The sequence below is a fragment of the Bacillota bacterium genome (genome assembly GCA_013178045.1).
In the GTDB taxonomy this organism is placed as follows: domain Bacteria; phylum Bacillota; class Ch66; order Ch66; family Ch66; genus Ch66.
Window position 1 is genome coordinate 57,274 of record JABLXP010000001.1, and the last position, 57,671, is coordinate 114,944.

The 57,671-nt window shown below is 49.2% G+C and carries 62 protein-coding genes and 2 pseudogenes (2 of these 64 only partly in view); 62 read left to right on the plus strand and 2 right to left on the minus strand.

The genetic code is table 11. The annotated features are described in order from the left end of the window. On the minus strand, positions 1-237 hold the 5' end (the start) of the coding sequence (locus tag HPY81_00320; GenBank protein NPV25904.1) for a YedE-related selenium metabolism membrane protein. It extends 834 nt beyond the left edge of the window; only the first 237 of its 1,071 coding nucleotides appear in the window; the start codon lies at positions 235-237; its stop codon lies beyond the left edge, outside the window. A 410-nt stretch (positions 238-647) separates the two neighbouring features. Then, positions 648-986 carry a hypothetical protein gene (locus tag HPY81_00325; GenBank protein ID NPV25905.1) on the minus strand — a complete coding sequence of 113 codons (339 nt, stop codon included), beginning with the start codon at positions 984-986 and terminating at the stop codon, positions 648-650. Positions 987-1,008: 22 nt separating this feature from the next. Here HPY81_00325 and HPY81_00330 point away from each other — a divergent pair, with 22 nt between their 5' ends. The 62 genes and pseudogenes from HPY81_00330 to HPY81_00635 all read left to right on the plus strand — a co-directional run. Next, positions 1,009-1,293: a hypothetical protein gene (locus HPY81_00330; protein NPV25906.1), complete on the plus strand. Its 285-nt coding sequence runs from the start codon at positions 1,009-1,011 to the stop codon at positions 1,291-1,293. A 53-nt stretch (positions 1,294-1,346) separates the two neighbouring features. Next, a pseudogene (locus tag HPY81_00335) lies at positions 1,347-1,566 on the plus strand (IS481 family transposase). Further along, positions 1,559-2,335 (plus strand): annotated as a pseudogene (locus HPY81_00340) (AAA family ATPase). Before HPY81_00335 ends, HPY81_00340 begins: the two co-directional pseudogenes overlap by 8 nt. Positions 2,336-2,649: 314 nt before the next feature. Then, complete coding sequence (locus HPY81_00345) at positions 2,650-4,197, plus strand: YifB family Mg chelatase-like AAA ATPase (protein NPV25907.1); 1,548 nt, start codon at positions 2,650-2,652, stop codon at positions 4,195-4,197. A gap of 83 nt (positions 4,198-4,280) precedes the next feature. Beyond that, complete coding sequence (gene paaI / locus HPY81_00350; protein ID NPV25908.1) at positions 4,281-4,676, plus strand: hydroxyphenylacetyl-CoA thioesterase PaaI; 396 nt, start codon at positions 4,281-4,283, stop codon at positions 4,674-4,676. A 201-nt stretch (positions 4,677-4,877) separates the two neighbouring features. Further along, positions 4,878-5,984: a DNA-protecting protein DprA gene (gene dprA, locus HPY81_00355; protein NPV25909.1), complete on the plus strand. Its 1,107-nt coding sequence runs from the start codon at positions 4,878-4,880 to the stop codon at positions 5,982-5,984. Between the two features lie 107 nt (positions 5,985-6,091). After that, a complete protein-coding gene (gene topA / locus HPY81_00360) occupies positions 6,092-8,212 on the plus strand; it encodes a type I DNA topoisomerase (GenBank protein ID NPV25910.1) in 2,121 nt (706 codons plus the stop codon). A gap of 17 nt (positions 8,213-8,229) precedes the next feature. Further along, positions 8,230-9,543, plus strand: coding sequence for an FADH(2)-oxidizing methylenetetrahydrofolate--tRNA-(uracil(54)-C(5))-methyltransferase TrmFO (trmFO, locus tag HPY81_00365; GenBank protein NPV25911.1), 1,314 nt, complete (start codon positions 8,230-8,232; stop codon positions 9,541-9,543). 110 nt (positions 9,544-9,653) lie between these two features. Beyond that, positions 9,654-10,568 (plus strand): tyrosine recombinase XerC, encoded by a 915-nt coding sequence (gene xerC, locus HPY81_00370; protein ID NPV25912.1) that lies wholly within the window; start codon positions 9,654-9,656, stop codon positions 10,566-10,568. 8 nt (positions 10,569-10,576) lie between these two features. Next, positions 10,577-11,107 (plus strand): ATP-dependent protease subunit HslV, encoded by a 531-nt coding sequence (hslV, locus tag HPY81_00375; GenBank protein ID NPV25913.1) that lies wholly within the window; start codon positions 10,577-10,579, stop codon positions 11,105-11,107. 39 nt (positions 11,108-11,146) lie between these two features. Next, positions 11,147-12,553, plus strand: coding sequence for an ATP-dependent protease ATPase subunit HslU (gene hslU, locus HPY81_00380; GenBank protein ID NPV25914.1), 1,407 nt, complete (start codon positions 11,147-11,149; stop codon positions 12,551-12,553). A 49-nt stretch (positions 12,554-12,602) separates the two neighbouring features. Further along, positions 12,603-13,415, plus strand: coding sequence for a GTP-sensing pleiotropic transcriptional regulator CodY (gene codY / locus HPY81_00385; protein ID NPV25915.1), 813 nt, complete (start codon positions 12,603-12,605; stop codon positions 13,413-13,415). 273 nt (positions 13,416-13,688) lie between these two features. After that, the gene (gene flgB, locus HPY81_00390) at positions 13,689-14,090 is read left to right on the plus strand and encodes a flagellar basal body rod protein FlgB (protein ID NPV25916.1); all 402 of its coding nucleotides are present in this window, start codon (positions 13,689-13,691) and stop codon (positions 14,088-14,090) included. A gap of 3 nt (positions 14,091-14,093) precedes the next feature. Further along, positions 14,094-14,546, plus strand: a complete 453-nt coding sequence (gene flgC, locus HPY81_00395) for a flagellar basal body rod protein FlgC (GenBank protein NPV25917.1) — start codon at positions 14,094-14,096, stop codon at positions 14,544-14,546. Positions 14,547-14,565: 19 nt separating this feature from the next. Beyond that, positions 14,566-14,874, plus strand: a complete 309-nt coding sequence (gene fliE / locus HPY81_00400; protein NPV25918.1) for a flagellar hook-basal body complex protein FliE — start codon at positions 14,566-14,568, stop codon at positions 14,872-14,874. A gap of 43 nt (positions 14,875-14,917) precedes the next feature. Then, positions 14,918-16,453, plus strand: a complete 1,536-nt coding sequence (fliF, locus tag HPY81_00405; GenBank protein NPV25919.1) for a flagellar M-ring protein FliF — start codon at positions 14,918-14,920, stop codon at positions 16,451-16,453. Between the two features lie 5 nt (positions 16,454-16,458). Then, a complete protein-coding gene (gene fliG / locus HPY81_00410) occupies positions 16,459-17,463 on the plus strand; it encodes a flagellar motor switch protein FliG (protein ID NPV25920.1) in 1,005 nt (334 codons plus the stop codon). After that, a complete protein-coding gene (locus HPY81_00415; protein ID NPV25921.1) occupies positions 17,456-18,241 on the plus strand; it encodes a hypothetical protein in 786 nt (261 codons plus the stop codon). Before fliG ends, HPY81_00415 begins: the two co-directional genes overlap by 8 nt. After that, on the plus strand, positions 18,231-19,544 hold the full coding sequence (gene fliI / locus HPY81_00420) for a flagellar protein export ATPase FliI (GenBank protein ID NPV25922.1): 1,314 nt from the start codon (positions 18,231-18,233) through the stop codon (positions 19,542-19,544). Before HPY81_00415 ends, fliI begins: the two co-directional genes overlap by 11 nt. A gap of 14 nt (positions 19,545-19,558) precedes the next feature. Next, positions 19,559-20,014, plus strand: coding sequence for a flagellar export protein FliJ (gene fliJ / locus HPY81_00425; protein ID NPV25923.1), 456 nt, complete (start codon positions 19,559-19,561; stop codon positions 20,012-20,014). A 10-nt stretch (positions 20,015-20,024) separates the two neighbouring features. After that, positions 20,025-20,663, plus strand: a complete 639-nt coding sequence (locus HPY81_00430; protein ID NPV25924.1) for a hypothetical protein — start codon at positions 20,025-20,027, stop codon at positions 20,661-20,663. Between the two features lie 77 nt (positions 20,664-20,740). After that, positions 20,741-22,186 (plus strand): hypothetical protein, encoded by a 1,446-nt coding sequence (locus HPY81_00435; protein ID NPV25925.1) that lies wholly within the window; start codon positions 20,741-20,743, stop codon positions 22,184-22,186. Between the two features lie 12 nt (positions 22,187-22,198). Further along, on the plus strand, positions 22,199-22,600 hold the full coding sequence (locus HPY81_00440) for a flagellar hook assembly protein FlgD (GenBank protein NPV25926.1): 402 nt from the start codon (positions 22,199-22,201) through the stop codon (positions 22,598-22,600). A 13-nt stretch (positions 22,601-22,613) separates the two neighbouring features. Next, positions 22,614-23,000 carry a flagellar protein gene (locus HPY81_00445; protein ID NPV25927.1) on the plus strand — a complete coding sequence of 129 codons (387 nt, stop codon included), beginning with the start codon at positions 22,614-22,616 and terminating at the stop codon, positions 22,998-23,000. 88 nt (positions 23,001-23,088) lie between these two features. Beyond that, complete coding sequence (locus tag HPY81_00450; protein NPV25928.1) at positions 23,089-24,366, plus strand: flagellar hook protein FlgE; 1,278 nt, start codon at positions 23,089-23,091, stop codon at positions 24,364-24,366. Between the two features lie 112 nt (positions 24,367-24,478). Next, the gene (locus HPY81_00455; GenBank protein ID NPV25929.1) at positions 24,479-24,688 is read left to right on the plus strand and encodes a flagellar FlbD family protein; all 210 of its coding nucleotides are present in this window, start codon (positions 24,479-24,481) and stop codon (positions 24,686-24,688) included. Positions 24,689-24,742: 54 nt separating this feature from the next. Continuing rightward, on the plus strand, positions 24,743-25,204 hold the full coding sequence (locus HPY81_00460; GenBank protein NPV25930.1) for a flagellar basal body-associated FliL family protein: 462 nt from the start codon (positions 24,743-24,745) through the stop codon (positions 25,202-25,204). Between the two features lie 38 nt (positions 25,205-25,242). Continuing rightward, positions 25,243-26,238 carry a flagellar motor switch protein FliM gene (gene fliM, locus HPY81_00465; protein NPV25931.1) on the plus strand — a complete coding sequence of 332 codons (996 nt, stop codon included), beginning with the start codon at positions 25,243-25,245 and terminating at the stop codon, positions 26,236-26,238. Beyond that, positions 26,231-27,397, plus strand: a complete 1,167-nt coding sequence (fliY, locus tag HPY81_00470; protein NPV25932.1) for a flagellar motor switch phosphatase FliY — start codon at positions 26,231-26,233, stop codon at positions 27,395-27,397. Before fliM ends, fliY begins: the two co-directional genes overlap by 8 nt. Positions 27,398-27,409: 12 nt before the next feature. Then, a complete protein-coding gene (locus HPY81_00475) occupies positions 27,410-27,772 on the plus strand; it encodes a response regulator (protein NPV25933.1) in 363 nt (120 codons plus the stop codon). A gap of 83 nt (positions 27,773-27,855) precedes the next feature. After that, the gene (locus HPY81_00480; GenBank protein ID NPV25934.1) at positions 27,856-28,470 is read left to right on the plus strand and encodes a flagellar biosynthetic protein FliO; all 615 of its coding nucleotides are present in this window, start codon (positions 27,856-27,858) and stop codon (positions 28,468-28,470) included. Then, positions 28,451-29,227, plus strand: a complete 777-nt coding sequence (fliP, locus tag HPY81_00485; GenBank protein NPV25935.1) for a flagellar type III secretion system pore protein FliP — start codon at positions 28,451-28,453, stop codon at positions 29,225-29,227. The genes HPY81_00480 and fliP overlap by 20 nt, the downstream gene beginning before the upstream one ends. A 12-nt stretch (positions 29,228-29,239) precedes the next feature. Then, positions 29,240-29,515: a flagellar biosynthesis protein FliQ gene (gene fliQ / locus HPY81_00490; protein NPV25936.1), complete on the plus strand. Its 276-nt coding sequence runs from the start codon at positions 29,240-29,242 to the stop codon at positions 29,513-29,515. A 10-nt stretch (positions 29,516-29,525) separates the two neighbouring features. After that, a complete protein-coding gene (gene fliR, locus HPY81_00495; protein ID NPV25937.1) occupies positions 29,526-30,311 on the plus strand; it encodes a flagellar type III secretion system protein FliR in 786 nt (261 codons plus the stop codon). A gap of 23 nt (positions 30,312-30,334) precedes the next feature. Next, the gene (flhB, locus tag HPY81_00500) at positions 30,335-31,414 is read left to right on the plus strand and encodes a flagellar biosynthesis protein FlhB (protein NPV25938.1); all 1,080 of its coding nucleotides are present in this window, start codon (positions 30,335-30,337) and stop codon (positions 31,412-31,414) included. A gap of 76 nt (positions 31,415-31,490) precedes the next feature. Further along, positions 31,491-33,551 carry a flagellar biosynthesis protein FlhA gene (flhA, locus tag HPY81_00505; GenBank protein NPV25939.1) on the plus strand — a complete coding sequence of 687 codons (2,061 nt, stop codon included), beginning with the start codon at positions 31,491-31,493 and terminating at the stop codon, positions 33,549-33,551. 1 nt (position 33,552) lies between these two features. Continuing rightward, on the plus strand, positions 33,553-34,755 hold the full coding sequence (gene flhF, locus HPY81_00510) for a flagellar biosynthesis protein FlhF (protein ID NPV25940.1): 1,203 nt from the start codon (positions 33,553-33,555) through the stop codon (positions 34,753-34,755). Next, positions 34,752-35,633: a MinD/ParA family protein gene (locus tag HPY81_00515; protein NPV25941.1), complete on the plus strand. Its 882-nt coding sequence runs from the start codon at positions 34,752-34,754 to the stop codon at positions 35,631-35,633. Before flhF ends, HPY81_00515 begins: the two co-directional genes overlap by 4 nt. A 124-nt stretch (positions 35,634-35,757) precedes the next feature. Next, complete coding sequence (locus HPY81_00520; GenBank protein ID NPV25942.1) at positions 35,758-36,819, plus strand: chemotaxis response regulator protein-glutamate methylesterase; 1,062 nt, start codon at positions 35,758-35,760, stop codon at positions 36,817-36,819. A gap of 16 nt (positions 36,820-36,835) precedes the next feature. Beyond that, the gene (locus HPY81_00525; GenBank protein NPV25943.1) at positions 36,836-38,830 is read left to right on the plus strand and encodes a chemotaxis protein CheA; all 1,995 of its coding nucleotides are present in this window, start codon (positions 36,836-36,838) and stop codon (positions 38,828-38,830) included. Between the two features lie 28 nt (positions 38,831-38,858). After that, on the plus strand, positions 38,859-39,320 hold the full coding sequence (locus tag HPY81_00530) for a chemotaxis protein CheW (protein NPV25944.1): 462 nt from the start codon (positions 38,859-38,861) through the stop codon (positions 39,318-39,320). 57 nt (positions 39,321-39,377) lie between these two features. Then, on the plus strand, positions 39,378-40,004 hold the full coding sequence (locus HPY81_00535) for a chemotaxis protein CheC (GenBank protein ID NPV25945.1): 627 nt from the start codon (positions 39,378-39,380) through the stop codon (positions 40,002-40,004). After that, positions 40,001-40,486, plus strand: coding sequence for a chemotaxis protein CheD (locus HPY81_00540; GenBank protein NPV25946.1), 486 nt, complete (start codon positions 40,001-40,003; stop codon positions 40,484-40,486). Before HPY81_00535 ends, HPY81_00540 begins: the two co-directional genes overlap by 4 nt. Next, the gene (gene whiG, locus HPY81_00545) at positions 40,467-41,270 is read left to right on the plus strand and encodes an RNA polymerase sigma factor WhiG (protein NPV25947.1); all 804 of its coding nucleotides are present in this window, start codon (positions 40,467-40,469) and stop codon (positions 41,268-41,270) included. Before HPY81_00540 ends, whiG begins: the two co-directional genes overlap by 20 nt. Before the next feature lie 101 nt (positions 41,271-41,371). Beyond that, a complete protein-coding gene (locus HPY81_00550; GenBank protein NPV25948.1) occupies positions 41,372-42,787 on the plus strand; it encodes a DUF342 domain-containing protein in 1,416 nt (471 codons plus the stop codon). A 19-nt stretch (positions 42,788-42,806) separates the two neighbouring features. Next, complete coding sequence (locus tag HPY81_00555) at positions 42,807-43,124, plus strand: hypothetical protein (GenBank protein ID NPV25949.1); 318 nt, start codon at positions 42,807-42,809, stop codon at positions 43,122-43,124. 25 nt (positions 43,125-43,149) lie between these two features. Then, the gene (locus HPY81_00560) at positions 43,150-43,740 is read left to right on the plus strand and encodes a hypothetical protein (GenBank protein NPV25950.1); all 591 of its coding nucleotides are present in this window, start codon (positions 43,150-43,152) and stop codon (positions 43,738-43,740) included. Positions 43,741-43,919: 179 nt separating this feature from the next. Continuing rightward, on the plus strand, positions 43,920-44,627 hold the full coding sequence (gene rpsB / locus HPY81_00565; GenBank protein NPV25951.1) for a 30S ribosomal protein S2: 708 nt from the start codon (positions 43,920-43,922) through the stop codon (positions 44,625-44,627). 83 nt (positions 44,628-44,710) lie between these two features. Beyond that, a complete protein-coding gene (gene tsf / locus HPY81_00570) occupies positions 44,711-45,364 on the plus strand; it encodes a translation elongation factor Ts (GenBank protein ID NPV25952.1) in 654 nt (217 codons plus the stop codon). Between the two features lie 81 nt (positions 45,365-45,445). After that, positions 45,446-46,162, plus strand: coding sequence for a UMP kinase (locus HPY81_00575; GenBank protein ID NPV25953.1), 717 nt, complete (start codon positions 45,446-45,448; stop codon positions 46,160-46,162). A gap of 5 nt (positions 46,163-46,167) precedes the next feature. Then, positions 46,168-46,725 (plus strand): ribosome recycling factor, encoded by a 558-nt coding sequence (gene frr / locus HPY81_00580; GenBank protein ID NPV25954.1) that lies wholly within the window; start codon positions 46,168-46,170, stop codon positions 46,723-46,725. Continuing rightward, on the plus strand, positions 46,725-46,961 hold the full coding sequence (locus HPY81_00585; GenBank protein ID NPV25955.1) for a hypothetical protein: 237 nt from the start codon (positions 46,725-46,727) through the stop codon (positions 46,959-46,961). The genes frr and HPY81_00585 overlap by 1 nt, the downstream gene beginning before the upstream one ends. A 109-nt stretch (positions 46,962-47,070) precedes the next feature. Further along, complete coding sequence (locus HPY81_00590) at positions 47,071-47,859, plus strand: isoprenyl transferase (GenBank protein NPV25956.1); 789 nt, start codon at positions 47,071-47,073, stop codon at positions 47,857-47,859. 18 nt (positions 47,860-47,877) lie between these two features. Then, the gene (locus tag HPY81_00595; protein ID NPV25957.1) at positions 47,878-48,690 is read left to right on the plus strand and encodes a phosphatidate cytidylyltransferase; all 813 of its coding nucleotides are present in this window, start codon (positions 47,878-47,880) and stop codon (positions 48,688-48,690) included. An 11-nt stretch (positions 48,691-48,701) separates the two neighbouring features. After that, positions 48,702-49,811 carry a sporulation integral membrane protein YtvI gene (gene ytvI, locus HPY81_00600; protein ID NPV25958.1) on the plus strand — a complete coding sequence of 370 codons (1,110 nt, stop codon included), beginning with the start codon at positions 48,702-48,704 and terminating at the stop codon, positions 49,809-49,811. 89 nt (positions 49,812-49,900) lie between these two features. Beyond that, the gene (locus HPY81_00605; protein NPV25959.1) at positions 49,901-51,049 is read left to right on the plus strand and encodes a 1-deoxy-D-xylulose-5-phosphate reductoisomerase; all 1,149 of its coding nucleotides are present in this window, start codon (positions 49,901-49,903) and stop codon (positions 51,047-51,049) included. 69 nt (positions 51,050-51,118) lie between these two features. Then, positions 51,119-52,162 carry an RIP metalloprotease RseP gene (gene rseP, locus HPY81_00610; GenBank protein ID NPV25960.1) on the plus strand — a complete coding sequence of 348 codons (1,044 nt, stop codon included), beginning with the start codon at positions 51,119-51,121 and terminating at the stop codon, positions 52,160-52,162. Positions 52,163-52,204: 42 nt separating this feature from the next. Beyond that, complete coding sequence (ispG, locus tag HPY81_00615; protein ID NPV25961.1) at positions 52,205-53,293, plus strand: flavodoxin-dependent (E)-4-hydroxy-3-methylbut-2-enyl-diphosphate synthase; 1,089 nt, start codon at positions 52,205-52,207, stop codon at positions 53,291-53,293. 6 nt (positions 53,294-53,299) lie between these two features. After that, the gene (locus HPY81_00620; GenBank protein ID NPV25962.1) at positions 53,300-55,036 is read left to right on the plus strand and encodes a proline--tRNA ligase; all 1,737 of its coding nucleotides are present in this window, start codon (positions 53,300-53,302) and stop codon (positions 55,034-55,036) included. A 20-nt stretch (positions 55,037-55,056) separates the two neighbouring features. Next, positions 55,057-55,707 (plus strand): glycosyltransferase family 2 protein, encoded by a 651-nt coding sequence (locus HPY81_00625; protein NPV25963.1) that lies wholly within the window; start codon positions 55,057-55,059, stop codon positions 55,705-55,707. 49 nt (positions 55,708-55,756) lie between these two features. Further along, positions 55,757-56,419, plus strand: coding sequence for an MgtC/SapB family protein (locus tag HPY81_00630; protein ID NPV25964.1), 663 nt, complete (start codon positions 55,757-55,759; stop codon positions 56,417-56,419). A gap of 69 nt (positions 56,420-56,488) precedes the next feature. Beyond that, a protein-coding gene (locus HPY81_00635) for a PolC-type DNA polymerase III (GenBank protein ID NPV25965.1) crosses the window boundary here: on the plus strand, positions 56,489-57,671 show its start. It continues 2,465 nt past the right edge of the window; 1,183 of the gene's 3,648 nt are visible here — the first part of the coding sequence; its start codon is at positions 56,489-56,491; the stop codon falls past the right edge of the window.

Genomic DNA, 57,671 nt, shown 5'->3' on the forward strand with positions numbered 1-57,671 from the left:
TTTAAACTCCCGGGCCGGCAGAGCAACAAAGAACGACCCCAGGACAAAGCCAATTATTTCTGGACGGATGTACTGGACGGTATTGGTTCGGTGTAAACCAATAGCCCCCGCGGTGTCTCGAATAAAGCAGGCGATGCAGTAGCCCATGTTGGCCGGGTTGCCGTACTTGACCAGCAGAGCGCCAAATAAACCAATTACCGCACCAGTGATAATGATCAATCCTTTTTGATTCCGCATTTTTCCTCCCTCATTCTTTGGAATTATTAATTTTTTCAATTAAGTTTGATTGCTCATCTCCTTTCTCTTGGGCATTATCTCTTTCTAAATTGTTTTTCTACAACATACATGCATATCCTTCATAAAATGCATTACGAAATATTATATAAAAGAAAAAAACTCTGAGTTATTACCATGTTTTATGGATGAACTAATCGTTGTAGAAACTGCTAATAAGCAACCTGGCAGAGGAACTGGCAGAGGAAAATGTATTTTGAGCGGTTAATTTGAATGGTTAATTTAGAAAGAGTAAAGCAGTTGACGGAAGAGTTTAAGAATTGTATTGAAATACTTTGAAATACCGTGCTAATACAACGCTGGGCACTGGTTTGACCAGTGCCCTCGATCTAGTTCACACTGTTTAACTTTGATTAATCTTGAATAATCTCAACAGCACCTGATTGTTCCATGACTGTTCTTACCTGGTCGGCCTCATGCTTGGAAGTTTCCACAGCCACGATAATACCCGGTTTACCAGGGTCCAGGCCTTTAATTCCATCGGGAAATTCTCCCGTTTCCCACAGACCATCGCGTTCTGTTTTGACAAAGGCCAATTCATCAGCAACTTCATCAGCATCATCCCGGTGCTGGGCTTCAGCATCACCCAAGTCAGCAACGATCATGTCCTTACGGTCAAAGCCGATGTTGCGTAGCGAGTCGATCAAAAAGCTTGCCTGTTGTCTATCTGTTATTCTGGCAATTAAACGCATACTCTTCACCTCCCAGTTTAGTATGTGCAGAATCGCCTGGCTTTACCGTCAGGAATTTGTTTCTATTAAAGCTATTGGCAGACATTTTTACCAGCAGCATATAGATACAGATTTTTATGGCTACTTATCATTCCAAAAAAGAATAAGAAACATAAAGGATAATAGAACAAATGAGGAAGTCCGTATTCCGACGAAATCGACCATCGATTCCGAGCGAAGGCGACCACTCATTCCGATAGACTCTACGTCGGTATTGGGAGCGGTAAACATCTGGCTGGCCATGGACGTGGTCGGCCTCTGGCTGTAGCTAATGAACCGGATCTGGAAGCGGCTGAGAAGCGACGGCGGCGAAAGGAAAGCCGCCGGGTTGACAAGACTGGGTGCATCAAACTCCAGGCCGGCTTTACGAGCTCGGGCTGGAGTAGGTGAAGAAAACAGTTGACCTGCGCTTCAGGGAGTTAAAGCTCCCCAGGGTTCCCGCCTGCTGGCTTTGCTCGAAGCAAGAAACCAGGCCCGTCGTCAGCAAAAACTTGGGGCCATCCCCTTCCGCTACCTGGAGGGAGGGAAGAAAGATGTTTGAACCTTTCTTTGGCTTTTACCGTACCCCCTTTCGGGCGGGATCTACCCGTAAAATTCCTGTTTACTACACCAGCCCATGAGGAACCGGTGTCCCGCCTCAAGTACGCGGCAGAAAAACGCCTCTTTGCCCTCATTACTGGGGAAGTCGGCGCGGGCAAGTCCACAGCGCTGTGCCAACTGGTGTCTTTGCTTAACCCGAATAAATACCCCGGGTCATCTATATCAGCGATTCTGGTCTCACGCCCAGGCATTTTTTACTGGAAGGCTTTACGCCAGCTGGACTGCGAGCCCCATTCAACAGAGGGCAGGCTATACGGCAGCTTCACCAGGTTGTCCTTGACCTGGCGGAAAACCAGCAGAAAGTACCGGTGGTCATTGTCGACGAGGCCCACCTGCTTGACCGGGAGATGCTCGAAGAAATTCGGTTCCTGCTCAACTTTCGGATGGACTCATATAACCCGATGAGTCTCATCCTGGTTGGGCAACCAGAACTACGCCGCATTCTGCAGCTCCAGGTTTATGAAGCGATTGTCCAGCGGGTGAACCTGCGCTATCACTTGCCACCCATGGAACGGAAGGAGGTCAAAGACTACGTGGCCCATCATTTAAAGACCGCCGGCATCAGTTCAGCCATTTTTACTGATGACGCGCTGGATGTCGTATACGAATACGCTGGTGGTATAACCCGCAAGGTCAACAACGTGTGTCTCGCCTGCCTCATGGCAGCGACTGTGGAGCAGAAACCCGCCCGGCCAAATAAAGTGAGATGAAAATGCGGCCAGTCAATGTGAGCCAAACGCGGTCAAATATTGTGAGCCGCTACAATAACAAGTCCGTTATAAACTGAACGCCTCCCACAATTTCATATTTGACCTTTTTAGATAGATTATCCCCTTACACTAAGAAGCGGGGATAATTTTGTTAAACAGTTATCTCTAAATCATGATCACCAAGTAGGGTCAAATCTGCTGGGTCAGATAAAGACAAATTACGGTATTAAAGGAAAAACAGCAGGAAATTCCTCTGAAGTCAAGAATATCATCATAAGTTGGCAGAATTTGCAGGGAAGGGGAATTGGCTAGCCGTGTTGGCGATAATTACGAGCTGTGCCCTGGTTGGAATGGAGGGGCATCTGGTCCGGGTAGAGGTTGATGTAGCAAACGGGCTCCCTGCTTTTGATATAGTCGGTTTGCCTGATCCAGCGGTTCGGGAGGCGAAAGACAGAGTTCGAACGGCCATCCGTAATTCAGGGTTTGACTTTCCCCTCAGGCGAATCACCGTTAATCTGGCACCAGCAGACCTGAAAAAGGAGGGACCCGGCTACGACCTCCCTATTGCCTTGGGAATTTTAGCTGCGACTGAACAGATTCCAGTAGAACGGCTGAATTCACTGGTGATCGTTGGCGAACTTTCTTTAGATGGGTCCGTCCGTGGAACCCCAGGAATTTTACCCATGGCGGCCAGTATTATAAAAACACAGCATCATGTTGCAGAAAAGTTGGGGTTTCTGGTTCCTGAGGATAATGCCAGGGAGGCTGCCCTGGTCAAGGAATTGAGCGTATATTCCCTTAAACACCTGAGCGAAATACGGGCTGTGTGTATCGCTGGGGACCTTGAGCCAGTACAGAACGATGTAAATGAAGTGATGCTACGGGAAGAAGAACAAGAAAATCTTGATTTTGCGGATGTCTATGGCCATGCCAGCGTCAAACGAGCCTTAGAAATCGCGGCTGCCGGTGGGCATAATATTTTACTGATCGGCTCCCCTGGTGCTGGAAAAACCATGCTGGCGCGTCGACTACCCACGATTTTACCAGCCATGGATCTGGAAGAATGTTTGGCGGTTACAAAGATTTACAGCATCGCAGGCCTTTTACCCAAGGATAAACCTTTGATTACCCGTCGGCCATTTCGCTTTCCCCACCACAGCGCTTCCACTGCCAGTATGATCGGGGGTGGGCGGGTCCCCAGGCCAGGTGAAGTTAGCCTGGCCAGCCAGGGCGTTCTTTTCCTTGACGAACTACCCGAATTTCAACGCGATGTATTAGAAGCTCTCCGCCAGCCGCTTGAAGACAGAGTGGTCACGGTATCTAGGGTAGCGGCGGCCCTGACCTACCCGGCTGACTTTCTTCTTGTAGGGGCTATGAATCCTTGTCCGTGCGGCTTTTTGGGTGATCCCGTCAAGGAGTGTACCTGCACACCACACCAGATCCAGCGTTATCTTGGCCGGATTTCCGGGCCGCTGCTGGACCGAATTGACCTGCACGTTGAAGTTCCTCGGTTGGAATATAAGGATCTGGCTGGCCCAGAAAAAGCTGAGGGTTCGGCTATTATTCGTCGGCGTGTGGAGCTGGCCAGGGAGCGGCAGCGAAAACGATTGGTTGGATATGGTCTCAAGTGTAACGCCCAGATGAGCGCCAGGGTAATTAGGGAAACCATCAAGTTGACTAAAGAAGCCCGACAATTGCTCCAAATGGTCTACCAGCAGTTAAATTTAAGCGCCCGTGCCCACGACCGGATTTTGAAAGTGGCCCGGACAGTAGCCGATTTGGCTGAGAGTACAAATATCCAGGAGGAACACGTGGCCGAGGCAGTTCAGTACCGCTCACTGGATCGGGATTATTGGGGGTAAATGCAAGAACAGATTCATTCCAGTCAACTAACCGGAAGAGTTAAAAATGTTTGGATTATCAAATTATGGAAGGAGTAAAAGATATGGATATCATCGAGAGCATAAAAAATAAATACAATACTAGCGATAACTTTCCTCAATCCCTGGGGATTGAGCTAAAGGAACTTGCTCCCGGTTATGCCAGGGTATCGATGGTCTTACGAGAAAATATGGTGAACTTTCATGGCATTGGTCACGGTGGTGCTATCTTTACTTTAGCTGATACTGCTTTGGGTCTGGCCAGTAATACATATGGCCAGCCGGCGGTAGCTCTAACGGTAACAATTGACTATCTGGCCCCAGCCAGATTAGGGATGGAGTTAGTTGCTATTGCCAAAGAAGAACACCTTTCGAAGCGGACAGGGGTCTACCAGGTTAAAATTTTAACCAGCACTGGCGATAATATTGCCCAAGCCCGTGGTATTGTTTATCGGAAGTGAATTCATCTGGTTGAAACTGCGACAGTTCCCTTAATTCTTAACGGAAAATATTTACCCTCATTGAACCAAGCTGGGTTGGTTTTTCATCCGGGATCGGTGAAAAATTTTTTACTTGATGGCAGGATTTTGGTGCCATTCTCCGAAATGAAAAAAGTATTCATCATGAAGCCTCTGTTGTATAAATTATGCCGGGGGTGGCCTATGGACGGTCTAGCCTACTGGGTGGCCTTGCATCAGGTGCCGGGGATTGGGGCGAGGCGATTTAAACAACTAGTTGATTATTTTGGCAGTGCTTATGCAGTTTGGCAGGCTGGGGAAAGTGCTTTGCGACTGGTGCCAGGTATTCCACCAACCCTGGTTGAGAGCCTGCTTAAACATCGCTCGCAGATTAATCCGGAACAGAAACTGGAGGAGGCCCTGACTCGCGGCTTTTCGGTCTTGAGTTTAGCCGATCCAGATTATCCCGCTAATTTGCGGACGATTTACGATCCCCCACCAGTCCTCTACGTAAAAGGACAAATTCGACCTGAGGATTCTCAGGCGCTGGCGATTGTTGGCTCGCGGAAAGCTACCCCATACGGCAAGGCCGTAGCGGAGAAGCTCGGGGAAGAATTAGCAGCTGCGGGTTTTTGTATCATAAGTGGTCTAGCTCGTGGGATCGATACTTGTTCTCATGTGGGTGCCTTGAGGGGTAGTGGGCGGACAATTGCTGTATTAGGTTCAGGACTTGATATCGTCTATCCCCGGGAAAACCTTCGGCTGTTTGAAAAGATCGTAGAGCATGGAGCAGTGATAAGTGAATTCCCAGTAGGAACACCTCCGGAACCAGTTAATTTTCCATCCCGCAATCGGATTATCAGCGGCTTGGCGCGGGGGGTGATTGTGGTCGAAGCGACCAAAAACAGCGGGGCTTTGATCACTAGCGATTTTGCGCTGGAACAGGGAAGGGATGTATTTGCTGTTCCCGGGCCAATCACCAGCCGCTATAGTGTCGGGACTAATCGCCTGATCAAACAAGGCGCCAAGTTGATCGAGAGCGTTGAGGATGTGCTTGAAGAATATGTGATGCCAACTCTTTTTTCCCAGGTGGATACTACCACGGGGAAAGAAATACCAGTTAAACTCACCCAGGAGGAGCAGGAACTCCTGGAGAACATATCGTTTGAGCCGATTACGAAAGAAAAGTTGATAATACTCACGGGCAAGTCCAGTCAAGAGGTAAGTACACGATTGATGTTTTTAGAGTTAAAGGGGATGGTTCGTCAGTTGCCCGGACAACTTTACATCCTCAGCCAGCGGCAAGAATGATTTAATTTGCTTAACTACGTCATATTATTATTATAATGAATGTTAAAACCAATTGTTTGGGCAACAATAACCAGTAGGCGTAGAACTACGTGATGGGGTGAGGATGCTTGTCAAAGGTCTTAGTGATCGTGGAATCACCAGCTAAGGCTAAAACCATCGAAAAATTTTTGGGACGTCGCTATGTTGTCAGGGCTTCCATGGGCCATGTTCGTGATTTGCCGAAAAGCCAATTTGGGGTTGATGTCGAACACGACTTTGAACCTAAATATATTACTATTCGGGGTAAAGGCGACATCATCAAGGAACTCCGCACAATGGCCAAGAATGCCTCCCGCATCCTGTTGGGACCTGACCCGGATCGGGAAGGAGAAGCAATTGCCTGGCACCTTTTACATTTGCTAGGGCTTGAAGAAGACGAACCCTGTCGGATAGAATTTAATGAAATTACCAAAAACGCCATTCAGCAGGCCGTAAAAAAACCACGTAAAATCGATGAAGACAAAGTTGATGCCCAACAGGCCAGGCGAATACTGGACCGATTAGTTGGCTATAACCTGAGTCCACTTCTCTGGCGCAAGGTGCGAAAAGGATTAAGTGCTGGTCGGGTGCAGTCGGTAGCTGTTCGACTGATTTGTGACCGGGAACAGGAAATAAACGAATTTGTTTCTGAAGAGTACTGGACTTTGACCATTGATTTTTCTTCCTCCGGGGGTGGTGAGTTTCCAGCAAAATTGGTAACGCGAGAAGGCGAAAAAATCGCCATTCCCAACGAGGAAACGATGAAGAGCATTTTGGCCGAACTTGACCGGGCAGAATACCGGGTGGAGAAAATTATCAAACGGGAAAAAAAGCGGAACCCAGCCCCGCCATTTACAACCAGCACTCTCCAGCAAGAGGCATATCGACGACTGAATTTTACGGCCCGCAAAACCATGATGGTTGCGCAACAGTTATATGAAGGTCTGGATATAGGGCTTGAAGGTACGGTCGGTTTGATCAGCTACATTCGAACTGATTCGACCCGGATTTCCCCAATTGCCCAAGCTGAAGCCAGGAGTTATATTGAGAATAAATTTGGCTCTGCGTATGTACCACCGGAACCGCGTCAGTTCACGATGAAGGGGAAGGCCCAGGATGCTCACGAAGGGATCCGGCCGACTTCGGTCGCGCGCGAACCGGAGGCCATTCGCAAACTGGTTTCCCCAGAGCAATACAAGCTATACAAATTAATCTGGGAACGGTTTTTAGCCAGCCAGATGAATGCGGCCATTCTTGACACGACAACGATCGATATTGCCGCCGGCCCCTACGGCTTTCGCGCTACAGGGTCAGTCGTGCGTTTCCCTGGTTTCATGCAGGTGTACATCGAGAGTCGTGATGATGGAGCTATGGAAGAGGAGGGTTTTTTGCCTGAGCTAGCGGAGGGCGAACGCCTGATGCCGGCTGCCATCAAACCAAAACAGCATTTTACCCAGCCGCCTCCGCGATATACGGAGGCTACTCTGGTCAAGACCTTGGAGGAACGCGGGATCGGCCGGCCGAGTACCTATGCACCGACGATTGATACAATCATTTCGCGGGGTTACGTGGTTCGTCGGGATAAACAATTATTCCCCACCGAACTGGGGTTCATTGTTGTTGAGATGTTGAAGAAATATTTTCCGGATATTATTGACATTGAGTTCACCGCGGGTATGGAAGAAAAGCTGGACCTAATTGAAGAAGGTAAGCTATCTTGGAAAGAAGTTATTCGTGAGTTTTATCAGCCATTTCTGCAAACATTGAAACAGGCAGAAGAACAAATTGGCGCCATTGAACTGGCTGATGAAATTACAGAGCACCAGTGCGAGCACTGCGGCCGTTTCATGGTAATTAAGCATGGCCCTTTTGGTAAGTTTTTGGCTTGTCCTGGTTTTCCCGAATGCCGGAATACCAAACCAATTTTAGAAGAAATCGGGGTGAAATGTCCCCGCTGTGCTGGCCCGATCGTTTTACGGCACACCAAGAAGGGGAGAAAATTTTATGGCTGTAGCAATTACCCTGAATGTGACTTTGTCTCCTGGGATTTACCCACCAACCAGCGGTGTCCGCAGTGTGGGAACCTGTTAGTACAAAAAGGTAATCAGCGGCAAGGATGGCGCCTGGTCTGCACAGAGAAGACATGTCAGTATCAGGAAATAATTAATGATTTAAACTACCAAAAAGATAAAGAAGGAGAGCTTTTGTAAAAACATTCTCTTTGGGGATGGTCACATTGTGTGAGGTTATTATCATTGGAGGTGGTTTGGCCGGGGCGGAAGCTGCTTGGCAAGTCGCCAAACAAGGGGTACGGGTGATTCTCTGTGAGATGCGCCCCAAGCGTTTAACCCCAGCACATCAAACCGGCTGGCTGGCTGAGCTGGTTTGCAGCAATTCTCTTAAATCGGCAGCCCTGGATAACGCGGCTGGACTACTGAAGGAAGAGATGCGGCGACTTGATTCCCTAATCATCAGGTGCGCCGATACTTGCCGCGTCCCTGCCGGACAGGCGCTGGCGGTTGACCGGCATCTTTTTGCTCAGATGGTTACCCATGAACTAGAAAAACACCTGCTGGTCACGATCATCAGGGAGGAAGTCACGGCTATTCCGGCCGCCGGTGTCGTCATCGTGGCTTCAGGTCCCCTGACTTCAACCGGGTTATCTGACGCTATCGCTAGATTGACAGGGGCAGAACATCTGTATTTTTATGATGCGGTAGCCCCGCTGGTGTTGAGGGATACCATTGACTTTAACTTCGCTTTCTATGGATCGAGATACAGCCAGACGGATAAGGATTATATTAACTGTCCCCTGACGGCGGAAGAGTACGAAGCTTTTTATCAGGCCCTAGTCCAGGCGGAAGTTCATCCCTTGAAAGAGTTTGAAGGGGAAATTTATTTTGAAGGTTGCCTACCGATCGAGGTTCTGGCTAAACGAGGCCGTGAAACATTAAGGTTTGGTCCGATGAAACCTGTTGGATTGATTGACCCGCGCACCGGCCAGCAGCCTTACGCTGTTGTCCAGTTGCGGCAGGATAATCAGCAAGGGACACTCTATAATCTGGTTGGTTTTCAAACCAATCTCAAGTGGGGTGAACAAGACCGGGTCTTCCGCCTGATCCCAGCTTTGCGCCAGGCCAGCTTTGAACGGTACGGAGTGATGCACCGTAACACCTTTATTGCTAGTCCGGCGGTGCTTGCCCCTACGCTACAGATGCGAGCCGAGCCAAGGATTCTCTTTGCCGGCCAAATTACAGGGGTTGAAGGTTATGTGGAATCGGCCGCCAGTGGACTGGTTGCTGGTCTTAATGCTGGCCGGATCGTTCGTGGCCTATCACCGCTTATTTTTCCACCAGAAACTGTGATCGGTGCGCTGTGTCACCACATAACCAACGCGAATCTCTCTACTTTTCAACCAATTAACGCAACTTTTGGCGTGCTGCCACCTTTACCGCAACGAACTCGTTCCAAGCGGGAACGACATCGGCTCCTCGCCGAGCGCTCACTTATGGTGTTGAGAAACATGGTGATTCTTGAGTGAAAAATTGAAAAACAAGAGGAATTTTTGGTTTGTTTGTCGAATAAATTTTGCAAGGTTTGTTTTTTACAAGGTTTGTTTTGTCGTCTAACTGGTAAGGTAGTGAAATAATAATGATAAGTAAACTGGATGAATGGTTGGACCGTTTCCTGGTCTACCTGCAAGTCGAGAAAAACGCTTCTTCAATGACGCTGGTCAGCTACCAAACTGACCTTTTACAGTTTCTTGACTTTCTCAGCAATACGGGTAAGGGTGGGTCAGAGCGAATTACGCATTTGACGATCCGGGAATATCTGGCTTACTTACAGAGTCGGGCCTTGTGCCGAACAACAATTGCTCGTAAACTGGCGGCGATTCGTTCATTTTTTAAATACCTGGCCAGGGAAGAACTAATCCCTTACAACCCGCTGACTAGAGTATCGACCCCAAAAATTGAAAAACGATTGCCGCGTTTTCTTGCGGCTGAAGAAGCTCAGTGCCTGGTTGAAGCCCCAGCAGGAAATTCGCCAATCAATCTCCGCAATCGAGCCATCCTGGAGACTCTGTATGGTTGTGGATTGAGAGTTGGGGAATTGGCGGGACTGGATATGTCAGATGTTGACCTTGAGGGCGGTTACGTTCGCGTTAAGGGCAAAGGTGGGAAAGAACGGATTGTTCCGCTGGGTTCTTTCGCTAAAGCAGCTCTGAGAGCATACCTCACCGAAGGACGCAGTGAATTATTAAATCAGCGGAAAACAGGGGTAGTTCAGCTAGCGCTTTTTTTAAATAAAAATGGCAGGCGTCTTTCCGTGCGGATGATTCGCAACCTGGTTGCTCAGTATGTTCGCGCTTGTAACCTTGACGGGCGTATCAGTCCCCATACTCTGCGTCATTCCTTTGCCACTCATCTCCTCGATGGCGGTGCTGATTTACGGTCGGTTCAGGAGTTGCTTGGTCACGTGAAGATGTCTACCACCCAGATCTATACGCATGTGACCAAGGAACGCCTGAAAACAGTGTACAAAAATACTCATCCTCGAGAAAGGTGAGATGACTCGTGTTTCATGCGACCACGATCGTGGCGGTTAAAAAAAATGGACGGACAGCAATGGCTGGCGATGGTCAGGTCACTTTTGGTAATAGTACAGTTATGAAGCACCAGGCCAGGAAAGTTCGCCGACTGTACCATGACCAGGTGATCGCCGGTTTTGCGGGCTCGGTTGCCGATGCCTTCACCCTGTTTGAAAAATTTGAGGTGAAGTTGGAACAGTACCGCGGTAATTTGCAGCGGGCGGCGGTAGAATTAGCAAAGGAATGGCGAATGGATCGGGTGCTGCGTCGCCTCGAGGCAATGTTGATTGTTGCCAATTCGGATCACCTGCTGATTATTTCCGGCAATGGAGAAGTTATTGAACCAGATGATGGGATCGCAGCCATCGGCTCGGGAGGAGCGTACGCTCTGGCGGCGGCGCGTGCTCTGTGTCGGCATACTGAGCTGGAGCCGGGCGCGGTGGTGAGAGAGGCGATGCAGATCGCGGCCTCGATTTGTGTTTACACCAATGACCATATTACTATTGAGGAAGTATAAACCGCAGTATATTTTAGATGTCTCAAAGGGGGTGTTATGATGGAAAGTCTGACTCCGCGTGAAATCGTCCAGGAACTGGACCGCTATATTATTGGTCAGCAGCGGGCAAAGCGAGCAGTAGCCGTAGCCTTGCGTAATCGCTATCGGCGTCGGCAACTACCACCTGATCTGCGTGAAGAAGTGATGCCCAAGAATATCATTATGATTGGACCAACCGGCGTAGGTAAAACGGAAATCGCTCGTCGACTGGCTAAACTGGTGAACGCACCATTCGTTAAGGTTGAGGCGACCAAGTTTACAGAGATTGGTTATGTTGGTCGAGACGTTGATTCAATGGTTCGCGACCTGGTGGAAACAGCCATTAGGATGGTAAAAAGCGAGAAGATGGCCGAGGTCAAGGATAAAGCTGAAAGATTAGCGGAGGAAAGACTGCTGGATATTTTGCTACCCCTACCGAGCAAAAGACCGAAAAGTGCCCGCAACCCTCTGGAAATGCTGTTTACCGGGATAACCACGGACCAGAATGATGGTGAACGCGATGCCTACCAGAGCGGAAACCAGCAGTTGAATGACCAGCGGGAAATTTTCCGGCAGAAGTTACGCCGGGGTGAACTGGAGGACGAGTATGTAGAGATAGAAGTCACGGATCAGTCTCCTCCAATGCTCGAGGTTTTTTCCGGAGGCGGGGTAGAGGAGATGGGGATCAACTTTCAAGATTTGCTGGGAGGAATGTTTCCCCGGAAAAAGCGAAAACGAAAGGTGACCGTAGCCGAAGCCCGAAAAATCCTGATTAATGAAGAGGCCCAAAAGCTGATCGATATGGATGAGGTGACCAGTCTGGCTATCCACCGGGCCGAGCAGGATGGTATTATATTCCTGGACGAAATCGATAAAATTGCGCCCCGGGAAGGGGGATACGGGCCTGACGTTTCGCGCGGCGGAGTTCAACGGGATATCCTGCCAATTGTTGAGGGCTCAACAGTTATGACCAAATACGGGCCAGTCAAGACTGATTTCATTTTATTTATTGCCGCCGGGGCTTTTCACGTGGCCAAACCATCGGATTTGATTCCCGAACTCCAGGGACGATTTCCGGTGAGAGTTGAGTTGGACAGCCTGACTAAAGAAGATTTTAAACAAATTCTAACTGAACCACAGAATGCCCTGGTAAGACAATATGCGGCACTCCTCCAGACAGAACATGTCAGGGTTGAGTTTACGGAAGATGGAATCGAGGAGATTGCGGAAATCGCTTTTACGGTGAATGCCCAGACAGAGAACATTGGAGCCCGCCGCTTGCACACAATTTTAGAAAAGGTGTTGGAGGATGTGTCTTTCGAAGCCCCGGAGCGGGCTGGCGAAACTTTGTTAATCGACCGTGCTTACGTTCGGAATAAACTGGCTGACGTTGTGCAGAATGAGGACCTGAGCCGCTACATTTTATAAAGGTTATGATATTTTTGTTTGATTAAAAAATGAGGGATGGGGGGAGTCGATGAAGAGTATTCTGGAAAAAGTCAGGGAGATCAACAAATTGCTCCAGAAATCGGCTGGTAACGCAGTGGATTTCACGGAAATGGCCGTAGTATTACGCAACAACATTGTTGCCAACGTCTACATCCTTGGCCGGCATGGCAAGGTCTTGGGTTTTGCTTTTATGAAAGGGTTTCAATGTCCATTTATGCACGAAGTGGTTCAGCACAGGGCGCAATTTCCCGGCAATTTCAATCTCAGCGCCCTGGCTGTCACCGAGACCCGGGCCAATGTCTCTGGACACAGCCACAAATGCATGTTTGAGCCTAATGACGAGCATACTTGCCAGTTCCCTTACAAGATGATCACGATCGTCCCCATCGTGGGCGGCGGGGTGCGTCTAGGCACGCTGGTGCTGGGCAAAGGCCTCGAATTGCCAAGTGAAAATGAGGCTCCTATGTTCAACGAGGAGGACCTGGTCCTGGCTGAGTACGGGGCAACCGTGGTCGGAATGGAAATTCTGCGGGCAAAAGCGGAGGAGGCAGAAGAAGAGGCCAGGCAGAGGGCGGCGGTACAGATCGCCTTGGGGACGCTCTCTTACTCAGAAAGGGAAGCGGTTGAACACATCTTTGCTGAACTTGAGGGAAACGAAGGATTGCTGGTGGCCAGTAAGATTGCTGACCGAGCTGGAATTACCAGGTCTGTCATCGTGAGCGCTCTGCGCAAATTTGAGAGCGCGGGCGTAATTGAGTCTAAATCCCTGGGAATGAAAGGTACTTACATCCGGGTCCTAAATGATAACCTTTTTGAAGAACTCAACCGTACTCGGAACTAAAGATATTAAACTTTTATAGCCACTTCGACACTGGTCGATGGTGGCTTTTTTGTTTTGATTAATCACGCTCTTTTTTCCGATAGAACTCCTAAAAAAGCAGGATTCTCCGATGATTTGTAGAAAATAAATATTTTGTCGAGGTAGTTTTATGTAACATAGGGGATAAGTACCAACTCAAGGGAAAAATGGAGCTTGTAATAGATTAATGCCGATAAGTCAACTTTAGTCTGGTTTTATTTGGAAAGGGGTCGGTTAAGCGTGCTTGTTGATTTATTGCAAACAACAACACTGGTTGCACTGGAGAAAGCCCTGGATGGTACGGCACGACGTCATCAGGTGATTGTCAATAATATCGCTAATGTAGATACGCCGGGTTATAAACGATCTACGGTTCGCTTTGAGGAAGAACTTAAAGTTGCTCTTCAAAGCGGGGGGAAGCTGCCACTTGTTGTTACTCATCCCTGTCATTTCCGTTCGAATTTGACCCTGGCTGACATCAAACCGCAAATTATTTCTGAATATCAGACCAGTATCCGAAATGATGGAAATAATGTCGATATCGACGCGGAAATGGGTGAATTAGCCAAGAACTCTTTGCTCTATCAGGCTTTAGTGCAGCAGTATAACAACCAGCTTAATCGATGGCGTTTGGTCATTAATGAAGGGAGGCGATAATTGATGGGATTCCTTGATTCGATTAATATCAGCGCATCGGCTTTAACGGCCGAACGGCTGCGGATGGATGTGATCTCCAACAATATCGCGAATGCGAATACTACCCGGACGGAGGATGGTTTACCCTACCGGCGACGCGTGGTGGTGTTTCAGTCGGTCGAGCCCAAGTCCGAGTTTTATCAAATCTGGCGGCAGGAACTAACTGAGGGAGAAATAAATTCAGGCCATGGTGTGAGAGTGGCAGAAATTGCCCTTGATAACTCACCGTTTCGTCGCATCTACGATCCAACTCACCCTGATGCTGGCAGTGATGGTTACGTACAATTCCCAAATGTTAACGTTGTGACCGAAATGGTTGATTTAATCTCGGCGACCCGGGCGTATGAAGCCAACGTCACCTCGCTCAATGCTTCGAAAAGCATTGTTCTTAAGGCTCTGGAAATTGGCCGTTCTTAGGTAGTGGGGAGGGAGAACTGTGCAAAATTTATCAATTGCTGTGCCAATTAAGAGCGGTTCATCTGCCTTAGAAGCTGCCGGTAATCAAGGGCGGGTTGGGCAGTTAACCTCTTCATTTGCAGATTACCTGCACCAGGCCATTCAGGAAGTCAGCAATTTGCAGAAAGAAGCCGACCTGACTGCCGCCCAGTTGGCCACTGGTGAGATTAAAGATATTCATCAAGCGATGATCGCCGCGGAAAAGGCCTCCCTGACGCTGCAGCTGACAATTCAAATCCGTAACAAGGTCCTGGATGCCTATCACGAGATCATGCGTATGCAGGTCTAGTCCGAGGTGAACGGCGGTTTCAGAGAGGACGGAGAGTTCGTTAATGGAAAACTACTTGTACCGAGTCTGGGAACGGTTAAAAGAGGGATGGAGCAAACTGAACATTAACCAAAAGGTACTGGTAGCGGCGGGTTTAATACTCACTGTAATCGCCTTGACGATGGGAATCAAGGCTGTGACACAGCCTGAATTGACTCCTCTTTTTCCAAAATTAGAAACACAAGATGCCGCTGCTGTGGTCGCCAAGTTGAAAGAGTTAAAGATTCCTTATCAGATTGGCGAGGACGGCACGACCATTCTGGTTGCGCCCAAAGATAAATATGCCACACGATTACAGTTAGCCAATGAGGGTTTGCCGAAAGGAACGATTGGGTTCGAATCACTGAATGAGAACCGGTTTGGGGAGACGACCCACGACAAAGAAGTACGTTATTTGGTAGCTCTTCAGGGAGAGTTGACCCGAACAATTGAGAGTTTGGCCGAAGTGGAAAAAGCGCGGGTTCACCTTTCCCTGCCAAAAGATTCTCTTTTTACCGCGGAAAAGCCGAAGCGAACGGCTTCGGTGATGATTAAACTCAAGCCCGGTGCAAGCTTAAATGAAAGGCAAGTACGGGGCTTGGTTCACTTTGTGGCCAGTAGTGTGGAAAATCTTAAACCGGAAAACGTTACCATTATTGATGTCAATGGAAATATTTTATCTGAAGATGTGACAGCCACTGAGCCGGTTTCTGCCAGTAAACTTACGGCTAATCAAATAGAAATTCAAAAGCAGGTGGAAAACCAGTTGGAGAAATCACTCCAGTCAATGCTGGAACGGGTTGTCGGCTTCGGTAAAGTGGTTGTCCGGGTAAGTGCCAAGCTAGATTTCAACCAGGTGGAGAGTGTCTCCGAGGTGTGGGGCAACAAGGTGGAACGCAGCATTGAGGAGATCGAAACCCGCTCGACGGGACAGACTGTGCCAGCGCAAGGACCGGTGGGGACTTCGAGTAATATTCAGACTTACCCAACGCCTCAGCCCCAGGGTTCTCAATCAGAGAATCAGAACACGCAAACCCGGCGGAACTATGAGATTGACCGAACGGAAACCCGTACCAAGGTGGCCCCGGGAACAGTTAAAGACCTTTCCGTGGCGGTGATCTATGATGGAGACGACAACTTAAAAACTATGATTGCCCAGACGGTGGCCAAGGCCGCGGGAATTACTGAGGATAGAGTGTCTGTTACCGCCATGCCCTTTAATACTGCCTACTGGGATAAGCTCCAAGCGGATATGGAAAAGGAGGTACGGATGGAGCAACTTAAACGGATGGCGGTTGTCGGTGGAGCTGTTCTAGCGGCGCTGATGGTGGGAGGGATTATGATGTTCCTCTGGCGTCGTCGACAGCGGAGAGAGCAATTTGATCAGGTTGTTGGAGAAGAGATTACCGTTGAGGATCTCCTGGCTGAACAGTTAGAGTTAACATCAGAAGAGCAAAAGGAGCGGGCCATGCTTAAAGGACAGCTTGAGAAACTGATCAGGGAAAAACCGGAGGAGGTTGCCCAATTGGTTAAGTCCTGGTTAGTTGAAGATACGAGGTGAAAGGAATGGGCAAAGGGTTAAGTGGCCGACAAAAAGCAGCTATTCTCATGATTGCGTTGGGACCAGAGATGTCTGCCCAGATCTTTAAGCACCTCAAAGAAGATGAAATTGAGCAATTGACTTTAGAAATCGCCAATGTGCGCAAGATTAACCAAGAGCGCCGTGACGAAGTTATCCAAGAGTTTTATCAGATGTGTATGGCTTCTGAGTACATCAATCAAGGCGGCATTGATTACGCCAAACAGGTACTGGAGAGGGCACTGGGTAATCAGAAAGCGGTTGAGATTCTTAACCGAATCACGGCTTCCCTCCAGGTACGTCCTTTTGATTTCATACGCAAAACTGACCCGAGTCAATTGTTGAACTTTATTCAATCCGAGCACCCCCAGACAATTGCTCTTATTATGGCTTATCTGGACCCGGAGAAGGCTGCTGTTATTCTGTCTGCCTTGCCCCACGATCGGCAGGCTGATGTTGCCCGGCGGATCGCGATTATGGACCGGACCTCTCCTGAGATTATCAAGGAAGTAGAACGCGTTTTGGAGCGCAAACTATCTTCCTTGGTCCCGCAGGAAGTGGCTTCGGCCGGTGGAGTCAAGGCAGTTGTTCAGGTGCTGAATCGGGTGGACCGGGGAACAGAGAAGACGATTATGGAAGCCCTGGAAATTCAAGATCCCGAGTTAGCCGAGGAGATTAAGAAGTTGATGTTTGTGTTCGAAGATATCGTGCAGCTGGATGACCGGGCGATCCAAAGAATCCTGCGTGAGATCGACAGTCACGACCTGGCTTTAGCCCTCAAAGGCTCGAGCGAGGAGGTAGCGGCAAAGATCAATCGGAATATGTCTAAACGGGCCCAGGAGATACTGCGCGAAGAGATCGATTTCATGGGACCAGTTCGGCTACGTGACGTTGAGGAAGCCCAACAGCGGATTGTTTCTGTGATTCGTCGGCTGGAAGAAGCAGGTGAGATTATCATCGCGCGGGGTGGTGGAGATGAGATTATTGTCTAAGGTGATCAAGTCAAACCAGTTTGTCATTGGTCAAAGGCGAACAATTGGTTGGGAAAACCAGATGGCAGCAGCGGCAAGCGAACGATCAACAACTACACCGGTTGAGGCCGCGGATACTTTTGATGCTGCCCAAGCACAGCAAATTATTGCCGAAACTGAGGCCATGGTGACTGAACTCCTGGAAAAATCTCGTCTTCAGGCCCAGGAGATTATCGAAGCAGCCAGAGGCGAAGCCGAAAAGCTGCGTCAGGCCGTTAGGCTGGAAGTTGAGCAAGTCCGCCAGACGGCTCGGGAAGAGGGCTATCGTCAGGGGAGAGAACAAATTTTCCAAGAGATGGCGGCCGAGCGCGAAGCCAGTCGGAGTGCGGCGCAGCGTGTTGTTGCCCAAGCCTTGCGGGAAAGGGAAAAGATGCTGGCGGAACTGGAACCAGAGCTAGTAAAACTGGCCCTAGCAATCGCGAAAAAAGTGATTCACACCGAGTTGAAACAGTCGCCGGATCTGGTCGTTCAGCTCGCGAAAGCGGCTTTACAAAAGGTTAATGGCACTTCAGAGGTTACGATCCGGGTTCACCCGTCACAGAAAGGCATTCTGGAAGAGCAGCGTGAGCAACTCGATAGCGAGGGATTTGAATATCGCTTGATTAATATTGAAGCTGACCCAGCGATCGAACCCGGCGGCTGTATCGTTGATACAGGAGCTGGTTATGTTGATGCTCAAATCAGCCAGCAGCTAAAGAGCCTCGAAGGAGCCCTCTTACGTGTAAGTGATGGAGGTTAGTATGGCCCTGGAGCGATACTTTGAAATCGTGGCTGAACACGATCCGATCCGTCAGAAGGGGCGTGTGTCCCAGGTAGTTGGTCTGGCGATTGAATCCGACGGTCCACGGGTCAGTTTGGGGGAAGTGTGTGTAATTCAGATCCCGGGCAACGGGCACATCCTGGCTGAGGTGGTTGGCTTTCGTCAAAACAAGACGTTGCTGATGCCACTGGGAGAAATGGCGGGGATCGGCCCAGGTTGCAGTGTGATCGCAACTGGTCATAGTTTTCGGCTGGCAGTCGGCCCGGCCCTTGTTGGCCGAGTCCTGGATGGACTTGGTCGACCGATTGATGGTTTAGGACCCATCAACACCCGGGAATTTTACCCGGTGATGAATCAACCGCCTAATCCACTGGCGAGAACCCGGATTAGAGAACCCCTGCCACTGGGGATAAAGGCCATTGATGGTTTGATCACCTGTGGGCGCGGTCAGCGGTTGGGGATTTTCGCCGGTAGTGGGGTTGGCAAGAGTACGCTGTTAGGAATGGTGGCTAGGAACACCAGTGCTGATATCAATGTAATCGCTTTGATTGGAGAGCGAGGGCGGGAGGTACGTGAGTTTTTAGAGAAAGACCTGGGCGAAGAAGGTTTACAACGGTCAGTTGTCGTAATTGCTACCTCGGAACAACCTGCGATGGTTCGTCTTAAAGGGGCATTTGTGGCAACCACGATCGCGGAGTATTTTCGAGATCAAGGGAAAGATGTCATGCTCATGATGGACTCGGTTACTCGTTTTGCCATGGCGCAGCGGGAAGTGGGTCTGACGATCGGCGAACCACCGGCGACCCGGGGGTTTACCCCCTCGGTATTTGCCCTGTTGCCCAGGTTACTTGAACGTTCCGGGACCTCAGCATGTGGGACCATCACCGGCCTCTACACTGTTTTAGTTGATGGGGATGATTTGAATGAGCCGATCACTGATGCTGTTCGCGGTATTCTTGATGGACACATTGTTCTTTCACGTGACCTAGCAGCACAGAATCATTATCCGGCAATAGATGTACTGAACAGCGTCAGCCGGGTGATGCTCGATATCATCAGTACTGAACATCAGGAGTGGGCTAACCGCGTTCGCGAGATTCTGGCTACGTACCAAGAGGCAAAAGACCTGATTGATATTGGGGCGTATTCGTTGGGGACGAACCCACGGATCGACTATGCCATCAAGATGGTGGAGAAATGCCGTGAATTTTTGCGCCAGGGAATCAATGAAAACGTTACTTTCAATGAGACTCTGACCCGGCTAGGAGCCCTGTTTGCTTAAGGAGGCGTAGTCGAATGCGACGCTTTAAATTCAAGTTGCAGACAAATCTTGATCTGGTATACAAACGCGAGGAGTTGCTCAAACAAGAGTTTTTTCAACAACAGAAAAGGTTTAACCAGGAAATGAAGGCTTTAAAACAGTTGAGAGAACGCTGCCAGCAACTTCAGGACGAAATGCGTGGGGTTGTTCAGGGAACACTCAATTTAGCGCGAATCAAGTTGTATAATGATTTCTTTCCTATGCTGCTTAAGCAGATTAAACAGCAGTCTATTCAGGTGGAGAGCGCCAGACAGGATCTTGAGTCGGCCCGTCACGCGCTCATGAAAATAGTGAAAGAAAAAAAGATCCTGGAAAAGCTGCGGCAGCGTCAGTGGGAGATCTACCAGCAAGAAGTATTGCGGGAGGAACAAAAGGTGATTGACGAGCTTGCCGTGACAGGATTTTACCGTCACATGAACAGCAGCACTTAAGGAGGAAACCATGACAACCGCCCGAACAAAAGATTTGTCTTACCCCGGCGCCAGGGGGAGAGCAGCGGCCGGACCCAAAAACAACAAGCCAGAAAAAACAAAATTAAAAAACCCAGTAATATCCATGAAACTAGTGATCATCTGCTTGGCAATTATCATATTTGGTTTGGTATTAGCGACTAATGCTGCCGGCTATATCAATGTCAGAGCCAGTTTAACCAAGATCCCAATGGTGGGGAAACTTTTTGGGCCAAAAGGGATTGTTTCCGAGGAACTGGCGACGAAAACCAACTCCCTGGAGCAGGACATGGCTAACCTGCAAGCTAAAGTCAAGCAACAGGACGATCTGCTCAAGGGACTGCTGGAAGAAAAGCAAACCCTAGAACAGGAAAAACAGGCGGCCCTTAAGCAGATAAAGGACCTTCAGGCTCAGTTACAGGCTGAACAGACGCGCCGACTTGGCTTTAAGGATATGGCGGGGTACTATGGGCAAATGAAACCAGCGACAGCGGCCGCGATCATGGACAAGCAGGATGAACAGACGGTAATTGGGATCTTACAGGAAATGCCACCTGAGCAGGTGGCCAGGATTCTCGGAGCAATGAAGCCAGAGCGGGCAGCTGTTTTGGTAAATCAAATGCTTAAGTAATTAACGATGAAAGAAATAATCAATTGAAGTGATGGCAAAATGTTTTCAATTAATCATTTTAGAAAGGAGGTGAAAAAGTGCAGATAACTAATATTGTTCAGCTTCTACCAATTGAAGCCTCTGCCAACCACGGTAACTGGGTGGCTAAACAAGAGAATCTTGTGGGCACCCAAGACGGTAGTGCTTCTTTTCTGGCTGGCCTTGCCGCTGCGGCGATGCTCCAGTTTTATAAACCAGGAGAAGGCCAGGTCTGTGAAGCAGAAGGAACCCCGGCTAAGGTTTCGCCGGTTAATGGTGGTGGGTTAATTGAGCCATTAAACCTGCCAGCGGCAATCGTGAATATTATACGCGAAGCAGAAAGACAAGATGAACAGACAATGGACTGCCAACTGCTGGACTACAGATTGATGGACTGGCTAGTCAGTGCCATTGAAAACAGTCAACTCGCAGAGGCAAGCATTCCCCAGCCAAATACTGTTTCTTTAGGCGAAAGCGGGCCACCATTAGTTCGGTACCTGCAGGAAACTTGGAAAAGCCAGCCCACTGGTGAAACAGCGCAAATGGCTTTAACACTATCACCAGCGGTCAACCAGATTAGTAACAACCCCAACACAAATTCCCTGAAGGTGTTTGTGGAGCAGGTACAGGCGGAACTTGGAGCGCGGGTGGTCACTGAACCAAAACATAATGTTGAAACTGAAGTTATGGTGATACCAAACTCAGCAGGGGGTACTATCCTGCCTGCTGAACAGCCGATGGAGCCAGTTGCATTGCCAACAGTTTCCCGGTTGCGCGAACAGGTCGACTTTGAGCTAACAGCGGTGGAAGCGGAAGTAGCATGCGGTAGATCATACGCCATGACGTCTGAGCTGGATAAAGCCAAAGTGGGCATTCAGCAAAAAACAGCGGAGCCCTCAGCAGGTAGACTACTTAGAGCAATTCGTGTGTATGAGTTTAGAGACGAAAAAGAGTTAAAAGTTTCACCCACTAACATCCCTGGGGAGGTTTTCCCAGCCACACCAGAACCCGCGACTGGAAACCTGGACCAACGGAGGTCTGAGTTGGTAAGTGAACTACCCCGTCCCAAAATAGAGGAGATCCTTCGCCAGGTTGTCAACCACGTTCGCTTGCGGGTAGGGAATGGTCATTCGGAAATTCGGATACACTTGAAACCTGAATTTTTAGGGCAATTGAAGATCACTGTTCAGATTGAAGGGGGGCTGATCGCAGCCAGCTTCACGGCTGAAAACCTGCAGGTCAAGCAATTGCTCGAAGCCAATTTGCCTTTGCTCAAACAATCTTTAGAAGAGCATGGATTACGGTTTGACCGATTGGATGTCTCCCTGGACGCATGGTCGTCATTCTCTGGGCATTCTTACCAGACTGACCAGCAACAGTGTTATGATTGGCCGAAGTGGTCAAATTTCCGTTCAGCTAACAATTATAACGACGTGGTAAGTGAAACGCCCGAACTCAGTCGGTGGCGACAACCGACCGGCGGAAAAATCGATTTTCTGGTGTAGAGGGGTGAATTTATGAGTGTAACGACAGTACAGGGAATGACTGGAAACCAAGAAACGGCAGCGGCTGGTACCACGACTAAGAAAAAAAACAATGAATTAGGTAAAGATTCTTTTTTGAACCTTCTGGTTACCCAGTTGAAAAATCAGAATCCACTTGAGCCGGTCAAGGATGCTGATTTTATCGCACAAATGGCCCAATTCAGTTTGCTAGAACAAATGCAGAACTTGAACAGAGAATTTATGATTGGTCGGGCTGTCGGTCTGCTGGGAAAAAACATCGAGTTTAGGCATCCAGAATCTGAACAGTTGTCTAACGGCCGAGTGAGCGGGATGAAAGTGGTTGATGGGTCGCCGAAAGTCATTGTCGACGACGTTGAGGTGCCACTGTCAAGTATTGAGCAGGTTTGGGAGTAGGGGGGCGAGGGTTATGGTTGATAAGGTGTATTTTCCTCAACCGATTGTGCCCGTAAAACAGCCCACTGACAGCGGAATAGGTAAGCCAAATATCGCACATCAATCTAACCCCTCGTTTCAGGAGATTCTGGAACGGCAGTTGTACTCTAACCTCAAGTTTTCTCAACACGCGCAACAGCGGCTGAATGCCCGCCAAATCCAGTTAGGGACGGAAGAACTCGAACAGCTGAGCGCGGCGGTGGAGAAAGCGGCGCAAAAAGGAGCACGCGATTCTCTGATTGTAATGAATAACCTGGCCTTTATCGTCAGTGTGAAGAATAAGACAGTCATTACTGCCGTCGATGAAGCCAACCTGAAGGAAAACGTGTTCACTAATATTGACAGTGCAGTGATTATTTAATGGGCTGGACCTCTGGAAGGAAGCCCGAGGCCGTGGAACGATTGAAGCGGTGCTAAATGGCTTTTTGGAAAAAGGAGGTTAATAAAAAATGATGCGTTCAATGTTCGCGGGCTCATCTGGCCTGCGTAATCATCAAATCCGAATGGATGTTGTCGGGACAAATATTGCTAATGTCAACACGATTGGCTATAAAAAAAGCCGGGTGACTTTCCGGGATGCTCTGTACCAGTCACTAAGGGGAGCTTCAGCTCCGCAAGGCAACCGGGGTGGTACAAATCCCCAACAAGTCGGGTTAGGTAATGCCGTGGGCAGCATTGACGTGGTCCAGGGGGCTGGCAGTGCCCAGACCACCGGCAAGATGACCGACCTGTCTATTCAGGGAGAAGGATTCTTCATTCTCACTGACGGCAGCGGCCGCCGTTTTTACACCCGGGCGGGAACGTTTGATTTTGACACCACGGGGAACTATGTTAACGTAACAAATGGGTTCAAAGTCATGGGGTACATGGCTGACCCGGCGACAGGAGCCATCGACAACTCTACCTTGACCGCGATTGATCTTTCGGGGTATAAATCAGTTCCCCCGAAGGCGACCAGTGAGATGAAGTTAAGTGGGAACCTTGATTCAGGGACAGCCTCTAATGATACTATTGTCCTAAACAAAAAGATCTATGACAGTCAGGGCGGCGAGCACTTGATCAACATTACGTTTACCAAGTCGGCTACAACTAACCAATGGACCGCGAGCCTGGGTGCCAGTGACCCAGCAATAAGTGGAATTACTGTCGCTAATCCTGCCAGCTGGACCAACCTTGTATTTGATTCCGCTGGGAAGGTTGATCTTACCGCCAGCGGACTTGACACGACTGCCGGCAAGGTCACGGTCAACATAGCTTACACCGGATTGGGTGTTGCCACCCCGCAGTCGATCACAATTGACATGAATAACCTTACTCAATACCGGGCCGAGTCCACGGCCTGGGCGGAGTACCAGAATGGTTACCCCCAGGGGGATTTACGGAGTATCAGCATTGACATTACAGGGACGATTCTCGGCACCTACTCGAACGGCCAAACTCAAAGCATTGCCCAGGTGGCCCTGGCCACCTTCCAGAATCCGAGCGGACTGTTCGCGCTCGGTGACAGTATGTTCCAGGATTCGCCAAACTCAGGTGATGCCGATATCGGTACACCCGGGAGCAAATCTCGCGGCAGTATTCTACCCGGGACATTGGAGATGTCTAACGTGGACCTGTCGCTGGAATTTACCGACATGATTTCTACCCAACGCGGGTTCCAGGCTAACGCCCGGATTATCACGGCTTCCGATGAGATGCTGCAGGAACTGGTTAATTTGAAACGATAAGACGGAGCGGGGGATGACCTGCAGCTCATCCCCCATCTCTGTTTTTGTTAATCCCAGGTTAAATCAAATCGCTGTGGCGTAAGACCGAGACGGGTTTAAAGGAGGCCGGCCGATGATTAAGTTGACTAGGTTGAATAACACGGTGCTGGTGGTTAACTCTGAGCTAATTGAGTTTGTCGAGGAGACGCCGGATACGGTAGTTACCCTGACCACCGGCCACAAGGTGGTGGTCAAGGAGCCAGCAGAGGAGATCATCAAGCGCGTGGTGGCCTTTAAACGCGTGATTCATCAGGAACTGGGCCAGAATCGGGCCGAGGAATAATTATTTCAACTGTCTGATCATGGATTGTCGAACGGGATGGAGGGTTGGTTACCAGTGGCGGATGGCAAAGATGTTAGTGTGAAAAACAGTTGGTTAGATTGGCGCCTGATTGTGGTTGGCCTGGCAATTTTTTTGGTCGCGGCCGGCGTAGCATACGGAGCGGCAAAAATGGCCATGTCTCCACCGAGTTGGACAAAAAAGACCGAAGCAGTTGAGCACGGACCACTAGTTAAGGCAGGTGAATTTGTGGTCAATATCGCTGATACTCAGGGGCGCCGGTTCTTAAAAACGGAAGTGGTTTTAGAGTTGACAGACAAGAAGACCGAAAAAGAATTTCAGACTAAGCTGCCGATTATTCAAGACCGCATTCTCTCACTTTTGAGCAGTAAAACAGTGACAGACCTGCAAGTTGACCAGCGAGAGCGGCTCAAACAGGAAATGATGGACCAGATCAACACTGCCCTGGGGACCAAGCAGATCAAAATGGTTTATTTCACCACGTTCATCATGCAGTAAATATGATATTCTGGTCAAAGGAATGGAGGTGAGCCGCCTTGAGTGAAATACTGTCTCAGGCTGAAATCGATGCCCTCTTGTCTGCCCTGTCCACGGGTACGGTCAGCGCTGAGGAATTAAAGCAGGAAGAGCAGAAGAAAAAAGTCCGTGTTTATGATTTTCGCCGACCGAACAAGTTTTCTAAAGATCAAATACACACTTTACGAGTAATTTATGAAAATTACGGGCGGTCTCTATCCACCTACCTGTCTGCCCTGCTTAGAACAGTTGTCCATGTTAATGTGCTTTCGGTAGAACAATTGACGTACGAGGAATTTGCCAAATCATTACCGAACCCGTCAATTGTTAATATCTTTACAATGGAACCCTTGGATGGAAATGGGATTTTGGAAATCAATCCCACGATCGCTTTTACCGTCATAGATCGCCTTTTTGGGGGGCCGGGGCGGCCGCCGGATAAGATTCGTGCGCTTACGGAAATTGAGCGCACAGTAATTGAACGAATTGTCCAGAAAATGCTCGACCTTTTCCGTGAACCCTGGGAAACCTTTATCAAGATTTCACCACACCTGGAGATGATCGAGTCCAACCCTCAGTTTGCTCAGATTGTTTCCCAGACAGAGATGGTGGTACTTATCTCCCTCGAATGTAAGATAGGTGAGCAAATTGGCATGATTAACATCTGCATTCCCTTTCTTGTACTGGAGCCAATCGTTAGTAAATTAAGTGTTCATTTTTGGTTTTCTAGTTCGGCCAAAGAGAGGACCCGCGAGCATATAGAATCTTTGCGCCAACAGATTGAAAGGACCTCAGTTCCAGTAACTGTGATTCTAGGCCGTGCGAAGATTAGCGTCGGCGAATTGCTGGATCTCCAGGTTGGTGACGTTATTCCTCTGGAGCGAAAGATTTCGGAAGACCTTGAGATCCTGATTGGTAAGCGTCCTAAATTCTTCGGTCAACCAGGGATTGTCGGCCATAAGATGGCCATCCAAATCCGAACGGTGATCGACCAAGGAGATGATGAAGATGAGTAATGGGATACTTTCTCAGGAAGAAATCGATGCTCTGCTTAAAGGCGGTTCTCTAGGTGCCCCGACTGATAATCCTTCGAGTGCGCCGGGTGGCCTATTAACGGACATTCAGCGGGATACTCTGGGGGAAATCGGAAATATCAGCATGGGGACAGCGGCGACAACGCTGTCAACGCTGCTGGGGAAACGGGTTTCTATTACCACTCCTCGGGTTACTGAAACGACGCGAAGCCAACTTCAGAGTGAGTACCCACTCCCATACGTAGTGGTTGATGTAGGCTATACTTCTGGTCTAGAAGGCAATAATCTACTGGTGATTAAAAAATCAGATGTTGGTATCATTGTTGATCTGATGATGGGAGGGGATGGAACTAATCCACCAGAGGAGCTAAGTGAACTGCACCTGAGTGCTATTGGAGAAGCAATGAACCAAATGATGGGTTCAGCGACAACTTCAATGTCGACCATGTTTGGTCGAAGAATTGAGATTGCACCACCCAAGATTAATCTGGTCGATTTTGCGGAGAATGAACTGAACGAGAAATTGGGGGAGCAGTTTGAACCCCTGGTGCAGGTAGCTTTCCGTATGGAAATTGAGAATTTACTTGATAGTGAGATCATGCAGATTATTCCCCTGGTTTACGCCAAGGAAATGGTCAATTCGCTTTTGGGTGGTAACACCACAGAAACCCAAACATCAGCAGTGGCTTCGGTTCCGGTTCAGACGAAAACCGCTCCTTCAGAAAAGGTGGCAGCGGTTTCGGCCCAAGCCCCGTTCCAGGGCCAGGCCAGAGCGGTGAGTTTTCCACAAGATACACCGATCGGTCATCCCGATGTGGCTGTTCAGCCGGCTCAGTTCATGCCTTTAAATCAGATCGGGGGTAGCAATCAGGTCGGCAATCTCGTTAATATTGATCTGATCATGGATGTACCATTACAGATTACAGTCGAGTTAGGAAAGACCAGAAAAACTATTAAGGAAATTCTTGAGTTTGGGCCAGGAGCAATTATCCAACTGGACAAATTGGCTGGCGAGCCTGTTGATTTGTTGGTCAACGGAAAACTGATCGCCAAGGGCGAAGTAGTCGTGATTGATGAAAACTATGGAGTCCGCGTGACAGCTATTATCAGCCCATTTGAACGAATGCCCAACTTACAGTAAAGGAGGATATCAATGGGTAAAAGAATTCTGGTTGTTGACGATGCCGCCTTTATGCGGATGATGATCAAAGATATTCTGACAAAAAATGGCTACGAGGTTTGCGGTGAGGCAGAAAACGGAGCCGTTGCCCTGGAAAAGTATCTTGAACTTCGGCCTGATCTGGTCACCATGGACATCACGATGCCGGAAATGGACGGGATCACCGCAGTTAAAGAAATCAGACGAATTGATCCCAGCGCGCGCGTCATTATGTGCAGTGCGATGGGTCAACAGGCGATGGTCATCGATGCAATTCAGGCCGGGGCACGTGATTTTATCGTCAAACCTTTTCAACCTGACCGAGTTTTGGAAGCAGTAGCTAAAGCCTTAGGTTAAAAATGAATGATGAAGATGGTGGTCTTTGCATGCGTTGCCGAAAACGCTTTCGGTGGCTTGGGCTCGTGGTTATAATTATATCAATGCTAATAAGTATTAGTGTTTCGGCTTCTGCGGCCCCAGTGACGACCGAGGATCAATCGGTGAATTTACCAGAATATCAAGCTCCCCAGTTAAAAGAAAACCCAAGCATGTTTGGGTTGTTCGTGCGCTTAACGGTCAGCCTGCTGTTGATCACGGGGTTAGCGTATGCTCTGATTAAGATTATTGGTCGTCAGTGGGGGTATTCTTCCGTGGGGACATGGATTAACATTCTTGATCAGCTAGCCCTGGGGCAAAACAAGGGTATTTTCATCACCGAAATCGCCGGCAAAGTCTTTGTGCTGGGTGTGACCGACCACAGTATTAATAAACTGCTGGAAATCGATGATAAAGAGTTGGTAAAACTGATGAAAGAGCGACTTCCCCGGGAAGCTCAACCACAGAAAATTTTTGGCCGCTGGCAGGGATTGATTGATTTGTGGCGGGGGATAGCGAATTCTTCCCGTACGGGTGGAACAGGGCGGAACTTTCATCATTTGATCGAACAGCATCTCACCAGGCTCCGTGAGCTTTCTCCTGACCGCCGTACCAGTTCATCCAGGGGGAGTTCAGGTGGAGGAAAAGAGGGTAAGAACGATGATTACCACAAAGAGTAGCCGACTGACCACCTGGATTATTCTGGGACTGGTGCTGCTGCTGTTGTTGGGGTGGGTTGGCGCAGTCCAGGCGGAACCAATTCCCGTACCCCGGATCAATATTGGGGTTGATACCGCCGAAAAACCGCAGGAAGTAGCCAAAAGTCTTCAACTTTTGTTCTTGCTTACGGTCTTATCCCTGGCCCCGGCGATTTTAATCATGATGACTTCATTCACCCGGGTAATTGTTGTTTTATCCTTTGTCAGAAGCGCGCTGGCCACCCAGCAGATGCCGCCCAATCAGATTCTGATTGGTTTGGCTTTGTTTCTAACTTTCTTTATCATGGCTCCCACCTGGGAGCGGATTAATACCGAGGCTATTCAGCCGTATGTGGCGGGGCAGATTACCCAGGAAGAAGCCTGGAAAAAAGGCATGGAACCTTTGCGTAATTTTATGTTCCGCCAGACACGGGAGAGCGATTTGGCCCTGTTTGTTAATCTGGCCAAAATGGAGCGACCCAAAACATATTCTGACATCCCAAGTCATGTCTTGATTCCGGCGTTCATCATCAGTGAGTTAAAAACGGCCTTCCAAATTGGATTTGTTATTTTCATTCCGTTTCTGGTGATCGATATGGTTGTCTCAAGCGCCCTGATGTCCATGGGTATGTTAATGCTTCCCCCGATGATGATCTCCCTGCCATTCAAAATTTTGCTTTTCGTAATGGTGGATGGTTGGCATTTACTTATTCGGTCACTGGTCTTAAGTTTTCAATAAGGAGGAGATTCGATGAGTCAGGATCTGGTTATGTACCTGGCGAAAGAGGCTCTGTATGCTACTTTACTGTTATCAGCACCGATTCTGGGCGGAAGCTTGTTAGTGGGACTGCTGGTCAGCATTTTTCAAGCAACTACCCAGATCCAGGAGCAGACTTTGGCTTTCGTGCCGAAAATCATTGCGGTAATGGTGGTGATCGCAATTTTCGGCCCATGGATGATGGGGGTACTAAATACTTTCACCCAGAATCTGCTGGCGAACCTGCATACATTTATTACTGTTCGTTGAGGTAGTCTGAATGGACATGTTTGGCCAATTAATCCGACAAATCGATCTCTTCTTGTTGGTCCTGGGACGGGTAATCGGGGTGTTTGTGATTGCGCCGGTATTTGGCGGCCAGCGAATTCCAGGCGCAGTGCGTCTGGGCTTTACGGTGATGGTGGCAGGTTTGGTTACCATGGTGTTTCCAGTTAAGGTGTCCATTCCGCGTGACATGATTTATTACACCCTTGGGCTGATTACGGAGTTTCTGATTGGTTTTATGATTGGATTCGCTATGTACCTGGTATTCGTTGCGGTCCAGGTGGCTGGACAATTGATTGACATGCAAATGGGGTTTAGCATCGTCAATGTGCTCGATCCGCAAAGCGGAGTCCAAATACCCTTGATAGGTAATTTCCAGTATTTAATGGCCTTGTTGATCTTATTGTCCTTAAATGGTCATCATTTGATTCTGGCAGCCCTGGTTAAGAGTTATGATTTTATTCCCCTATTGGGCGGTCACCTGGTTGGACCGGTAACGGAAACTCTCTTGCGCATGTTTAGTGGTCTCTTCGTAACAGCGATTAAGATCGCTGCGCCGGTGGTGGGTTCCCTTCTGGTTACTGATGTCGCGCTGGGGATTATCGCCCGGACGGTACCGCAAATGAATGTCTTCATTGTGGGTATGCCAGCCAAGATTGCGATCGGTTTGGTGATCCTAATTTTAATCTTGTCTTTATACGTCTGGCTATTAGGCGTGCTGTTTGACCGCATGTTTCATGATGTGGATATATTGCTCCGGTTGCTGGGAGGACGAGGTTAATGGGCCATCACGTGGGTAGGCCAATGCTGTGGATTGATCTCCAGTTGTTTGCCGGTGAGAAGACCGAAAAAGCCACCCCCAGGAAACGCCAGGAAGCCAGGAAGCGCGGTCAAGTCCTGCGCAGCAATGAAGTCAACTCTGCCTTGATTTTATTGTTTACGTTTATGGTGTTGCGTTTCTATTTTCCCTATATGTGGGAGGCAATGGAAGGGTTCACACGCAGCTTTTTACTTGAAGAAACTAATGGAAACCTGACCCCGGCCAGTGTCCAGGTGATGTTTCTCAAAGCCATGTGGTTGATGACGCAGATTACCCTCCCGATCGTCGGCGCAGCGGTTATCGCCGGTCTACTGGCTAATTATATCCAGGTAGGTTTTCTCTTTTCGGCTGAGGTTATCCAGGTACGGCTTGACCGGCTCAATCCGATTGAAGGGTTACGACGGATCTTTTCAAAACGAGCCTTGGTGGAACTCGTTAAAGCCATCTGGAAGATTGTGGCAATAGGATATGTCATGTATTTAACCCTGGCCGACAATTTTGCTACCTTCCCGCAATTGATGGATATGGAGTTGGAAAGTATTATCATGTTTGTTAATCATCTGGTCTACAACTTGGCCTGGCGTGTGGGTCTGTTGTTGCTGACTCTGGCGGGGTTTGACTATCTGTATCAATGGTGGGAGTACGAAGAATCTTTGAAGATGAGCAAACAAGAATTAAAGGATGAGTATAAGCAGACCGAAGGGGATCCCCAGCTCCGAGCACGAATTCGGCAGAAACAACGCGAAATGGCAATGCGGCGAATGATGAGCGAGGTCCCTAAGGCGGATGTAGTGATCACCAACCCGACCCACTTTGCGGTCGCGCTAAAGTATGAGTCTCAGTCGATGGAAGCACCGGTTGTGGTCGCCAAGGGGCAGGATTTTATCGCCCAGAGAATTAAGGCAATTGCCCGGGAAAATCAGGTGACGATTGTGGAAAACCCCCCTTTGGCCCAGGCCATCTACCGTGGGGCCGAAATTGGCCAGGCTGTACCGCCGGAGCTGTACCAGGCAGTCGCCGAGGTACTGGCCTTTGTGTACCGCCTGCGAAAGAAGGCGTGGTAATATCGGTGGTAGGAGGTTTCCTCGCTCGATATATGCCTACAGCGGAATACGATTCTCGAATTAGGAGGCAGTTTCCATGGTAACACCTCCGACTGCAGACAGCCGGTTAACCAAATACAGTGATGTCATCGTTGCCGTGGCGGTCCTGGCCATCGTATTGATGATGATTGTGCCATTGCCGTTTCAACTGCTGGACTTTTTTCTGGTGTTTAACATCTCTTTTTCCCTGGTCATCCTGCTAGTGGCTATGTTTACCATCCAGCCCCTGCAGTTTTCGGTATTTCCGTCATTGTTATTGATTATGACTCTGTTGCGTTTGTCTCTGAACGTATCATCAACCCGTCTGGTTTTACTGAACGCCTTTGCTGGGGAGGTGATCCAGGCTTTTGGTGATTTTGTGGTGGGAGGCAATCCGGTAGTTGGTTTTATCATTTTCCTCATCCTGGTTGTCATTCAGTTCATCGTGATCACGAAAGGAGCAGAGCGGATTTCCGAAGTGGCCGCACGTTTTACCTTGGACGCTATGCCTGGAAAGCAGATGAGCATCGACGCCGACCTGAACGCGGGACTGATTACTGATGTCGAAGCCCGGCAGCGACGGAAAGAAATTCAGCGGGAGGCGGATTTTTACGGGGCCATGGATGGGGCCAGTAAATTTGTCAAAGGTGATGCGATCGCCGGGATCGTGATCATGTTTGTGAACATTATCGGGGGCTTCGTGATCGGCGTGGCCCAAAAAGGTATGCCGTTAACTAAGGCGCTCCATACCTACACCATCCTGACGGTTGGCGATGGTCTGGTAACTCAGATTCCAGCGTTGCTGATCTCGACCGCAGCTGGCATTGTGGTGACCAGGGCGGCCTCGGAATCGAATCTAGGACAAGATTTGACCCGACAGCTGTTTACCCAACCGAAAGTGCTGGCGATTGCCGCCGGAGTCCTGTTACTACTGGCCTTGTTTGGGTTGCCGGGAATTCCCCTGCTCATTATGGCTGGCTTCCTGGGAAGTCTGGCCTACTCTTTCCAGAGGGGGTTGAAGGAGTCAGCGGTGAAGGAGGCTGCCAGGGAAAAAGAACAGCAGTTACAGGAGATTAAGAAACCGGAGAATGTTATTTCCTTGATTCAGGTTGAACCCATGGAAGTGGAGTTAGGCTATGCTTTAATTCCCCTGGTAGACGCCAGTCAGGGAGGCGACCTGCTCGACCGGGTGGTGATGATTCGCCGACAATGTGCCCTTGAACTAGGTTTAATTGTTCCGCCAATCCGGATGCGGGATAACATGCAGCTACGGCCAAATGCCTATGTCATCAAGATCAAGGGAGTAGAAGTTGGACAGGGTGAGCTAATGCTTGATCATTATTTAGCCATGAGCCCGGGCACTGATGATCCAGAAATACGCGGAATTGAGACGAAAGAGCCGGCCTTTGGCTTACCCGCCAAGTGGATTTCTGCCAGCTTGCGTGACCGGGCGGAATTGGCCGGTTATACCGTGGTTGACCCACCATCAGTGGTGGCCACTCATTTGACGGAGATTATACGGCGCCATGCTCATGAAATATTGGGGCGTCAGGACGTGCAAAGCCTTCTAGATCACGTGAAACAGACGCATCCAGCAGTAGTCAATGAAGTGATGGACCGATTATCAGTTGGTGAGATTCAAAGAGTTCTGGCTAACCTACTGCGGGAAAGAGTGCCAATCCGGGATCTTGTGACCATTCTAGAAACACTGGCTGACTACGCTCGCGTAACCAAAGAGCTGGATTTATTGACGGAGTATGTTCGCCAGGCTTTAAGCCGCCAGATCACCAAGCTCTATGTACAGAATAATCGCAGCTTGTCGGTGATTACTCTGGATCCAGCTGTGGAGCAGACCTTGCGGAATGCCCTCCAGACCAGTGAGTATGGGACGTACCTTGCTCTGGAGCCCAATGTAGCGCAGCAATTAATTCAGCGATTAGCCAGTTTAGCGGAAATGGCTGCACAAAGAGGCTTTCAGCCGATCGTGGTCTGTGCGCCGGTGATCCGCTTACACTTTAAGCGTCTAACCGAGAAGGTTATCCCCAGTCTCGTGGTTTTATCATATAACGAACTTGATTCTCAGTTAGAACTTCATTCGATCGGGACGGTGAGCATCTAAGATGAGGGTGAAGCGCTTTGTTGGTAATAACCTGCAGGAGGCGATTCTCAAGGTAAAAACGGAAATGGGAAAAGAAGCCATTATCCTGCATACCCGTAAATTTAAAGAAGGCGGCTTCTTAGGTTTTTTTGCCCGGGAAGTTGTGGAGGTAACGGCGGCGGTGGATGATTTTCCTCCGCCCGTATCCCGACCCAATTCTCAGCCAGGTGAGGTATCCGCCGCGGCAGCGCCAGTTTTATCCGGTCAAACCAAACCCCAGGCGGTTGAATTTAGTCAACCGGAGAAGCGACCAGTAGTAACCAATGAACATAGTGACTCACTCGTACCCACGGAAGAATTGAAGGAAATGAAGACCGTGATGTACCAGCTGCTCGAGGAAATGAATCACTTAAAAGGCGGAAACTTATACCCCAAGCTGGTCCAGAAGGCTTATCACTTACTTCTTAATCATGAAGTTGAAGAAAAACTGGCGGTCAAATTAATTAATGGGATCTTGGAAAGAGCTGCACCTGATGAATTGAAAGACGCTAAGGTAATTAGGTTTTATCTGGAAGAGGGGATTCGGCAAATCCTCCGTGTTCCTCAGCCCATCGTCTTTAAAAATGGAGGGAAACAACAAATCGTTGCTTTAGTTGGCCCGACCGGTGTTGGCAAGACCACGACAATCGCCAAATTAGCCGCCAGTTTTAGCTTGTTGGAAAGAAAAAGGGTTGCCTTAGTGACCATTGATACTTACCGCATTGCGGCAGTTGAGCAACTCAAAACATATGCTCAGATCATTGGTATACCGATCGAAGTTGTTTTTACCCCCGAAGCTCTGAGAGAGGCGATTGCCAAACATCAGGACAAAGATCTAATTTTTTTAGATACCGCCGGGCGCAGCCCGAAAAACGCGGTGCAAATGTCGGAATTAAACGGCTTTTTGCATGCCGGTTGTCCAACGGATGTCTTCTTAGTTTTAAGTGCCAGTACACGTTACCAGGACATGCTTGATGTTTATAATCGATTCAGTGCGGTACCTTTAACCAAACTGGTCTTCACTAAACTTGATGAAACCAATACTTTTGGTCCAATTATCAATATGGTCAGCCGGACTAAAAAGAGATTATCGTACATAACAGTAGGACAGAATGTTCCCGATGATATCGAAGTAGCTGACCCTCAAAGAATTGCCCGATTAATTCTGGGGGGGATGAGCGGATGAGAGATCAGGCGGAAAAACTTCGGTGGCTAGCGCGCAACTTGAAGGACAGAGTTGAATCCGAAATAACCGGTAGCCCGAGGACAACCCGGGTACTGGCAGTAACCAGCGGCAAGGGAGGCGTGGGTAAAACAAACTTTACCCTTAATCTTGGGCTGGCTTTATTAGAGTACGGTCAGCGCGTAGTGTTGCTGGACGCGGACATGGGGTTGGCCAATATCGATGTTGTCTTAGGCATGGTGCCAAAGTATAACCTATACCATGTGGTCAATGGCGAGCGGCGCTTGTCAGAAATAATAGTGGAAGGGCCGAAGGGGATACGGATCATTCCTGGCGGTTCGGGGATTAAAGAATTGGCCGCTCTCCAACCCTGGCAATTTGAAGCGTTGATGATGGATGTGCATAGCCTTGAGGGGACAGCTGATCTATTGCTTATTGATACCGGGGCGGGGGTGTCCAGCAATGTCTTGAATTTTTTACTTACCGCGGATGAAGTAGTGATCATTACCACCCCTGAGCCGACTGCTCTCACTGATGCTTATGGCCTGATTAAAATAGTTTCGCGGGAAAACCCGAAAAGCATACTGCGGTTGGTGGTCAACAAGGTTGAGAGTGATGCGGAAGGAATGCTCGTCGCCCATAAACTAAAAATCGTGACCAAGAAATTTCTGGATGTGGATCTAGAATTTTATGGACACATTGTACGTGACTCAGCGGTGTCTGAAGCGGTGAAGAAGCAGCAGCCTTTTGTCCTTGCTTACCCCAATTCGCCGGCTTCTGTCTGCATCCACAATTTAGCGGCCAAAATGTGCAACCAGACGGTGAAGAAACCGGTGGGACTAAGAGCGTTCTTTAACAACGTTGCCAGTTTGTTTAAATAAAGGTGGTGTGCCTGTCCGTACAAGCCAGCCATGACAACGTTATCCAGAGGTACAATACCCGAATCCCTCACAAGACAGTGGCTGGCTGAAAGTATAAGTAGAGCCGATTTAAGGGGGTGCCCAGATGTCAAAAATCAGGGTTTTGGTGGTCGATGATTCAGCCTTTATGCGTAAAGTTATCTCCGACCTGATCAATGCCGATCCCCAGCTGGAAGTGGTGGGAACAGCGCGTAATGGCGAGGAGGCGTTGGCTAAAATTGGCCAACTCCAGCCCGATGTAGTCACCATGGATGTAGAAATGCCGGTTATGGATGGGCTAACCGCGCTGGATAAAATCATGAGGAGCCAACCCTTACCGGTGATTATGCTGTCCAGCGTTACCCAGTCCGGCCCCGCAGCGACCATGAAGGCCCTGGAGAAGGGAGCGATTGATTTTATCGCGAAACCATCTGGCCCAATTTCACTGGATATTAACCAGGTCCAAAATGAACTAATCTTGAAGATAAAAACTTCCAAGCAGGCCAGACTGACGAAATCATCAGGGCGGATATTATCCCAGAGGTCCTTTAACATTAAACCCCCGGTTTCAGTTTGTGAGCCCCAGCTAAACCGTTTAGTTTTGATTGGTACTTCCACCGGGGGACCCAGGGCCTTAAATGAGGTTATACCGGCTTTACCGGCTAATTTCCCGGCCGGGGTGTTGATTGTTCAGCATATGCCGCCTGGGTTTACCCGTTCCCTGGCCGAGCGATTGGACAACCTGTCGGCCATTCATGTTAAGGAAGCGGTGGATGGTGACGAAGTTCGGGCTGGTGTGGCTTATATTGCGCCGGGGGACTACCACATGGTTTTAACTGCCAATGGAAGAACAGGTGATCGTCATTTATTTATTCATTTAACTCAAGACCCCCCAATTGCCGGCCACCGTCCTTCGGTCGATGTAATGATTTCGTCTGCGGCGGAAGTTTTCTGGGGGCCGGTCGTAGCTGTTATTCTCACGGGAATGGGACAGGATGGCACACAAGGAGTAAAAAAATTAAAAAGTCGGGGTCAGAGCAAGGTGATTGCTGAGGACCAGTCTACCTGTGTCGTCTATGGGATGCCCAAAGCAGCAATTGAGTCAGGTTGTGTTGATAAAGTTGTTCCGCTGCCGCTGGTGGCGGATGAGATAATGCACATGATTTGAATAGGGGGCAAGGAACATGGATTTAACGCAATACCTGGAGTTATTTCTGATAGAATCTAGAGAACATTTGGAAAACCTGAATCAATACTTATTGGAGCTAGAAAACAATCCTCAGAACAACATGGTGGTGGATGAGATTTTTCGGGCTGCGCATACCTTGAAGGGGATGGCGGCGACCATGGGTTACGACGGAATTACTGAGTTGACGCACGAGATGGAAAATGTTCTGTCCCGACTGCGCAATGGTGAGCTCCGCGCCGACAGCCAGCTGATCGATCTACTCCTGCAGTGTGTAGATGCTTTGCAAAACATGGTCGAAGCAATTGAAAATGGAGGGAACAGCGGTCCATCGATAGAGGGGTTGGTGGCACAATTGGTAGCGGTCGGACAGTTAGCGGCGATGGTTGAACCGGTAGAAGCAGAGATGGTCAGCATTGAATCCCAACCAGCCGGGAATCAGATGGCCTATAACTCCTACGAGATCGCCCTGCTTAAAGAGGCGAAAATCAAAGGTTTTTCTTCCTTTTTACTAACTGTCAAAGTCGCTCCTGAGTGTTTAATGAAGTCAGTGCGGGCCTTTATGGTCTTCAAACAATTAGAAGAAATCGGCGAAATTATAAAAAGCATTCCCCCAGCCCAGGATCTGGAGGAGGGCAACTTTGACTGGGGTTTTCAAGTATTATTGATAACCAGAGAAGCACCCTCAGTCATTGCCCAAAGATTGAGTACCATCTCTGAGATCACTTTAATCGCCTGTGAACCAGTGGACGTGGAGGAAGCCAGACGACCAGTTAATGAGCCAGGAGAAGCAGTGAGTAAAGCTGACAATGGTAGTGATGAACATCTGTTGTCACGGACGGGTAAACCGCGGCAGACGGTGCGAGTCGATATTGAGCGTCTAGATAACTTAATGAACCTGGTTGGTGAACTGGTGATCAATAAGACGCGTCTCGAACAAATTGGGCTTACCAATCGTTTACCTGAATTGAGTGAGACTGTCGAACAGTTTGACCGGATAACCACGGATTTACAGTCACTGGTGATGAAGGTCAGAATGGTTCCCGTGGAGCAGGTCTTTAACCGTTTTCCCCGAATGGTCAGGGATTTGGCCAGAGAGCTAGGAAAAGACATTAATTTCCAGATGGAGGGCAAGGAGACTGAGCTTGACCGGACGGTAATTGATGAGATTGGCGAACCTCTAGTCCATTTATTGCGCAATGCCATTGATCACGGCATTGAAAAACCGCAAGAGCGACGTCAGGTTGGTAAACCGGCCGAAGGTTTGGTCAGACTGGTGGCGCGTCACGAAGGCAACCACGTGATTATTGAGGTTGAAGACGATGGTAGGGGAATTAGTCTAGAAAAAATCCGGTCCAAGGCCGTGGCAAAAGGCTTAATTGGAGCGAAAGAAGCGGAACTGCTCGAGCCTAATGCAATTTTAAACTTTATCTTCCAGCCGGGCTTCAGTACGGCCGATGAAGTGACGGATATTTCCGGTCGGGGTGTGGGTCTGGATGTGGTGAAGACTAAAATTGAGTCATTGAGTGGTAGCATTGAAATAGCATCAGTTCCCGGGATGGGAACTAAATTTAAAATCAGCCTGCCATTAACTTTAGCGATCATCCAGGCTTTACTGGTTAATGTAGGACAAGAAATATATGCCATCCCGTTAAGTTCGGTCGATGAGACTACGATCGTTGTGCCGGAAAACATCAAACGCGTTCAACATCAGGAAGTGGTAGTATTGCGCGGTTCGGTTTTACCGATTATTCGACTCCACACCCTGCTCAATGTGCCTGGTACACAGGAGCTGGCTGAGGAACTGTACATCGTGGTGGTCAGAAAAGGGGATAAGCGGGCCGGTTTGGTCGTTGATTCCCTGATTGGACAACAGGAGATCGTCATCAAATCTCTGGGTAAATTGCTGACTGGCATACCAGGATTGGCCGGAGCGGCCATTTTAGGTAATGGAGAGGTTTCTTTAATTCTTGATGTTGGGAGCCTGTTTTAGTGAAAACTACAAGAAGGGAGTGTTTTGGATGAATGTGAGCCAAACAGGGGTTTATGGTCAAGAATTACAGCTAGTTGCCTTTATTTTAGGAACGGAAGAGTACGCAGCGGATATCCTGCTGGTCCAGGAAATTAATCGTTTGCTGAAAATTACTCGCGTTCCCAAGGCCCCTGAGTTTATTGAAGGTGTGATCAACCTGAGGGGAAACGTGATCCCGGTTTTCGATCTGCATAAACGGCTTGACTTGGGTAAGCGCAAAGATACAGACCGAACCCGGATTATTATCGTTCAGGTTAACGATATTCGGGCTGGGCTAATTGTTGATGGAGTAACTGAGGTGCTTCGCCTCAAGGCGGATCAAGTGGAACTTCCCTCAACCCTGGATAGTACGGTTGCCCTTGACTTTATTGCCGGCGTTGGCAAGCTGAATGATCGGTTGCTAATGTTGCTTAAAATTGATAAAGTTCTTGGGCTTGAGGCGGTTAATTGATTTCATCGAACCTCGGATTGATGAATTTTCTCGAACTTAAAATTTGGGATGGTGTAAATGATGGTTGAAGATTTTTCCGAACTTTCGGCTATGCAAATCGATGCTCTACGGGAAATTGGTAATATCGGTGCCGGCAATGCCGCCACCGCCCTGGCCCAACTCTTGAACCGGCGGATTAATATGGCGGTTCCGAGGATAAGCATCGTTCCTTTTCCGAAAGTTCCAGAAGCAGTAGGGGGAGCAGAGCGCTTGATGGTTGGGGTATACCTGCGGGTTCAAGGATCTGCCCCGGGCAACATCCTGTTTTTGTTGCCTATTACCAATGCTTATTTACTGGTCGATATGTTGCTAGGTTTACCGCGGGGGACGACTACTGCGCTGGATGATATGGGTCAATCAGTATTGCAGGAGGTTGGCAATATCCTGGCTGGAGCTTATCTGAATGCTCTGTCGATGTTTACTTCCCTTAACATGGTTCCGTCTGTCCCTGCTCTGGCGGTTGATATGGCTGGGGCTATCTTGAGCGCTGTTTTATTCCAATTAGGGGAAGTAGGTGATCACGCCCTGTTGGTCGAAACCCAATTCACAGAAAATGAAATCCAGGTCATTGGCCACTTTTTTCTCCTGCCAGAACCAGAAGCATTGGATACCATTATGTCTGGACTTGGGGTGAATATCCAATGAGCAGGGTGATCCAGGTAGGAATGGCTGACCTGCGTGTGGCTAAAGCCCCAGATAAATTGATGACCGCTGGCCTGGGTTCGTGTATTGGTATTTGCTTGTATGATCCAATCGCCAAAATTGGTGGTTTGGCGCACATCATGTTGCCGTCAAGCATCCAGGCCCGGAAGACTGACAACCGGGCAAAATTTGCAGATACAGCCATCTTGGATCTGATTACGGAAATGACAAAAATTGGGGCAAACCGTAACCGGTTGGTGGCCAAGATTGCCGGTGGGGCGCAGATGTTCACTTTCCCTGGGGTAACTGATGTGATGAAGATTGGCGACCGCAACGCAGAAGCGGTAGTAGAGACTTTGAAAAGAGAGCGCATTCCTCTGCTCGCTCAGGATACTGGTGGTAATTACGGTAGAACGATTCAATTCTGTACCAATAGTGGAAACTTATACGTCCGAACAATAGACCATGGGGAAAGGGTACTCTAAAATGGTTAAACTCAAGAATGAAGATCTCTGGGAAAGCTACAAGGTAAGAAAAGATGAATCTGCTAAAGAAGCGCTGATCTTAGAGTATGCCCCGCTGGTAAAATATGTAGCTGGGCGTCTGGCCGTTGGTTTGACTGCCAAGGTTGAATTAGATGATTTGATTGGTTTCGGTATTTTCGGGTTGATTGATGCGATTGAAAAGTTTGACCATACTCGAGGAATCAAATTTGAAACTTATGCCCTGGCCAGGATTCGCGGCTCGATTATCGATGGATTGAGGGCGATGGATTGGGTTCCCCAATCTGTTCGGCAAAAGGCACGGGAAATAGAAAAAACCTATACCCGGTTAGAAAATGAATTGGGGCGTTCCGTTTCAGACCTTGAGGTCAGCCAGGCCCTGGGTATATCACTTGATGAATTTCACCAGTTGTTAGGGGAAGTAAGTTATACTTCTTTATTATATCTGGAAGATTTGTGGTTAGGTGAGGGAGCGGATAGCGACTCGGTTCGTGTAATTGAGATGATTTCCGACCCCAATGTGGAAGATCCCACGCTGCGGTTAGAGTTTGAGGAGACCAAACAGCTACTTGCTGAGGCAATTGACAAGTTACCGGAAAAAGAGCGGATAGTTATTTCTTTATATTACTATGATGGTCTGACCCTTAAAGAAATCGGTGCCGTGCTTGGGCTATCCGAATCGCGGATTTCCCAACTGCATACGAAAGCTATTCTCAGGCTCAGGGGTCGCTTAAGCCGTCAAAAGAAAAAGATATTTGGGATTTAGAGAAAAATCAGTTTTTAAACATAATTTTGTGATCCGTCGATAATATAAATATCAAGTTTAATGTTGCTGCTTATATCTGGACTGAGAGGTGAGGACCCGTGGTGTCCGAAAAGGATAATCCAGTCCCCGAAATGGAGATCCTGGTCAAGATCAGTGATGACAAGATGGAAGCAACCTTGTATATTAACCGGCGGCCAGGAACTTCCCCAGTTACAGAAAGCCAGATCTATCAAGCATTGAAAGACAAGGGAGTGATCTTTAGTATTAATGAAGAAGCAGTCCGGGAGGCGGTCCGGCTTTCTGCTGAATCAAGTGAAGAGTTAATCAAAATCGTGGTGGCCAGAGGGAAAGAAGTTGAACACGGGCGGGATGCGCAAATAACTTACCATTTCCCTTTACCGGGTAAGGCTAAACCGATTGAGCGGGAAGATGGGACAGTAGATTTCTATAACCTTAATCTAGTGCATAATGTTCGCGCTGGAGAGGTCTTGGCGACAAAAATCCCAGCGGTGCCAGGCGAACCTGGCATTACCGTAACTGGTCAGATGATTCGTCCACTCCCGGGGAAAAACATTAATTTTCGACGGGGGAAAAATACTATCGTGGACAAGGATGGCTGCGCCGTGGTGGCGACGACGGCGGGCCATGTGGTGCTAATCGATGGGATTGTCCACGTGTTTCCAGTCTATGAGGTAAACGGTGACGTAGACCTGAGTACGGGCAACATCAATTTTGTGGGGAACGTGATTGTGCGGGGCAATGTGAAAAGCGGCTTTATCGTTAAGGCTGAGGGAAACATTGAGGTCCACGGCACGGTGGAGGGTGGTAGTCTTTATGCCGAGGGTAATATCGAAGTAAAAAAAGGCATTATGGGACAAGGCAGAGGAATAGTCTGGGCCAAAGGTAGTGTTTTTGCTCGGTTTGTAGAAAATGGAGAGATTCAGGCCGGTGAGAATGTCGTGATCGCTGATGCAATTATGAACAGCAATGTCAGTGCGGGCAAATGCATCATTGTTGAGGGACGGCGTGGGGTAATCGTGGGAGGAGTATGCCGGGCGGCGGAAGAAATTAAGGCCAAAGTTATTGGGTCCTTACTGGCTCCCCCCACCCAGGTTGAGGTGGGAGTTAAGCCTGAAATCAGACAGGCATACAAACAAACTACCAGTGATCTTATCGCAAGAGAGAAAAATCTGGAGAAAGTGCAGCAGGTGCTGGGTGTTCTTAGTTATGTAGAAAAAACTCGGGGTGAACTGCCCCCGGAAAAGCAGGAACTCCTGGCCCGGTTACGGATGACGGAATCGCAATTGCTCCGGGATATCAAAGAACTGCGGCAGAAAAAACAGGCCCTGGAAGAGGAACTGGCTGAATTGCGTCGCTGTAAGGTGCGGGTATCAGGTACGATTTATCCCGGGGTTACTGTTGTAATTGGGCAACTGACTATGCACGTCAATGATCCGCTGCAGTATGTGACGCTTACGGAAGACATGGGAGATATCAAGATTTATCCCTACTTTTAAAGGGAAAGGGTGAACCAGGATGTCAATTCGTTCCCTTGACCTGCAGGTACTCTTGCCCCATACTCAGGAGGTGAGCCGGACTCAGCGAATTCAGCAACAAGGTCCGGAGCAGCAGCAACAAGAATTTGCCGCGCAACTTGAGCAGCAGGTCGAACGCCAGCAGGGAGCAGTTCGGTCAACACCGAAAGGGGAACAGGCCCTGATCCATGAACGCGAAACCTCTACCGGCCGGGGGGCAGCCCGGCAGCAGAGAAAATCGTCGAAGAAAAAAGAAGATGATTTGTTGGAAAGCCTAACTGAACCATCATTGGGCCAGGTTATCGACATCAAAGTCTGATACATTAAAAGGAGTTGGTGAGCAATTGAATTATGCAATGCTGGTTTTAGGGTTGATAATGTTAGGTGGGGTGCTGGTCTTCAGGAACCAGACTGGTCGTCACGCGACTTTAGCTGCCGAAAAGAGAGAACTCAATGATTTATTGGATGAGGCCCGACTGGTTAAATCAGAACTGGAAGAATTGTTGCGCGAAACAGTTAAAGTATCCGAGCAGTTAGTGCACCAGGTTGAAACCAGGTTGATTACTCCTCTTGTAAATGATAATCAAATTGGCCAAACCAAAGACGAACGTGAGGATGCGCCGGAGTTGAAGCGGCATGAAGCCATGTTTAGGGAAATCAAGTCTAATGTAAAAACTACCAGGAAATCAACAAAACAGTCCCGCCCCAATCCCAATAAAGTGTTAAGAGACTCTTCGAATATTATCAGCCTAGCAGAAAGTATGTCGGCGGAGAACAGGTTGCTGGATCGCTATGGACAAATATATCATTTGGCAGAACAGGGGTGGAGCATCAGAGAGATCGCGCAGGCCCTTAATCTGGGCCAGGGTGAAGTGGAACTGGTCCTTGAACTCAAGAAGAAACAAACTATGTATAATCAGCCAAGTAACTGGTAATAATTACATTAAATTTATCAAAACTCTGATCAGGCATTGTCAAGAACGCATCTGGTGTGTTATACTAAAAAATGGTGTAAAAAATACACACGTCTCTCGAGCTCGGTAAGGGTGCCACCTGTGGTGGTCTTGCCGAAAGATGACAGAGACGGAGGAAAAACCAGAGAGGAGGTGTTTTCGTGGCCGTTATTTCAATGAAACAACTGCTAGAAGCCGGTGTGCACTTTGGGCATCAAACCCGCCGGTGGAATCCCAAGATGGCACCCTACATTTTCACGGAGCGGAATGGTATTTATATCATTGACTTGCAAAAGACCGTGAAAAAGGTCGAAGAGGCTTATAATTTTATTCGGGACGTGGTGGCCCAGGGTAAGTCTGTTCTCTTTGTAGGGACCAAAAAACAAGCCCAGGAATCGGTTAAAGAAGAAGCCCAGCGGTGTGAAATGTTCTACGTTAATGAGCGGTGGTTAGGTGGACTCCTGACTAACTTTCCCACCATTCAAAAGCGTATTCAGCGGTTACGTGAACTGGAGCGGATGGAGCAAGATGGCTCCTTGACCGTCCTTCCTAAAAAGGAAGTCGCCAAGTTGATGGGGGAAAAGGAGAAGCTTGAGCGTTTCCTTGGCGGGATCAAAGACATGCACCAGTTACCGGGGGCTTTATTTGTTATTGATCCCCGGAAAGAACGAATTGCGGTGGCTGAGGCACGTCGACTAGGGATACCCCTTGTGGCGATTGTTGATACTAACTGTGATCCCGACGAGATTGACTATGTGATTCCGGGTAATGATGATGCGATCAGGGCCGTAAAGCTCCTGACTTCCAAGATGGCAGATGCTGTTTTAGAGGCCAAGCAGGGGCAACAAATGACGGAAGCGGCGGAATAACAAAGGGGTAGGGGTGACGGAGAAGGGCGAAAAACCCTATCTCTCATCCCTATTTTGTTTATGTAAAGAGGAGGTAGATGTTCATGGAAGTTACGGCGGCAATGGTTAAGGAACTACGCGAACGAACCGGTGCAGGGATGATGGATTGCAAGAAAGCACTGGCTGAAACCAATGGCGATATTGACAAGGCTATAGAAATTTTACGGGAAAAAGGATTGGCCGCGGCGGCCAAGAAGGCAGGACGAATTGCTGCTGAGGGACGAGTCGAGGCTTACATCCACGGGCCTGGCCGAATTGGCGTTTTGGTTGAAGTCAACTGCGAAACAGATTTTGTGGCCAAAACAGATGAGTATCGAGAGTTTTGTAAGGACATCGCCATGCAGATCGCAGCGGCCAAGCCGGAGTACGTGAGCCGCGAAGAGGTGCCAGCTGCAGTTATTGATAAGGAAAAGGCGATCCTGCGGGCCCAGGCTTTAAATGAAGGCAAACCTGAAAAGATCGTCGAAAAAATGGTTGAGGGTCGAATCGAGAAGTTTTTCAAAGATGTCTGTCTGCTGGAGCAGCCGTTTATTAAAAATCCTGATATAACTGTTCAACAAGTGTTGATGGAAAAGATCTCCAAGCTGGGAGAAAACATTGCCATTCGCCGTTTTGTTCGCTATGAAATGGGTGAAGGGATCGCCAAGCGCGAAGATAATTTTGTCGCTGAAGTCATGGCCCAGGTGCAGAAGGGTTAACAAGTTATGGTTGAGGAAAAAGGAATTTGTCAATTATTGTAGAAGAATATTTCGGAAAAGAGCTTGGAGGTAATTCAGTTCGTGACCGGACCAAAATTCCAGCGAGTGGTGCTGAAGCTGAGTGGAGAAGCTTTAGCAGGAAACAAAGGATATGGAATTGACCAGGACACAGTGAACACTATTGCCCAACAGATCCGTGAAGTCAAGGACCGGGGAGTAGAAGTGGCGATCGTTGTCGGGGGAGGTAACATCTGGCGTGGGGTAGCTGGGAGCGCCAAAGGGATGGACCGGGCAACGGCTGACTACATGGGGATGCTGGCGACGGTAATTAATTCGCTGGCTTTGCAGGATGCGCTGGAAAAAGTCGGTGTCGATACTCGCGTCATGTCGGCGATTGATATGCGCGAAGTCGCTGAACCGTACATCCGCCGGCGGGCGATACGCCACCTGGAAAAGGGGCGTGTGGTCATTTTTGCAGCAGGCACGGGTAACCCTTATTTTTCAACCGATACGACGGCGGCTTTACGGGCAGCGGAAATTGAGGCCCAGGTTATCCTGATGGCAAAAAAAGTTGATGGGGTCTATGATTCCGATCCTCTGATTAACCCGGATGCCAAGATGTATAAAGATTTGGAGTACATAGAGGTTTTAAATAAGGGTCTGGGGGTTATGGATTCTACCGCGACCTCATTGTGCATGGATAACAAGATACCGATCATTGTGTTTAACCTTAACCAAGAGGGCAACATTATGAAGGTGATCATGGGAGAGGAAATTGGAACCTATGTGGGGAGGTAGAGATGATGTTGGACCAACTGGTTAATGATGCTGAACAGCGTATGCAGAAGGCCATTGAAGCCCTCAAGAAAGAATACGCTACTTTAAGGGCTGGTCGGGCTACTCCTGCCCTTTTGGATAGAGTCCTGGTTGATTATTACGGGACGCTTACCCCGATCAATCAATTAGCCAATATTGGCGTGCCCGAACCGCGCATGCTCGTCATTCAGCCCTGGGATAAAAGCACAATCCCCGCGATTGAAAAGGCGATCCTGAAGTCAGATCTGGGGGTTACCCCAACCAGTGACGGGGTCGTGGTCCGGATCGTTATCCCCCAATTGACCGAGGAGCGACGCAAAGAATTGGCCAAAGTCGTGAAGAAAAAAGCTGAGGAATCAAAGGTGGCTGTACGCAACATCAGACGCGAAGTTAATGACAAGATGAAGAGCATAGAAAAGAAGGGAGAAATCTCCGAGGATGAAGCAAAACGTGGTCAGGACTCCGTTCAGAAACTAACTGATAATTATATTAAAATGATCGATAAGGTTATGGAAGCGAAAGAAAAAGAGATTATGGAAGTATGATGGGTGAGAGGAAACCGCCAAATTTGGTGGCCTGGGAGGCCGAGGTTGCTGTCCAACGGTTGGAAGCAGAAGGTTGGACAGTACGTGTGGTAGTCACTAAACCACCGCAGGGTAGAGCTGGTGCTCTCAGGCGGGTGGTTCGTCAGAAAGTGATTGGTGAACGGTTGGTAGAACTTGTTGTGGCGGGTATGGTACCGGAGGGAAACGCTGATATAATGAGCGAGCTTAAGGAGTAGAGCATGAACCCCCTTGGTGAGGGGGCTTTGTTCATTTGCTTTTGTTCAAAGTAATTTCAGGTCTTCTTGTGAAAAAAAGATTCATGTCTATTAGTTGGGAGGTGGAAGCATGGCGGCAAGGCTGGGTGGATGGTGGCGGCGCGGGGAGAAAAGTGAGCCAGATGAACAGCAGTTATTAGCTAGAATAAAGCCGGAACGCTTACCCCGACACATCGCAATTATTATGGATGGTAACGGGAGATGGGCGAGAGCACGTGGGCTCCCCCGGCTGGCCGGGCACCGTGTGGGGGTAGAATCGCTGAAGGAAATTGTGCGGACTTGTGGTGAGTTGGGGATTGCCGTTCTAACGGTTTATGCTTTCTCGACCGAGAATTGGAAACGGCCAAGCGAAGAGGTCAATGGACTTATGGACCTCCTGGTTGAGTATGTCCAGAAGGAGTTGGCGGAATTACATCAGCAGGGAGTAAAGGTTAGAACCATCGGTGATATTTCCAGATTACCCGTATCGGCTCAGGCCGAGTTAAACCGAGCAAAAGAACAGACGAAGAACAATCAGGGATTAGTGTTGAATATCGCTCTCAATTACGGCGGTCGGTTGGAAATTCTTGACGCTGTTCACCAGATTGCGTACCGGGTGAAAATGGGTGAATTAGCGATCGATGACATCGACGAGGCCTTTTTTGCTAGCCAACTGGATACGGCCGGATTGCCTGATCCAGACTTGTTGATTCGTACTTCTGGTGAAATGCGCGTCAGTAATTTCATGTTGTGGCAGATCGCTTACACGGAAATATGGGTTAGTCCAGTGATGTGGCCTGATTTTCGAAAGCATCATTTACTTCAAGCTATTATCGATTATCAGGAGAGAGACCGCCGATATGGCGGGATTAACGCTTGAGAAGCGGTGGTGATTGTTATGCTACGGTGGCGGATCTTAAGCGCCCTGCTGGGCATCCCAGTATTACTTGCTGTGGCTTATTTAGGCGGTTTATATCTTGCGACAGTGGTTGGGGTGCTTATCATTATTGGGACCGGGGAGTTTATCCGGCTGGCCCGCGCTATTCGACTTCAGCCGCACCGACTGATGACCAGTCTGGGAGGATTATCGTTTTTGGTCGGGGCATATCTTAGTAGCAGAGGATTAATTAGGGCGGACTGGTTGGCGCCGGTTTTGTTAGCGGTGGTGGGGGTAAACCTGGGTCTCTTAGTCATTACCTATCCACGCTATACGTTAAGCGACTCGGCTGTAGGCGTCTTCGGTAGTGTATATGTTGGCTGGCTGCTAAGTCACTTATTCCTGTTGCGCGACCTGGCCCCCCAGGGATTTGATTATTTGCTGCTGACCTTGATTTTAACCTGGTCAACAGATACGGGCGCTTATTTCACCGGGCGGGCAATCGGACGCAGAAAGCTGGCCCCGCAGGTTAGCCCCAATAAGACCCTGGAAGGAGCCTTGGGAGGAGTGGCTGGCAGCTTGTTGGCGGCCATGTTACTGTATTATTATTATAAACCTGTTTTTCCATTGGAGTTGTGCTTAGGGCTGGGGATATTAGTAAGCATTTTGGGGCAGTTTGGCGACCTGGTGGAATCTGCCCTAAAACGGTTGAGTGGAATCAAGGATTCGGGGCATCTGATTCCTGGACATGGCGGTGTTCTCGACCGTTTCGATAGCCTGCTTCTGACCGGCCCCGCCGTATATTACTATTTGAAGTGGTTTGTAATAGGGTGAGGCGATTGGAAATGCATCCCAACTTACAGAAGTACTTGGAAACCCTGCTTAAACTTGGTATTGCTCTGACCGGGCTGTTAACGATATACCTGACCTTGTTTATATTTCTCCCCCGCCTGGCTGGATTGTTAGGAACGCTGCCCGGCTATCTATCGCCATTTATCATTGCCGTCTTCCTGGCTTTTTTTATCGATCCTTTGGTAGACCGCATAGAAAAATGGAGCCGACTCAGCCGGGGTTGGGCGGTGCTCATCGTCCTTTTAAGCGTCTGGGGTGGAATCGGGTTGCTGTTAACCCTCGCTGTGTCCAGATTGATCAGGGAGCTTATTCAATTGTCTGGGACAATTTCCTACTACTCTTCCGATCTGACCAGCAATTATTCAAGTTTGATTCAACAGCTTACTGATATTTATCTGCGGCTAAACCTGCCGCCCGAAGTAATTCCCAATAACCTGGGCACAATTATTAATGCCCTGCAACGTACTCTTGAGCTCAGTGTTCGAGGACTGCTCAGGTTTCTGGGAACATTGCCAGAAGTTTTCACCGTCTTGCTCATTGCGACCCTGGCGACCTTTTTTATCAGCCGCGATCGGGATCTAATCTTAAAAACAGTATTGGACTGGGTACCGGAAGCTTGGGTTAAAGAAACCAGGGGATTGGGACGTAATTTGAGTCAGGCCATAGCCGGTTTCTTGAGGGCACAGGCTATTTTGATTACGAATACCGCTCTCTTGAGCATCGTTGGTTTGAGTATTTTGGGGGTAGATTATGCCCTAACAATGGGCTTGCTTATCGGTTTGGTCGATCTCTTGCCTGTTTTAGGACCTGGGACGGTCTTTATCCCCTGGATCATTTGGCAGTTTGTCAGTGGCCACCTGGCTTTTGGTTGTGGCCTGCTGGTGCTATATGGTATCATAGTGCTAATTAGACAATTATTTGAACCTAAAATCGTGGCGCAAAGTATCGGCCTGCATCCCCTGGCGACCTTGTTTGCTTTGTACGTAGGGCTGAAGACTATGGGGATTGTGGGGATGGTTCTGGGGCCGGTAATCCTGGTGGTGTTTCAGGCCGCCCGACGGGCCGGCCTCTGGCGAAATTTGTTTGGGATCAGGACGAAGTGATAGGACGAAGGTTTCGACGGAATGTGGGAGCGAGGGGAAAAACCACTTACAATTATAGTTGAGGTAGGCGTAAATGTATGAGCAAGACAATGAAGAAGCTGGCCATATTGGGATCAACCGGTTCAATTGGCCGCCAGACCCTTGAAGTAATCAGTGAGCATCCGGCTGAGCTCGAGGTGGTCGCCCTGAGCGCGGGAAGCAACATTGACTTACTAGAAAAACAAATTCGCGCATACCGTCCAGCTGTTGCGGTAGTAATGGAACCTGGCTTGGCCGAAGAATTACGTCGGCGCCTTCATGGTTGGCCAGTGGAAGTGTGGTTTGGGATGGAGGGTTTGAAAAAAATCGCTTCGCTGCCAGAAGTGGATACTGTGGTGAGCGCTCTCAGCGGTGTAATTGGTCTGGAACCTACCTGGGCGGCGGTAAGGGCCGGCAAGGTAGTGGCGCTGGCCAACAAAGAGACGTTGGTGGCTGCCGGCGAACTGGTCATGAGGGAGGCCAGCAATAGAGGAACTAAGATCTTGCCGGTTGACAGTGAACATTCAGCAATTTTTCAGTGTTTACGGAATGAAACGGCTTTTTTACGTAAGATTTTATTGACTGCCTCCGGTGGTCCATTTCGGACCTGGCCAGCAGAGCAGCTTAGTTCAGTAACCCCGGCCATGGCACTCCGTCACCCCAATTGGGTAATGGGCAAGAAGATCACTATTGACTCTGCTACATTAATGAACAAAGGGCTGGAAGTAATCGAAGCCCGTTGGTTATTTGGCGTAGACTTCGACCAGATCGAGGTGGTTATTCACCCACAAAGTATCATTCACTCCATGGTGGAGTTAGCGGATGGGGCTATTCTGGCCCATCTTGGCATCCCGGATATGCGGATCCCTATTCAATACGCTTTGTCTTACCCCGAACGCTGGCCAAATTCCCTACCGCGCTTGGAATTAGCCGCGCTTCGCCAATTGACTTTCCATCACCCTGATTACGCCCGGTTCCCGTGTCTAGCCCTGGCTTACAGTGCCGGTCGGATCGGCGGGACACTGCCAGCTGTCATGAACGCAGCTAATGAAGTAGCGGTGGAATTATTCTTGAGCCAAAAGATTGGTTTCCTCGACATTCCCCGACTGGTGGAAGAGGTCATGCAAAAACATACAGTCCATAATTCACCAGACCTGGAGGACATTCTGGCGGCGGACCGCTGGGCGCGTTTCTGGACGTATAAACTCGCCAGTAAGTAGGTTCTGCCGTATCAGTAGTAACAAAATGAGTAGAGGTATGGCATATTCTTTGATGAAAGGGGCGGAAGTATGCACACCCTGGTGACAGCAATCCTGGTTTTTGCCTTGATGATTTTATTTCATGAACTGGGTCACTTCGTGGCCGCCAAATTGTCAGGAATAAAAGTTCATGAATTTAGCATCGGTTTTGGTCCAAAGTTAGTCAGCCTTACGCACCGAGACACACTCTACGCTATCCGTGTTTTGCCACTAGGTGGATATGTCCGGATGGCCGGCATGGAGTCAGACGATCTAGACGACCCGAATGGATTTAACCGTAAACCTGTTGGTCAACGGGCTGGAGTGATCTTTGCCGGACCCTTTATGAATTTTGTCCTGGCATTACTATTGTTTGTCTTTACCTTCACGGTGATTGGCATCCCCACCCTCTCCAACTCAAACGTGATTGGTGAGGTTTTACCGGGGCGGCCAGCGGCTAAGGCCGGGATGATGGCGAATGACCGTGTTGTAGCGGCCAATGGGCAACCCGTCACTAATTGGGATGACCTCGTCAGAGTGGTGCACGCTAACCCTGAACGAGAAATAACCTTGAAAGTGGTGCGTCAAGGGAAAGAGATACTCCTTAAGGTGACACCAACTCTCGAACCGCAGGCGAAGGTGGGTCAGATCGGAATCAGACAGACGGTGACTTTGCACCGTCTGGGATTTATGGAGGGCGTAGAGACGGGTCTTAAGCAGACATGGGCTTTAACGGTCGCGGTGTTATCTTCGATAGTACAGCTCATTACGGGAACTGCACCACCGGGCGGCCTGGCCGGACCGGTTGGAATAACACACATGATTGGTGAAGCAGCCCAGGGCGGCCTGGCTTATCTTCTCAATTTTGCGGGAATACTCAGTATTAATTTGGGCTTAATCAATCTGTTGCCGATCCCGTCCCTGGACGGCAGTCGGTTGATTTTCTTAAGTGTCGAAGGCATTCGGGGTAAACCTGTGGAACCGGACAAGGAGAACCTGATCCACATGATCGGCTTTGCCTTATTGATGGTGTTGTTCCTGGTTATTACTTATAATGATATTCTTCGGCTGTTCGGTCAGACCAAATTGTCTTGATGAAGCCCTGCGAAACCTGAGGTGAAAAAACCAGTGTCAGAGATTAAGCGCAGAAAAACCCGCGTCATCCGCTTGGGAAATGTCAAGATCGGCGGGGATGCACCAATAGCAGTCCAATCTATGACAAAAACCGATACCCGTGATGTTCAGGCCACAATTGCCCAGATCAGGGAACTGGAAGCGGTGGGGTGCGAGATCGTCCGCCTCGCAGTGGTAGATCAGGAAGCAGCGGAGGCCTTAGGGCGGATCCGGCCGGCCACCAAGCTTCCTCTGGTCGCCGACATCCACTTTGATTATCGTTTGGCGCTTACTGCTATGGACGCTGGTATCGACGGATTGCGAATTAACCCGGGCAATATTGGCGACCGATATAAGGTCAGTATGGTGGTTGCCAAGGCGAAAGACAAAGGGATCCCCATTCGGATCGGAGTTAATGCGGGATCCCTGGAAAAGCGTTTGCTCGAGCGCTACGGAGGTGTAACTCCAGAAGCAATGCTCGAGAGTGCACTGAGACACATTGATATTCTAGAGTCGCTAGGCTTTTATGATATAAAGGTTTCGCTAAAGGCCGCGTACGTCCCGTTAATGCTGGCTGCCTACCGGCTGCTGTCGCATCGGGTCGAGTACCCCTTACACATTGGAGTAACGGAGGCCGGCACGGTTTATACGGGAACGATTAAATCGGCGGTGGGCCTGGGAATATTACTGGCCGAGGGAATTGGCGATACTTTAAGAGTATCTTTGACCGGTCATCCCACTACCGAGGTGCGGGCTGGTTATGAAATCTTGAAATCACTAGGGTTGCGACAGCGCGGACCAGAGCTCATCTCCTGTCCAACCTGTGGCCGCTGTGAAATTGACCTCGTAGAAATCGCGGAAGAGGTGGAACGTAATTTGCAGCATCTGACGGAACCTATAAAAGTCGCCATCATGGGTTGTGTGGTGAACGGCCCTGGCGAGGCCCGCCAGGCTGATATCGGTATAGCGGGTGGACGAGGCGTCGGCGTCCTTTTCAGACACGGTGAAGTGGTCCGCAAGGTGTCGCAGAACGATTTGGTGCCGGTGCTGCTGGCGGAAATAAAGCAATTGATTGCTCACAGAAAAAATGATGAGGAAGAGTGGAGGGAATAAGACAAGATGAGGATTTCACAAATGTTAGCACCAACTCTACGGGAAACACCGGCCGAAGCCGAAGTCATCAGCCATAAGCTCTTGCTGCGGGCCGGTATGATTCGTAAAACAACCGCGGGCGTGTATACATATTTGCCACTGGGACAACGGGTCATTAAGAAGATCATCGAAATAGTGCGCGAGGAGATGGACCGGGCCGGGGGGCAAGAAGTGGGTCTGCCGATCATCCAACCCGCTGAGTTATGGCAGGAGACGGGCCGTTGGGCAGTTTATGGGGAAGAGATGTTCCGCCTGAAGGATCGTCATCAACGAGATTTTTGTCTGGGACCTACCCATGAAGAGATTATAACTGACCTGGTTAGAGGCGAGGTACGCTCCTATAAGCAGTTACCTCTGCTGCTGTACCAGGTGCAGAATAAGTATCGTGATGAGCGGCGACCACGTTTTGGGTTAATGCGAGGACGCGAGTTCATCATGAAGGATTTGTACTCATTTGATGTAGATGCCGATGGCTTGGAAATTAGCTATCGCAAGATGTACGATGCTTACTGTCGCGTTTTTACCCGGTGTGGTTTGCGGTATCGAGCTGTTGAAGCCGATCCCGGGGCAATCGGTGGTAACGCCAGCCATGAATTCATGGTCCTGGCGGAATCAGGTGAAGCGGAGGTGGTGTTTTGTCAGGTGTGTGACTACGCCGCCAATGTCGAGAAAGCCGAATGCCAGCCCCAAGTTGAGCCGGCTGAGGTTAAGCATTTGAAGCGGGAGCGGGTGTTCACGCCAGGGGTACAGACCGTGGAAGAAGTGGCAAACTTTTTCAAGGTCAGTCCGAAACAGGTAATCAAAACTCTGTTTTACCAGGCCGATGATCAGGTGATCGCCGTGCTTCTTCGCGGCGACCGAAGGATCAATGAGACAAAGTTGAAGAACCTGGTGAAATGCCTGCGGCTTGAATTGGCCGATGACGCCACCGTAGAACGAGTAACCGGGGCGCCTCCCGGTTCGGTGGGTCCGATCGGGCTTACGGGAATAAAAGTGTATGCCGATCTGGAAGTCCCTTTTGTAATTGAGGCGATCGTGGGGGCCAATCAGGTTAATTATCACTGGCAGGGTATTACCCCCGGTGTTGATTTTTCGCTGGACGTGGTGGCAGATTTACGGACGATGGAAGCCGGTGAACCCTGTCCTAAATGTGCGAGCCCGGTCACGGTTGCTCGCGGCATCGAGGTTGGCCATATTTTTAAATTGGGAACCAAGTACAGTGAGGTGCTGGGGGCGAAATTCCTGAATGAAAAGGGACAGGAACTTCCCATGGTGATGGGTTGTTACGGTATCGGCGTCAGCCGAACGATGGCCGCAGCGGTAGAGCAAAATTACGACCAGGACGGGATCAAATGGCCCATGCCGATCGCTCCTTTCCATGTGATCGTGGTTCCGGTAAGTACTCATGATGCTGAACAGATGAGAGTGGCGGAAGAACTCTATCAGGGTCTCTTGAGGAGTGGTCTGGAAGTGGTGGTTGATGACCGTAATGAAAGAGCCGGCGTAAAATTTAAAGACGCCGACCTGATCGGTTACCCGATCCGCGTGACAGTAGGGGCCAAAGCCTTGAAAGAAGGACAGGTAGAAGTGAAAAAGCGTCAGACCGGCGAGCAGTTTTTCGTGCCGTTACCTGAAGCAGTTGATTACATTGCCAAACTGGTGAAAGAGGAAATACAGGCAACGCTTAGCGAGGTATTGAAGTGATCAAATGAGGAGGCTTGAAATTGAGAGCTTCGGTAGTTATCCCAGCCTATAACGAAGCGAAGACAATCGCTTCGGTTCTAGCTGCGGTCAAGAACGGCGATCCTTTTATCATTGGCGAGGTGATCGTTGTTAGCGACGGTTCTACAGATGAAACAGCCGAGATCGCGCGAGCGGCGGGGGTACGGGTAGTTGAGCTAAAGGAAAATATTGGAAAAGGCGGGGCGATGATGGTTGGTGTCGAAGCAGCCAACTATGAGGTGATTCTGTTTCTAGACGCCGACCTGATTGGTCTGACCCCGGCTCATGTTAGTGCTTTGCTTCAACCAGTTATTAGCGGTGAAGCGGATATGTCGGTGGGCATATTTGAACACGGGAGAATTGTCACCGATCTGGCTCAGTTGGTTGCCCCTTTTCTCTCGGGGCAACGGGCGATACGTAGTGAAGTTATGTACCAGATCGGTAACCTGAGTGGCTTACGTTTTGGCGTTGAGGTGGCCTTGAACCGCTATGTTGATGAGCATCAGCTGCGGGTTAAGGAGGTTGTCCTGGAGGATCTATCTCATGTAATGAAGGAAGAGAAATTTGGGGTAGTTAAGGGATTAGCGGCAAGAATGAAAATGTACTGGGAAATTGCCAAATGTGTCACCCGGAATACTGGTTGGGGTAGTTAACCGCTAATAACTGCATTTAAGCGCTAAACAGGGGAGGAGGATATGCGTTATGTCTGAGTACGATATGATTTTACGATTGGCCCTGGCCTGTTTTTTAGGTGGACTGATCGGCCTGGAAAGAGAGAGCTTGAATCGACCCGCGGGATTACGCACCTATACCCTGGTATGTATGGGTTCTGCCCTGGCTATGATGGTATCATTAGAAATGTTTTATAAGTATCATACCATGGTCAATGCTGATCCGGGACGAATTGCCGCCCAGGTGATCAGTGGGATCGGTTTTCTAGGCGCGGGTACAATCATGCGCGAAGGAGCCAACATTCAGGGCTTAACTACGGCGGCTGGTCTGTGGGTAGTGGCCTGTGTTGGCCTGGCGGTTGGGGCTGGGATGTATTTAGCCGCTGTGGTGACGACTGCCCTGATTCTGATGGTTCTTGTTTATTTCTTTAAACTTGAGGACCGCATCACCGGCTTGCGAGAATATAAATTGTTTAAGGTGACGATGGTCGATAAACCTGGCCAGATCGGTCGGATCGGGGTCGCCCTTGGTGAAGAAGGAGTCCATATCAAGAACATCAAACTTAGTCACGTGGAAGGGGACAAGCTGGAAGTAGAACTGATGTTAAAGCTGCCCAGTCTGGTTCGTCCGCGGAACGTTGCCGAAAAGCTGCACGAGGTGCCTGGTGTGCACCGTGTGGAGCATCAGGAATAGGGGGCCTAATACATGTCGGTAATTGTTTCAGAACCAGTGACCTCCCTCGGAGGGAGTATATCGGTACTGATGGAATGGGCAGCAGCAGCAGATTTACCGTTGTCGGTGAAAGAGATTCTAAGTTGCAGCGAGGTACGCCACGTGACGGTTTGGGCGAGTCAGGGGGCATGGCGAATAGGCTTGCGCCTACCTGGCCTTATTGCTCCTGGTCACCTAGCCAGGTTAGGTAAGGTCGCGTGTCAGAATGTGCCATCCCTGAACCGGGTCGAATGGGATGTCGAATATGATCTCGGGTCGCTCGAGCCGAACCAAATTTGCCAGGAATACTGGGCGGAACTGTCTGCCGTGATTGTCGAGGAATTACCCATTTTTCGTGGATGGCTCGAACTGGCCCAGCCACTCGTAGATGGTGGTACACTGACCTTGTTTTTGGAAAACCAGTTGGGTGTTGTCTATTTAAGCAAAAAAAATGGTGCTCAAATGCTAAATAAATGGTTTGAACGTCGTTTGGGCTGGCAGCTTCAGGTGGTACTTCGCACACTGGTAAACGAAACCTATGATGAACAACATTGGGAAGAACCCCTTATTCCAACAGTCAATGTTGATAAGGTAACTCCTAAAAATGAAAATAATTCAGGCCAACCATTGATCTGGGGCAAAGCAATCAACACTCAGCCAATCCCGATTAAGCAGATTGTTGATGAAGAAAAGAGTGTTACCCTGCAGGGTAAAGTGTTCAACCTGAATTGTCGGGAATTACGGTCAGGACGCAAGTTGCTGACTTTTGATGTCACTGACTACTCCGATTCTATTTCCGTAAAAATATTCCTCGCGGAGGGCAAGGAGCAGAGACCGGACCAGTGGCTTAAAGAAGGAACCTGGGTTGTTGTGCGGGGAATGGCGCAATTCGACCGTTACAGCCAGGAGTTGACGATTCTGGCTAGTGATTTAAATGTCGGTCAGGCCCCGACGCGGCATGACCAGGCGGCTGAGAAACGGGTGGAACTCCACCTCCACACCCGCATGAGTGCGATGGATGGTCTGGCCAGCGCAGAGGAAATCATTAAACGAGCCGCTGAATGGGGACACTCAGCGGTAGCGATCACCGACCACGGGGTAGTTCAGGCCTTTCCAGAGGCCTATGAAGCTGGGCTTAAGTACCGTGTGAAGGTGATTCTGGGGATGGAAGCCTACCTGGTGGATGAACCCAGCCGACGGGGTACGGAGCAGCGGCGGTCATACCATTGCATCA

Bases quoted from the DNA above. Each gene is read 5' to 3' on its own strand.
- HPY81_00325 (NPV25905.1), bottom strand. From the start codon at position 986: ATGCGTTTAATTGCCAGAATAACAGATAGACAACAGGCAAGCTTTTTG.
- HPY81_00330 (NPV25906.1), top strand. From the start codon at position 1,009: ATGTGCAGAATCGCCTGGCTTTACCGTCAGGAATTTGTTTCTATTAAA.
- paaI (NPV25908.1), top strand. From the start codon at position 4,281: ATGGATATCATCGAGAGCATAAAAAATAAATACAATACTAGCGATAAC.
- dprA (NPV25909.1), top strand. From the start codon at position 4,878: ATGGACGGTCTAGCCTACTGGGTGGCCTTGCATCAGGTGCCGGGGATT.
- trmFO (NPV25911.1), top strand. From the start codon at position 8,230: ATGGTCACATTGTGTGAGGTTATTATCATTGGAGGTGGTTTGGCCGGG.
- xerC (NPV25912.1), top strand. From the start codon at position 9,654: ATGATAAGTAAACTGGATGAATGGTTGGACCGTTTCCTGGTCTACCTG.
- hslU (NPV25914.1), top strand. From the start codon at position 11,147: ATGGAAAGTCTGACTCCGCGTGAAATCGTCCAGGAACTGGACCGCTAT.
- codY (NPV25915.1), top strand. From the start codon at position 12,603: ATGAAGAGTATTCTGGAAAAAGTCAGGGAGATCAACAAATTGCTCCAG.
- flgC (NPV25917.1), top strand. From the start codon at position 14,094: ATGGGATTCCTTGATTCGATTAATATCAGCGCATCGGCTTTAACGGCC.
- fliF (NPV25919.1), top strand. From the start codon at position 14,918: ATGGAAAACTACTTGTACCGAGTCTGGGAACGGTTAAAAGAGGGATGG.
- fliG (NPV25920.1), top strand. From the start codon at position 16,459: ATGGGCAAAGGGTTAAGTGGCCGACAAAAAGCAGCTATTCTCATGATT.
- fliI (NPV25922.1), top strand. From the start codon at position 18,231: ATGGAGGTTAGTATGGCCCTGGAGCGATACTTTGAAATCGTGGCTGAA.
- fliJ (NPV25923.1), top strand. From the start codon at position 19,559: ATGCGACGCTTTAAATTCAAGTTGCAGACAAATCTTGATCTGGTATAC.
- HPY81_00430 (NPV25924.1), top strand. From the start codon at position 20,025: ATGACAACCGCCCGAACAAAAGATTTGTCTTACCCCGGCGCCAGGGGG.
- HPY81_00440 (NPV25926.1), top strand. From the start codon at position 22,199: ATGAGTGTAACGACAGTACAGGGAATGACTGGAAACCAAGAAACGGCA.
- HPY81_00445 (NPV25927.1), top strand. From the start codon at position 22,614: ATGGTTGATAAGGTGTATTTTCCTCAACCGATTGTGCCCGTAAAACAG.
- HPY81_00450 (NPV25928.1), top strand. From the start codon at position 23,089: ATGATGCGTTCAATGTTCGCGGGCTCATCTGGCCTGCGTAATCATCAA.
- HPY81_00455 (NPV25929.1), top strand. From the start codon at position 24,479: ATGATTAAGTTGACTAGGTTGAATAACACGGTGCTGGTGGTTAACTCT.
- fliY (NPV25932.1), top strand. From the start codon at position 26,231: ATGAGTAATGGGATACTTTCTCAGGAAGAAATCGATGCTCTGCTTAAA.
- HPY81_00475 (NPV25933.1), top strand. From the start codon at position 27,410: ATGGGTAAAAGAATTCTGGTTGTTGACGATGCCGCCTTTATGCGGATG.
- HPY81_00480 (NPV25934.1), top strand. From the start codon at position 27,856: ATGCTAATAAGTATTAGTGTTTCGGCTTCTGCGGCCCCAGTGACGACC.
- fliP (NPV25935.1), top strand. From the start codon at position 28,451: ATGATTACCACAAAGAGTAGCCGACTGACCACCTGGATTATTCTGGGA.
- fliQ (NPV25936.1), top strand. From the start codon at position 29,240: ATGAGTCAGGATCTGGTTATGTACCTGGCGAAAGAGGCTCTGTATGCT.
- fliR (NPV25937.1), top strand. From the start codon at position 29,526: ATGGACATGTTTGGCCAATTAATCCGACAAATCGATCTCTTCTTGTTG.
- flhB (NPV25938.1), top strand. From the start codon at position 30,335: ATGCTGTGGATTGATCTCCAGTTGTTTGCCGGTGAGAAGACCGAAAAA.
- flhA (NPV25939.1), top strand. From the start codon at position 31,491: ATGGTAACACCTCCGACTGCAGACAGCCGGTTAACCAAATACAGTGAT.
- flhF (NPV25940.1), top strand. From the start codon at position 33,553: ATGAGGGTGAAGCGCTTTGTTGGTAATAACCTGCAGGAGGCGATTCTC.
- HPY81_00515 (NPV25941.1), top strand. From the start codon at position 34,752: ATGAGAGATCAGGCGGAAAAACTTCGGTGGCTAGCGCGCAACTTGAAG.
- HPY81_00520 (NPV25942.1), top strand. From the start codon at position 35,758: ATGTCAAAAATCAGGGTTTTGGTGGTCGATGATTCAGCCTTTATGCGT.
- HPY81_00525 (NPV25943.1), top strand. From the start codon at position 36,836: ATGGATTTAACGCAATACCTGGAGTTATTTCTGATAGAATCTAGAGAA.
- HPY81_00530 (NPV25944.1), top strand. From the start codon at position 38,859: ATGAATGTGAGCCAAACAGGGGTTTATGGTCAAGAATTACAGCTAGTT.
- HPY81_00535 (NPV25945.1), top strand. From the start codon at position 39,378: ATGATGGTTGAAGATTTTTCCGAACTTTCGGCTATGCAAATCGATGCT.
- HPY81_00540 (NPV25946.1), top strand. From the start codon at position 40,001: ATGAGCAGGGTGATCCAGGTAGGAATGGCTGACCTGCGTGTGGCTAAA.
- whiG (NPV25947.1), top strand. From the start codon at position 40,467: ATGGGGAAAGGGTACTCTAAAATGGTTAAACTCAAGAATGAAGATCTC.
- HPY81_00555 (NPV25949.1), top strand. From the start codon at position 42,807: ATGTCAATTCGTTCCCTTGACCTGCAGGTACTCTTGCCCCATACTCAG.
- tsf (NPV25952.1), top strand. From the start codon at position 44,711: ATGGAAGTTACGGCGGCAATGGTTAAGGAACTACGCGAACGAACCGGT.
- frr (NPV25954.1), top strand. From the start codon at position 46,168: ATGTTGGACCAACTGGTTAATGATGCTGAACAGCGTATGCAGAAGGCC.
- HPY81_00585 (NPV25955.1), top strand. From the start codon at position 46,725: ATGGGTGAGAGGAAACCGCCAAATTTGGTGGCCTGGGAGGCCGAGGTT.
- HPY81_00590 (NPV25956.1), top strand. From the start codon at position 47,071: ATGGCGGCAAGGCTGGGTGGATGGTGGCGGCGCGGGGAGAAAAGTGAG.
- HPY81_00595 (NPV25957.1), top strand. From the start codon at position 47,878: ATGCTACGGTGGCGGATCTTAAGCGCCCTGCTGGGCATCCCAGTATTA.
- ytvI (NPV25958.1), top strand. From the start codon at position 48,702: ATGCATCCCAACTTACAGAAGTACTTGGAAACCCTGCTTAAACTTGGT.
- HPY81_00605 (NPV25959.1), top strand. From the start codon at position 49,901: ATGAAGAAGCTGGCCATATTGGGATCAACCGGTTCAATTGGCCGCCAG.
- rseP (NPV25960.1), top strand. From the start codon at position 51,119: ATGCACACCCTGGTGACAGCAATCCTGGTTTTTGCCTTGATGATTTTA.
- HPY81_00620 (NPV25962.1), top strand. From the start codon at position 53,300: ATGAGGATTTCACAAATGTTAGCACCAACTCTACGGGAAACACCGGCC.
- HPY81_00630 (NPV25964.1), top strand. From the start codon at position 55,757: ATGTCTGAGTACGATATGATTTTACGATTGGCCCTGGCCTGTTTTTTA.